The organism is Serratia plymuthica NBRC 102599 (assembly GCF_001590925.1).
In the GTDB taxonomy this organism is placed as follows: Bacteria; Pseudomonadota; Gammaproteobacteria; order Enterobacterales; family Enterobacteriaceae; genus Serratia; species Serratia plymuthica.
In genome coordinates this window covers 1-57,671 of sequence record NZ_BCTU01000033.1, presented here as the reverse complement: position 1 = coordinate 57,671, position 57,671 = coordinate 1, and the positions used below count along the sequence as shown (strand labels likewise).

Sequence of the window (57,671 nt, the reverse complement as noted above, 5' to 3'; positions counted from 1 at the left end):
TTCTTCGGCGGTACTTTGGTGACGCTGCCGCTGTTATTGCTGCGCCTGAGCAAGCGCAAGTGGGCGATGCGTTTTGTCCGCTTCTATTCCGAGCTGTTTCAGGGCACGCCGCTGCTGATGCAGCTGTTCCTGGCGTTCTTCGGCCTGGCGCTGTTCGGCATCGACGTCAGCCCCTGGGCTGCCGCCGCGCTGGCGCTGACACTGTTCACCAGCGCTTTTCTGGTGGATATCTGGTCCGGCAGCATCGCTGCCCTGCCGAAAGGGCAGTGGGAAGCGTCGCGTTGCCTGGGGCTGAGCTTTGGCCAGACTCTGGCGCGGGTGATTGTGCCGCAGGCGGTACGTATCGCCATCGCGCCCACCGTCGGGTTTTCGGTGCAGGTGATCAAGGGCACCGCGTTGGCCTCGATCATCGGTTTTATCGAGCTGACCAAGGCCGGCACCATGCTGAACAACGTCACTTATCAGCCGTTTAAAGTGTTTGGCCTGGTCGCGCTGGGCTATTTCCTGATGTGTTACCCGCTGTCGCGTTACAGCCATTATCTGGAGAAGAAATTCCATGCCGCTCATCACAATTAATCAGGTTCAGAAATATTACGGCCAGAACCATGTGCTGAAGGGCGTGGATCTGGATATCGACATGGGCCAGGTGATTTCGATTATCGGCCGCAGCGGTTCAGGCAAGAGCACGCTGTTGCGCTGTATCAATGGGCTGGAAGGGTATCAGGAAGGCAGCATCAAATTGGGCGGCATGACCATTACCGACCGCGATTCGCAGGCGCGTGAAATCAGCCGCTCCATCGGTATGGTATTTCAGAACTTTAATTTGTTCCCGCACATGACCGCGTTGGAGAACGTGATGCTGGCGCCGCGCCGGGTGCTGAAAAAAAGCCCCGCCGAATGCCGCGAACTGGCGGAGGAGATGTTGAACAAGGTCGGACTGGGCGAGCGAATGCACTATTCACCGGCCAATCTTTCCGGCGGGCAGCAGCAGCGCGTGGCGATTGCCCGGGCGCTGGCGATGAACCCTAAGGTGCTGCTGTGTGACGAAATTACCTCGGCGCTGGATCCTGAGCTGGTGGGCGAGGTGCTGAAGGTGCTGGAGCAACTCGCCAAAGAGGGCATGACGCTGATTCTGGTGACCCATGAAATGAACTTTGCTCGCGAGGTCGGTGATCGGGTGGTGTTTATGCACCAGGGCAAGGTTTGGGAGCAGGGCGACAGCCGCACGCTGTTCGCTAATCCACAAACGCAGGAATTAAAACAGTTTATCGCTTCGGTCCGTGGGCTGACAGAGGCCTGACCGGGGTGAGTGGAATAATAACTTATTAAGTTGGTAAGGAATGAACATGTTAGATATCACCCAGTTCGATCAGATTAATCCGCCGGCTCGCCTGTTGATGGGGCCGGGGCCGATCAACGCCGATCCGCGCGTGCTGCGCGCCATGTCGAGCCAGCTGATCGGCCAGTACGATCCGGTGATGACCGGCTACATGAATCAGGTGATGGAGCTGTATCGCGCGCTGTTCCGCACCGAAAATCGCTGGACCATGCTGGTGGACGGCACTTCGCGTTCCGGTATTGAAGCCATGCTGATCTCCTCGATTCGCCCCGGCGACAAGGTGTTGGTGCCGGTGTTTGGCCGTTTCGGCCATCTGCTGTGCGAAATTGCCCGCCGCTGCCGTGCCGAGGTGCACACCATCGAGGTGCCCTGGGGCGAGGTGTTCAGCGCCGATCAGATTGAAGACGCGATCAAGAAGGTGCGCCCGCGCCTGCTGTTGACGGTGCAGGGCGATACGTCCACCACCATGTTGCAGCCGCTGGAAGAATTGGGTGACATCTGCCGCCGCCACGGCGTGCTGTTCTACACCGACGCCACTGCCTCCTTCGCCGGCAACCCGCTGGAAACCGACGCCTGGGGGCTGGACGCGGTATCCGCCGGCCTGCAGAAATGCCTGGGCGGCCCGTCCGGCAGTTCGCCCGTCACCCTCAGCCCGCAGTTTGAAGAGATCGTCCGCCGCCGTAAATGCGTGGAGCAGGGCATTCGCACGGCTGACCATGCCGACGGCGACGACGAGATGATCTACTCCAACTATTTCGATCTCGGCATGATCATGGATTACTGGGGCCCGGAGCGGCTGAACCACCATACCGAAGCCACCAGCATGCTGTTCGCCGCGCGCGAGTGCGCCCGGGTGATCCTGGAAGAAGGGCTGGAAAATACCATCGCCCGCCACAAACTGAACGGCGCGGCGATGCTGGCCGGCATTCAGGGCATGGGGCTGGAGGTGTTCGGCGATCTCGATAACCGCATGAACAACGTGCTGGGTGTGGTGATCCCGCAACAGGTCCACGGCGAGCAGGTGCGTCAGATGATGCTGAATGATTTCGCCATTGAGATCGGCACCTCGTTCGGCCCGCTACAGGGCAAGATCTGGCGTATCGGCACCATGGGTTACAACGCACGCAAAGACTGCGTGTTGCAGACCCTGACCGCGCTGGAGGCGGTACTGAACCGGCTGGGCTTCGCCAGCCAACAGGGCGAAGCCTTGCAGGCGGCCTGGAATACCTACGACGCCGGGATCTGCTGATGGCGGCGCTGTTAACCGCCCAGGAGGCGGAACAGGCGGCGGCTCGCGTCATGGCGCGCTGCGATGCGCTGGCGGCGATCAGCGCCACGCCGGGCCAGCTGACGCGGGTCTATCTGTCGCCGGAACATCGGCGCGCCAACCAGCTGGTGGGCGACTGGATGCGTACCCTTGGCATGATTGTGCATCAGGACAGCGTCGGCAATATCTGCGGCCGTTACGAAGGCCAAACGCCAGGCGCTCCGGCGTTGCTGCTCGGCTCGCATCTGGATACGGTGCGCAATGCCGGCCGCTATGACGGCATGCTCGGCGTACTGACCGCACTGGAAGTGGTGGCGCATCTGCATCGGCAGCAGCGGCGTTTGCCGGTGGCGGTGGAGGTGATTGGCTTCGCCGATGAAGAAGGCACCCGCTTTAGCGTTGCCCTGTTGGGCAGCCGGGGTATCACCGGGCAGTGGCCTGCCGAGTGGCTGGAACGGACCGATGCCGAGGGGATCAGCATGGCGCAGGCGCTGCGCGAGTTTGGGTTGGATCCTGCTGCGGTGGGTGAGGCTAAGCGTGCGCAACGGGATATCTGCGGTTATCTGGAGCTGCATATTGAACAGGGGCCATGCCTGGAGGCGGCCGATTTGGCGCTGGGGGTGGTGACGGCAATCAACGGCGCTCGCCGGCTCAACTGCACCTTTACCGGCGAGGCGGGCCATGCGGGCACCGTACCGATGGGGCAACGCAAAGATGCGCTGGCGGCGGCGGCAGAATGGATGGTGGCCGTCGAGGCGATCACCACGGCCTGCGATCCGCATCTGGTGGCTACCGTTGGCAGAATCGAAAGCCTGCCGGGAGCGGTCAACGTCATCCCCGGCGAGGTAAAACTGTCGCTCGACGTGCGCGGCCCGGAGGATGGCCCTCTGGCGGCGTTGCTGGTGCAACTGCTGGCACAGGCTGAGGCGATCTGTGCGCGTCGGGGGCTGAGTTTTGCCAGCGAAGAGTTTTACCGCATAAATGCAACAGCCTGTGATGCAAATTTGCAACGGCGTTGGCAGGATGGCGTGATGCAGGTACAAGGCCGCAGTATGGCGCTGCCGAGCGGCGCCGGGCACGATGCGATAGCCGTGGCGGCCTGCTGGCCGGTGGGTATGCTTTTTGTGCGCTGCGATCGCGGTATCAGCCATCATCCGGCTGAGGCCGTCACTCAAGCCGATGTGGCGTTGGCGATTCAGGCCTACTGCCAGACGGTTGGCAGTTGGGAGGAAGCCTGATGGATTTGCAAGCGTTTAACCGGCTGTCGCCGCTGGAAGCCGAGCGGTTGCTGCGTCCCTGCGTGGATATTCCTTCCTGGATCGGTGCGGTAATTGCTGCCCGGCCGTTCGCCGGCATTGATGCCGCACTGGCGTTTGCCCGGCAGGCGTCACAGTGCTGGCAGGCGGAGGACGTCAATCGGGCGCTGGCGCAGCACCCACGCATCGGCGAGCGTGCCGGCGGGCCAGGCCGCGAGGCACAATTTTCCCGGCGAGAGCAGGCGGCGGTCAATACGGAGGACGCTGCGCTGGCCGAGGCGTTGTTGGCAGGTAATCGGCGTTATGAAGCGCAATTTGGTCAGGTGTTTTTGATCCGCGCCGCCGGCCGCGATGGCCAGGCCATATTGCGTGAGCTGGAGCGTAGGTTGAGCAACAGTGCGGAGCAGGAACAGCGGGAAACCGCCGAACAGCTGCGTGAAATCGTGATGCTGCGTTTTAAGGAGTTATTGAGCGATGAGTAATATCAGCACCCATATTCTGGACACCTCACTCGGCAAACCTGCGGCAGACGTGCGGGTGTGGCTGGAACGAGAGCACGACGGACACTGGCGGATGCAGGCCGAAAGCCATACCGATGCCGACGGCCGCGCGCGCAACCTGACGCCGGATGGCCTGACCGCCGGACATTACCGCCTGTATGCCGATCTCGGCGGCTATTTTGCCGCCGGCCGGCGCGAAACGCTATACGCCACCGCGATTATCGATTTTGTCGTCGGCGATGCGGCACAGCATTACCATTTACCGCTGTTAATCAGCCCCTATTCGTACTCGACCTACCGCGGCAGTTGATCTGATCCACTGACGTACCCTCGGGCGCGGCGTACCGCGCTCCCGGATTCAATCACCCAGTAAACGGGGGAAATATGGCTCTGTCTCAGGATCAGGGTGCGGCTTCGTGCTGCCCGGAAGATGAAAAACTGCCGCTGGGAAAAACCTTTGCCTTCGGCCTGCAACATATTTTGACCATGTACGGGGGAATTATCGCGCCACCCTTGATCATCGGTTCGGCTGCGGGTTTAGGCGCGCCGCAGATTGGCATGCTGGTGACGGCGGCGCTGTTTGTCAGCGGGCTGGCGACGTTGCTGCAAACCCTCGGCCTGCCCGGCCTGGGTTCACGCCTGCCGCTGGTGCAGGGCGTTTCCTTCGCCGGGGTGGCGACCATGGTGACTATTGTCACCGGGGACGGCGGGCTGCCTGCAGTATTCGGTGCGGTGATCGCCGCTTCGCTGGCGGGGCTGTTGATCGCGCCGTTTTTCTCGCAAATTATCCGCTTCTTCCCGCCGGTGGTGACCGGCACCGTGGTGACGGTGATCGGGCTGTCGTTGATGCCGGTGGCGGTGCGCTGGGCGATGGGCGGCAACGCCAAGGCGGCGGATTGGGGGGCTACCGGGAATATTGGCCTGGCCGCTTTCACGCTGGCGGTCATTTTGTTGCTCAATAAGATCGGTTCCCCGACGTTGAAGCGGTTGTCGGTACTGCTGGCGATGGCCGTAGGCTGCGTAGCGGCGGCGCTGGCGGGGAAAGTGAGCTTTGCCGCCGTGGGCAACGGGCCGTGGCTGGCCTTCCCCGAACCTTTCGCCTACGGTTGGCCAACCTTCGAGCTGAGCGCGATCCTGTCCATGCTGTTGATCGTGCTGGTGCTGTTGACGGAAACCACCGCCGGGCTGATGGCGGTGGGGGAAATTGTGGGTTCGCCGGTCAATTCGCGTCGTATCGCCAAGGGGCTGCGCGCCGATATGCTCTCCAGCGCGCTGTCGCCGGTATTTAACTCATTCCCGCAAAGCTCGTTTGCTCAGAATATCGGCCTGGTGGCGATCACCGGCGTGAAAAGCCGTTTTGTGGTCAGTGCCGGGGGCGCCATTCTGGTGCTGCTGGGCGTGTTGCCGGTTCTGGGGCGGCTGGTGGCCTGCATTCCGTTGCCGGTATTGGGCGGTGCCGGCGTGGTGCTGTTCGGTTCGGTGGCTGCCAGCGGCATTCGCACTCTGGCGAAGGTGGAGTATAAGGACAACATGAATCTGGTGGTGGTGGCGACGGCGATCGCTTTCGGCATGATCCCGATTGTGATGCCGACTTTTTACGATCAGTTCCCGAATTGGGTCCGCACTTTGCTGCATTCTGGCATTAGCGCGTCGTGTCTGGCGGCGCTGTTGCTGAATCTGTTGTTCAACCGGATCGATGCGGCAGAGAAAAATGCGACGGAGGAGGAGCTTTCCTGAAGAGTGCGGGCGCAGCGGACTGCGCCCGTAAGGATCAAAGGATCAATCGTGCCGCAGGAAGCTGTCGGCATCGCGCCAGGCCGGGAAAGCGCTGCGGTAACTCTGCAGGTTTTCCAGCGACAGTTCGGCGTCCAATCGTGCGGCGGTGCCCGGTTCCGCCTGCGCCAGCGTTTCGCCTTGCGGGCTGAGGATCAGGCTGTCGCCGCTGTAGTTCAGCCCGTTGCCGTCTTCGCCAACGCGGTTGCAGCCGGCCACGTAGACCTGATTCTCAATGGCGCGTGCGGCCAGCAGCGTTTGCCAGTGTTTGCTGCGCGGTGCCGGCCAATTGGCGACGTACAGCGCCAGATCGTAATCCTGCTGGTAGCGGGACCACACCGGGAAGCGCAGGTCGTAACAGATCTGCGGCAGAATGCGCCAGCCGCGCCACTCGAAAATCTCGCGTTTTTTACCGGCGCGGTAATGCAGGTGCTCGCCGGCCATGCGGAACAGGTGGCGCTTATCGTAAGCATGCACCCGACCGTTCGGTTCGACCAACAAGAAACGGTTGACTGCGCCCTCGGCAGTTTTCAGCGCCACGCTACCACCGACCAGAGCGTTGCTTTTGCTGGCCCAGCCGTGCAGCCAGGCGATCACCTGTTGTTCCGGCAGCGCGCTTTCCCCGGCGTCCATCGCGAAGCCGGTGGTGAACATTTCCGGCAGCACGATCAGATCGCGGCCGGTCAGCGGTGCCAACTGCTCATCGAAATGGCGCAGGTTGGCTTCGCCGTCGCGCCAGACCAGCGGTTGCTGCAACAGGGTAATTTTTAAAGTCGACATAACCGCTCCGCAGCCGCATCCAGCGTGGCGTCCTGTTTAGCGAAGCACAGCCGGATCAATTTATGAGGGAAAGGATCGGCACAGAAGACCGACAGCGGAATTGCCGCCACGCCCACGTGCTCGGTTAACCAATGACAGAAAGCGACGTCATCCAAATCGGAGACCGCGCTGTAATCCGCCAGCAAGAAGTATGTACCTTCACAGGGTAAAATTTCCAGTCGGCTGTTTGACAGCGCCTGCACAAAGCGATCGCGCTTGGCGCGGTAAAACGCCGACAACTGTTGCCAATGCTCCGGCTCGCTGCGCAGCATATCCGCCAGCGCCAGCTGTGCCGGGGTGTTGACCGAGAAAGTCAGGTATTGATGCACTTTACGTACTTCGGCGCTCAGTGCGGCGGGGGCCACGCAGTAACCCACTTTCCAACCTGTCATGTGGAAGGTTTTGCCGAAAGAAGACACCGCAATGGCGCGTTGCCGCAGCTGCGGATGGGCCAGCACGCTGGCATGGCCGCCCTGGGCAAAGCAAATATGTTCATACACTTCGTCGCTCAGCACATAGATTTCGTGATCGCTAATGGCGCGCCACAGCTGTTGCATATCTTCCGCCTGCCAGGCGGTGGCGGACGGGTTGTGCGGCGTATTGAGGATTACCAGCCGGGTGCGAGGCGAAAGCAATTCGGCAAACTGCTGCCAGTCCACGCCGAATGCAGGCGGCTGTAGCGCAATGCGCTTCAATGTGCCGCCAGACAGCGTGACCGCCGGCGCATAGCTGTCGTAGCTCGGGTCGAAACAAATCACTTCATCGCCGGGGCGCACCAAGGCGCTGATGGCGGCGAACAGCGCTTCAGTGGCGCCGGCCGTCACCGTGACTTCGCTGGCGGCGTCCGGCAGCCAGCCGTACAGCCCGGCGGTTTTCTCGGCAATGGCTTCGCGCAACGGCGCAACACCGGTCATGGGGGCATATTGGTTGGCACCCTGGTTGACGTGCCAGGCCAGGCGATCTTTCAGATAATCCGGGCCATCGAAATCGGGGAAGCCCTGCGACAGGTTGATCGCCTGATACTGCGCCGCCAGCGCACTCATCTGAGTGAAAATGGTGGTGCCCAGAGCGGGCAATTTACTGTCGGGAATCAATGCTGACGTGCTCATAGCAGGCTAATACTCCTGGCGCTTAGGTTGCCGTCAATATAACACGATGTTAGTATTTGGCAATCAAGACGCTTAGATGGCTAAATGAAGAAAAGATCTAACTATATAAGCAAATCATTCTAAGCTTCACCTGCTGGACCACCTTACTGACCGGGAAAAATAATGACAGAAAATCCGCAACTTATAGCGTTATTGGCTGCCTGCCACTGGATTGGCGAAAAGGGCTGGTGCCCGGCGACCGGCGGCAATATGTCGCTGCGTCTCGACAATCAACGCTGCCTGGTGACCGAATCCGGCAAGGATAAAGGCAGCCTGACCGAAACGGACTTCCTGCTGGTGGAAACCGCGACCAATCATGTGCCGAGCGGTCGCACGCCTTCGGCGGAAACCGGCCTGCATACCCTGATTTACCGGCTGTATCCGCAGATAGGTGCAGTACTGCACACCCATTCGGTGAATGCGACCGTACTGTCGCGCGTTGAACGCAGCGATGGCCTCTTGTTGCAGGGCTATGAAATGCAAAAATCGCTCGGCGGCCAGAGCAGCCATCTGGACAGCGTGATTATTCCCATTTTCGATAACGATCAGGATATTCCGCGGCTTGCGGCGCGCGTGGCGGCGTATGCTGAAGTGACGCCACTGCAGTACGGTTTTCTGGTTCGTGGACACGGCCTGTATTGCTGGGGCCGCCAGGTCGCGGAAGCCCGTCGTCACCTTGAAGGGCTGGAGTTCCTGTTCCAGTGCGAACTGCAACGCCGTTTACTGGAGGCTAAATGATCCGCGCCATCGTCACCGATATTGAAGGCACCACCAGCGATATTCGCTTCGTGCACCAGGTGCTGTTTCCCTATGCGCGTGAGCGGCTGGCCGAGTTTCTCCGTCAGCACGCTGCAGATGCCGAAGTGGCCGCACCGCTGGCCGCGCTGCGGCAGGAGATTGAGCAACCGCAAGCGGACATTGAGCAACTGATTGCCGCGCTGTACCGTTTTATGGATGAAGATCGCAAATCCACCGCGCTGAAGGCGCTGCAGGGCATCATTTGGCGCAGCGGCTACCGGAACGGTGATTTTCGCGGCCATCTGTACCCGGAAGTGGCTGGGCAGCTGGCCGCCTGGCAGCAGCAAGGGTTGAAACTGTACGTCTACTCTTCCGGCTCGGTGGAGGCGCAAAAGCTGCTGTTCGGCTACAGCGACGCCGGGGATTTACAGCCGCTGTTCAGCGGCTACTTCGATACCCACGTCGGCGCCAAGCGTGAAACCGCTTCGTACCAAAATATCGCCGCTGAAATCGGCATTGCGCCCGACGAGCTGTTGTTTCTTTCCGACATTCATCAAGAGTTGGACGCCGCACGCGCCGCAGGCTGGCGTACTTGTCAGTTGATCCGCGACGACGCCGATGCGCAGAGCCGGCACCCGCAGGTTAACCGTTTTGATCAGATCGATTTAGGGGAGTTTGCCTCATGAGTGGATTGACCATTTTCAGCGATAAAGAGCCGCAGCAGCCGTTATGGCAAAGCCAGGATGCCGAGGCCATTCAACGGCAACTGACGCAAATTGGCGTGCGCTTCGAGCGCTGGCAGGCGGATCGCGAACTGGGTGAAAACCCGGAGCCGGCGGCGGTGATTGCCGCCTATCAGCACGAGATTGATCGGCTGGTGGCGGAGAAGGGTTATCAGAGTTGGGACGTGATCAGCATGCGTCCGGATAATGAGCAACGCGAAGTCTTGCGCAGCAAATTTCTTTCCGAACATACGCACGGCGAAGATGAGGTGCGCTTCTTTGTGGCCGGCGCGGGGCTGTTCTGCCTGCATCTGGATGGCAAGATCTTCCAGATCCTGTGCGAGAAGAACGATCTGATCTCGGTACCGGCCAATACCCGTCACTGGTTCGATATGGGGTCGGCGCCCAACTTTACTGCGATCCGCGTCTTTGATAACCCGGAAGGTTGGGTCGCGCATTTCACCGGCGACAGGATCGCCGATGCCTATCCGCGCCTGGATTAACGTTTAACGGGGCGGCTTTTGCGCCCCGTTATTGATTACCCCAGTGCCCGCTGGAAGATCCCGTCATTGACCTGTTGCGGCGTAATCACGCCGCTGTCGAACACCCAACCGCTAATCAGCGCCGCAGGCGTCACGTCAAACGCCGGGTTATAAACCGGGGCATCGGCAGGCGCCCACTGGCATGATCCGAAACTGCCGGAGACGCCGGTCACTTCGGTTGCGGCCCGTTGCTCAATCGGGATGGCCGCGCCGTTCGGGCAGTGCGGATCGTGGGTGGTGTGCGGGGCGGCCACGTAGAACGGAATGCGGTGATAGTGCGCCAACACCGCCAGGCTGTAGGTGCCAATCTTGTTGGCGACGTCGCCGTTGGCGGCAATGCGGTCTGCGCCAACCCACACCGCATCTACCTGGCCCTGCGCCATCAGGCTGGCGGCCATCGAATCGCAAATCAGCCGGTAGGGAATGCCGAGCTCGCCCAGTTCCCAGGCGGTGAGGCGACCGCCTTGCAGCAACGGACGGGTTTCGTCGACCCATACCTGCTGTACTTTCCCTTGCTGATGGGCGCGCAACAGCACCCCGATAGCCGTGCCGATACCGGCGGTCGCCAGGCCACCGGTATTGCAATGGGTCAGCAGGCGGCTGCCGGGCTGTACCAGTTCCGCGCCGTGATCGGCGATCCGATCGCACAACTTACGGTCTTCTTCCACCAGTCGCAACGCTTCCTCCACCATCGCAGGCACCCACTGCGGTTGTGCCAGAGCCTGCTTCATGCGGTCCAGATTGTTCATCAGATTAACCGCCGTCGGGCGCGAGGCGCGTAAGGTGGCCAAGGCTTGCTCCAGTTCTTCACGCGGCAGACCACGTTCCGCCAGCAGCGCCAGCAACAGGCTGGCGGACAGGCCGATAAGCGGTGCGCCCCGTACCCGCAAGGTGAGGATATGATCGACCAACTCTTCTACGGTGTCACATTGGCGCCACTGTTTTTCCTGCGGTAAAGCCTGCTGATCGAGGATCCAAAGTCGGTTGTCACTCAGGGTCAAACTGGTGGTGTTAAGCGATTGCATCGGCAGTTAAATCCTTGTTGCGTTGTTATTGCATCTGAAAAGGTATTCTGCCAACATGCCATACGGATGTATAGACGTCCAAATGCTTTTACGTCTAAAAAATAACATCGCTGCGTCAGTGAGAAAAATCAGAGGGGTTGGGAATGTCGCTTTATCGTACCTTTACTGCTGCCGATGCCGTTGAATATGCCCGCCAATACGGGCAGTTGGCCGATCCGCAGGCGCTGGTGAGCGCTGACGAGATTGGTGACGGCAACCTGAACCTGGTGTTCAAAATCCGCGATCGCGACGGCGTAAGCCGGGTGATCGTCAAACAGGCGTTGCCGTACGTACGCTGCGTGGGCGAATCCTGGCCGCTGACCCTGGATCGGGCGCGCATTGAAGCGGAAACCCTGCTGATCCACGGCGGCGTTTGCCCACGGCATACGGTGAAGGTGCTGCATCACGATCCTGAATTGGCAGTGATGGTGCAGGAGGATCTTTCCGATCACCATATCTGGCGCAACGAGCTGATCAAAGGCCACTATTACCCGTTGGCGGCCGGACAACTGGCGGAATATCTGGCGCAAACCCTGTTTCATACCTCCGATTTTTACCAGACGGCGCAAGAAAAAAAGACCGAGGTCAGCCGCTTCACCAACCCTGAGCTGTGCCAGATCACCGAAGATCTGTTCTTTACCGATCCCTATATCGATCACGAACGCAATCAGTTCGACGAGGCGCTGCTGCCGCAGGTGCGAGCGCTGCGTGACGATACCGCGCTGAGGCTGGCGGTGGCCGGGCTGAAGCACCGTTTCCTCAGCAAGGCGGAAGCGCTGCTGCATGGCGATATTCACAGCGGCTCGATTTTTGTTGCGGAAGGCAAGTTGAAGGCGATAGATGCCGAGTTTGGTTTCTATGGCCCGATAGGTTTTGACGTCGGCAGCGCGTTGGGTAACCTGTTGCTGAATTACTGCGGCCTGCCTGGCCTGTTAGGGCCGCGCGATGCCGCCGCCGGGCGGGAGCAGCGCCTGCAGGACGTGCGTGAACTCTGGCTGATTTTTGCCGATCGCTTCCTGGCATTGTGCCACCAACAAACCCGCGAGATAGCTCTGGCGGTACCGGGCTATGCCGAACAGTTCCTGCAGCAGGTATGGACCGATGCCATAGGTTACTGCGGCAGCGAGCTGATCCGCCGCACTATCGGTCTGGCACACGTCGCCGATCTGGACAGCATCAGCGATGCCGAAATGCGCGCCGAATGCCAGCGCAGTGCCCTGAGCCTGGGCCGTGCGCTGATCGTCAACGCGGCGCAGATTGAGCATATCGACGCACTGCTGGCGCGTATCCGCCAGAACGGCTAGGCGTTGTTTGGGCACCGCCGGCAGGAAGAGGGTGCTCATGGATCTCTGCCTAACAACCAACAGGCGGGGCGAACCCCGCCGTTGGGTTGCCTTACCCTTCGGATTCGTAAGCCAAAATGGCCGCAACCTCCGTGTCTCCCAGTTTGATGCGCAGTTCACATAGCGAACCGCGAGTGATCAACATGAACGCAATCAGCGTCATGCAGATAATCATCAGCCTCAGAACGACCCGTTCCTGCTGCATTTCTGACCTCCTTATCCTTGCCTTCCGGCGGGTAAGAGGCTAACCTGATGTTGCTTAGACATTCAGAGTGGCCTCGGGTTGATAATATCGACTCGGGGCCTTTCTCTTTCTATCCGTTGCTTATGCCCCGGAAAGAAAGATCCAGAGCACCCGCTATGCAGTCTATCCGATTATTCTCGAAGTTAAATTAGCCGTTCTGGCAAGGCTGCGAGCCGCCGCGCATTTTGCTGCAGCACAAAAAGAAAAAGGGGCGATAATCATCGCCCCTGGGTGAATGGGAGTAACGCTGTTACGCTGCTTCGGTGTGCTGCTGGCGTTTAGACGGCGCTACCGGCTTTTCCGGCTTGTTGGCCGCCAGCGCATCCGGCTCGAAGTCATCTACGTTGATGGAACGCAGGCGGCTCTCTTCGGCTTTCACCAGGATCTTCGCTTCATCGGCGCTGATCTTGCCTTCTTCCAGCGCACGCTGTGCCAGGCGATCCAAACGGGTAAACGGCAGGTTTTTGCCGCTTTCCTTGCACAGGCGCAGATGAATCGGCTCGGCGGCAATGACGTCAGCCAGCGCGGCTTCCAACAGGCCAACCGGGTTATGCTCGCTTGGCGTCAGGTACTGGCCACGGCCCAAACGGCTGCGGGTTGCGGACGGCTGTTGGATGATCTTGGCCAACTGGTGGTCCAGACGGTCAGAAGGTGCGGTATGCACGCGGCCGAACGGGAAGATCACGAAGCGCATCGCGCCGGCGATAAAGCGGTTCGGGAAGTTGCGCAGCAGATCGTCCAACGCCTGTTCTGCCTGATGCAGACTGTCCTGCACCCCCCAGTGTACCAGTGGTAAATCTTCTTTCTGACGGCCTTCATCCTCAAAACGTTTCAGCGTCGCGGAAGCCAGGTACATCTGGCTGAGAATATCCCCCAGACGGGCGGAGATACGCTCGCGGCGTTTCAGGCTGCCGCCCAGCACGCCCATGGAGACGTCCGACAGCAGCGCCAGGTTCGCGCTCAGGCGGTTCAACTGTTGGTAGTAACGGCGTGTCGCATCTTTGGTCGGCGTGCTGCTGGTGCGGCCATTGGTCAGGCCCAGCCAGAAGCTGCGTACCTTGCTGCTGCCCACGTGGCCCAGATGGCCGAACAGCGATTTGTCGAAGGCGTTCAGATCATTGCTTTGCGCAGCCGCCATTTCGTCCAGTACGTAGGGATGGCAGCGTATGGCGCCCTGGCCGAAGATCATCATGGTGCGGGTCAGGATATTGGCGCCTTCAACCGTGATGGCGATCGGTGCGCCCTGGTAGGCTCGGGCCAGGAAGTTGGATTTGCCCAACATGATGCCTTTACCGCCGGCGATATCCATTGCATCAATGATTGCCTGCTGGCCTCTGTGGGTACAGTGGTATTTCACGATGGCTGACAGCACCGCCGGTTTCTCGCCCAGCATCAGGCCGCTGGTGATAAGCGTTGCCGCCGCATCCATCACATAGGTGTTACCGGCGATACGCGCCAACGGCTCTTCGATGCCTTCCATCTTGCCGATAGAGATCTTGAACTGACGGCGGATATGGGCGTAAGCGCCAATGGCCAGCGCCATAGACTTCACGCTGCCGGTCGAGTTGGAAGGCAGGGTGATGCCGCGGCCTACCGACAGACACTCAACCAGCATGCGCCAGCCCTGGCCGGCCATTTTTGGCCCGCCGATGATGTAATCGATAGGCACGAACACGTCGCTGCCGCGGGTTGGCCCGTTCTGGAACGGTACGTTCAGCGGGAAGTGGCGATTGCCGATTTCAACGCCTGGGGTGCTGGTCGGGATCAACGCACAGGTGATGCCCGGGGATTCGTTATCGCTCAGCAGACGGTTCGGGTCATGCAGTTTGAACGCCAGGCCCAGCACGGTCGCGACCGGCGCCAGCGTGATATAGCGTTTGTTCCAGGTCAGGCGCATGCCCAATACCTGTTCGCCTTGCCACTCGCCCATGCAGACGGTGCCGACATCCGGAATAGCGCCGGCGTCTGAACCCGCTTCCGGGCTGGTCAGGGCAAAACAAGGGATCTCGTCGCCGCGCGCCAGGCCTGGCAGGTAGTGGTTTTTCTGCTCGTCGGTGCCGTAGTGTTGCAGCAGCTCGCCAGGGCCGAGGGAGTTTGGCACGCCGACGGTGATTGCCAGAATACCGGAAACGCCGGACAGTTTTTGCAGCACGCGCGCCTGGGCATAAGGAGAGAAGTCCAGGCCGCCGTATTCTTTCTTGATGATCATCGCAAAGAAGCGGTGTTCTTTCAGATAGGCCCACAGTTCCGGCGGCAAGTCGGCCAGTTCATGGGTGATCTGGAAGTCGTTCGCCATGCGGCAGGCTTCTTCCACCGGGCCGTCGATAAACGCCTGTTCTTCGGCGGTCAGTTGCGGTTTCGGGTAGTTATGCAGTTTGTTCCAGTCCGGTTGGCCGCGGAACAGATCGCCTTCCCACCAGGTGGTGCCGGCTTCGATCGCTTCTTTCTCGGTGGTGGACATCGGCGGCATGACTTTGCGGAACGCGCGCAGCGCCGGAGCGGACAGCATCGAACGGCGCAGGGAAGTCACGTTCAGCGGCAGAAGGACGATCGCCAGCGGCAGTAGCATCCAAAAGGTCCACAGGCCGATAGCGCCCATGGCGGCGGTGTATGCCAGCAGAATGAGGCTACTGAGGGTGAGGTTCACTCGGTGATAAAACATCACACCAATGAGTGCCAGTAAAACAACAATACTAAGAACCATCATAAGAAGCTCCGAAGTAGTAAGAGGTCTGACCTGTTGTATGTATGTAATAGGTTTTAGTACAACCCCATATTTTTATCAATGCATTTACAGTTTAATTACAACTCAAGTCACAAACTGAGCGCATCAATAATCAAAAACCTCACTCGTACCTCAACCGGCGCGCTGTTTGGCTTACAGTGCTTCTCGGTTTTTCCCCGATCCGGTACACTGCGAAGCGGAAGATTGACGATAACAAGAGGTTCCTCATGTACCACGACCTTATTCGCAGTGAACTGAACGAAGCGGCCGATACCCTGGCGAAATTTATCAATGACGATGCCAATATCGACGCCATTCAACGCGCGGCAGTGCTGCTGGCCGATTCCTTTAAAGCCGGTGGGAAAGTGATTTCCTGTGGCAACGGCGGCTCCCACTGTGACGCCATGCACTTTGCCGAAGAACTGACCGGTCGCTACCGCGAAAACCGCCCGGGCTATCCGGCGATTGCCATTTCCGATGTCAGCCACCTGTCTTGCGTCAGCAACGATTTCGGTTACGAATACGTGTTCTCACGTTACGTGGAAGCGGTAGGCCGCGAAGGCGACGTATTGTTGGGTATTTCCACTTCGGGCAATTCGGGCAACATCATTAAAGCTATCGAAGCAGCGCGTGCCAAAGGGATGAAAGTGATCACTCTGACCGGCAAAGACGGCGGTAAAATGGCCGGCTCCGCCGATGTGGAAATCCGCGTACCGCATTTCGGCTACGCTGACCGTATTCAGGAAATCCATATCAAAGCGATTCACATCTTGATTCAGCTGATTGAAAAAGAGATGGTTAAAGCGTAATGGCTTCAGGGGGCATGCCGCCCCCGCGACATTTTTAGGGGCGCCGCATGCTGCGCCCGCATAGACAGTGCCAGTGTGGGTAAGGAGTGGCAAGCGATGTGTGAACTGCTCGGGATGAGCGCGAACGTACCGACCGATATCTGCTTTAGCTTTACCGGGCTGGTTCAGCGCGGTGGCCGTACCGGGCCACATAAAGATGGCTGGGGCATTACCTTCTATGAAGGGAACGGCTGCCGTACGTTTAAGGATCCCCAACCGAGTTTCGATTCGCCGATCGCCCGCCTGGTGCAGGAGTACCCGATCAAATCCTGCGCGGTGGTCTCGCATATCCGCCAGGCCAACCGCGGCGAAGTGGCGCTGGAAAATACCCACCCCTTTACCCGCGAACTGTGGGGCCGCAACTGGACCTACGCGCACAATGGTCAGTTGAAAGGCTATCGCCAGTTGGAAACCGGCACTTTCCGCCCGGTGGGCCAGACTGACAGCGAATATGCGTTCTGCTGGCTGCTGCATCAGCTTTCCCTGAAATACCCGCGCACCCCAAGCCGTTGGCCGCCGGTATTCCGCTATATCGCTTTGCTGGCGGATCAACTGCGCAAGAAAGGGGTATTCAATATGTTGCTGTCGGACGGGCGTTTTGTGATGGCCTACTGCTCCACCAACTTATATTGGATCACCCGCCGCGCGCCGTTTGGCAAAGCCACGTTGCTCGATCAGGATGTGGAGATTGATTTTCAGCAGCAGACCACACCTGACGATGTGGTCACCGTGATTGCTACCCAACCGCTGACGGCGAATGAAACCTGGCACAAGATTGCGCCAGGCGAGTTCGCATTATTTCACTTCGGTGAGCGGCTTGGTTTGAGCGAAGGGGTTGGTGCTGGCAGCGGGAGCCGTTGACGCGTACTGCGTCATCTGGTTGCTGCTCATGACGGGCTGACCCAGCACGTACTGGCCATTGGAGACGCTGACCACCGGTGGCTGGTGATTCTTGACGAAGTAGTCGTAGCCCGGTTTCAACTGGTTCCAGAAGGCGATATCGCTGGATGTGCGGTGACGCTTCAGGTTCTGTTCGGTCATGCGGAACGGATAGATGCTGATATCGATCCGGTTCTGACCATAAGCGAATGCGGCTTCTACGTAACGGTAGATCTCATCCATATAGGTGTTGGTCATCGCGTAACAACCAATCGATTTACATTCGCCGTGGATCATCAGATAAGCGCCGGAATAACCCTGCGACTTGTCGTAATCGTTCGGGAAGCCGATATTTATTGCGCGATAATATTTGCTGTCGGGTTTCAGATGGCGTGCGTCGACGCTATAAAAACCTTCCGGGCTTTTGAAGTCGCCTTCACGGCGTTTCGGGCCGAGTCCGCCGGAAAAATTACAGATGCGGAAGGAGTTCACCAGACGGAATTCGTTGCCCATTTTGGCATACAATTCCAGCGTGCGTTCTTCTTTGAAGATCTGAATATAGACCGGTGAACCTACTAATTGCTGTTTAACTACCGGTGCCTCGGGAACCTGCTCGCTGGCGCTGCAGGCCGTGATCATCGGCATAGAAAAAAGCATCGCAAACAACAGCGCGATTTTGCTCATTATTATTCCTGCTTATATTTATCTGCTGGCTCAATGAACTCGGCCGGCATGCCACTGATTATTGTTTTACTGCGTTAAAACCCCGCCAGATTACCAGTGTGTTTTTTTTTAGCAATATGCGATATGTATAAAAAAACTACAAACTTCGATAAAAGTGAATCGACAGGCAGTTTTTAACGATTGGTGATGCAAAACAGCAGAAATTTAATTGCATTTGCTTGACTCAGGTCACTGCTCAACGCAGAACAAAGTGGTGAAAAATGTTAATATTCCGGCTCCAATTAACCTGTTGTTGCAGTTGCATAAGAAGGCCTTGAGCTTATCTCCATGGCGATAACATGGGCTCTGCGGCAACAAGGTATTAACAGCGTTTTTGTCGAGAAAACCTTTTTTATCGTGCCAAACGAGGCCGGCGGGAGTTAATCAAGGGAATGTGCGTAACCCCATTTTATCGGCGCGAAAAAATTCATGTTGAGCGTGATGCCGTTGCGCTTAACCCGGAGGCTGCCGTTGCAGTCTCATCATCCAGGCATCGTCAGCACCAGCCTCTGGGGCCGGTAAGACGTGTAAACCTAGCCAACATCGTATAAATCCTATGATTAAAATCAGAAAAGGGTTAGATCTGCCCATTGCCGGAGCCCCGGTTCAGGCGATTCAGGACGGCCCACCAGTTCAGCATGTTGCCCTGCTTGGGGAAGAATACGTCGGCATGCGCCCTTCCATGTTAGTGCAGGAAGGCGATACCGTTAAGAAAGGCCAGGCGCTGTTCGAAGATAAAAAGAACCCCGGGGTTTTCTTCACGGCTCCCGCCAGCGGGCGCATTGCGGCAATCAACCGCGGTGAGCGCCGCGTGTTGCAGTCCGTGGTGATTGCGATAGAAAACAGCGGTGACGAGCAACTTGAGTTCGCTCATTATCCGGTCGCCGAACTGGCGGAGCTGTCGCGAGAACAGGTTGAAGGCGAACTGATCGCCAGCGGCCTGTGGACCGCACTGCGCACTCGCCCCTTCAGTAAAACGCCGTGTCCCGGCACCACCCCGCGCGCCATCTTCGTGACCGCCATGGACAGCCAGCCGTTGGCCGCCGATCCGCAGGTGATCATTGCCGGGCAACGGGAGGCCTTTAACGCCGGGCTGGCGGTGCTGGCGCGCCTGACCGACGGCAAGCTGCACGTTTGCCACGCCGCAGGTGCGAATCTGGGCAAACAGCCTGGCGCGCAGATAACCTACAACGAATTCGCCGGCCCGCATCCCGCCGGGCTGGTGGGCACCCACATTCACTTCCTCGAACCGGTCAGTTTGAAAAAAACCGTCTGGCATATCGGCTATCAGGACGTCATCGCCATCGGCACGCTGTTCACCACCGGCCATCTCGACACCCGTCGGGTGGTGGCGCTGGCCGGGCCGCAGGTGGAACAGCCGGTGCTGCTGCGTACCCGGTTGGGCGCCAGCATTGAGCAACTGACCGCCGGTCGCCTTAAAGGCGGCGAAAACCGGGTGATTTCCGGCTCGGTACTGAGCGGTACTCATGTCGCAGGCCCGAATGCGTATCTCGGCCGTTTTCACTCGCAGGTTTGCGTGCTGCAGGAAGGGCGTGATAAACAGCTGTTCGGCTGGATCGCGCCTTCGCCGGACAAATTCTCCATCACCCGCACCACGCTGGGCCACTTCCTGAAAAATAAGCTGTTCGCCTTCTCGACCACCACCCACGGCGGCGAGCGCGCAATGGTCCCGATCGGCAACTACGAACGGGTGATGCCGCTGGACATTCTGCCGACTCTGCTGCTGCGCGATCTGCTGGCGGGCGATACCGACAGCACGCAGGCGCTGGGTTGTCTGGAGCTGGATGAGGAAGATCTGGCGCTGTGCACTTTCGTTTGTCCGGGCAAGTATGAATATGCGCCGGTGCTGCGCGACGTGCTGACCAAGATTGAGCAGGAAGGATAACCGATGGGCCTGAAGAACTTTTTTGACAAGATCGAGCATCACTTCACGCCGGGCGGCAAGCTGGAAAAGTGGTACCCGCTGTTTGAAGCGACTACCACGGTGTTTTACACCCCCGGTCTGGTGACGCGCGGCGCTTCGCACGTGCGCGACGCCATCGATCTGAAACGCATGATGATCCTGGTGTGGCTGGCGGTATTCCCGGCGATGTTCTGGGGTATGTACAACGTCGGCCAGCAGGCCATTCCGGCGCTGCACCATCTGTACAGCGGCGAGCAACTGCAGCAGGTGCTGGCGGGCGACTGGCACTACCGGCTGGCGCAATGGCTGGGGGCGTCGCTGGCGGCGGATGCCGGTTGGATCAGCAAAATGGTGCTGGGCGCCTGCTACTTTATGCCGATCTACGCCGTGGTGTTTCTCGTCGGCGGTTTCTGGGAAGTGCTGTTCGCGGTCATCCGCAAGCATGAGATTAACGAAGGTTTCTTCGTCACCTCTATTTTGTTTGCGCTGATTGTGCCGCCAACGCTGCCGCTGTGGCAGGCGGCGCTGGGCATCAGCTTCGGCGTGGTGGTGGCGAAAGAGATTTTCGGAGGCACCGGGCGCAATTTCCTCAACCCGGCGCTGGCGGGGCGCGCTTTCCTGTTCTTCGCCTATCCGGCGCAGATCTCCGGTGACCTGGTGTGGACCGCCGCCGACGGCTTCTCCGGCGCGACGCCCTTGGCGCAATGGAGCGTGGGCGGGGCGCACAGCCTGAGCAACGTAGCCACCGGCCAGTCGATCAGTTGGATGGACGCCTTCCTCGGCAACATCCCGGGTTCGGTCGGTGAGGTCTCCACGCTGATGATCCTGATCGGCGGTGCGATTATCCTGTTTGGCCGCGTGGCTTCCTGGCGCATTGTCGCCGGCGTGATGCTCGGCATGATGGCAACCGCCTTCCTGTTCAACAGCATCGGCTCCGCCACCAACCCGCTGTTCGCCATGCCGTGGTATTGGCATCTGGTGTTGGGCGGCTTTGCCTTCGGCATGATCTTTATGGCCACCGACCCGGTTTCCGCCGCCTTTACCAACAAGGGAAAGTGGTGGTACGGCATCCTGATTGGCGTGATGTGCGTGTTGATCCGGGTGGTCAACCCGGCCTACCCGGAAGGCATGATGCTGGCGATCCTGTTCGCCAACCTGTTCGCGCCGCTGTTCGATTATCTGGTGGTGCAGGCCAACATCAAGCGGAGAAAAGCCCGTGGCGAATGAATCTAAAAACGACACTATCGGTAAAACGCTGCTGGTGGTGCTGCTGCTGTGTCTGGTGTGTTCGGTAGTGGTGGCGGGTTCCGCCGTCGGCCTGAAGTCCAAACAGCAAGAGCAAAAGCTGCTCGACAAGCAGCGCAATATCCTCGACGTGGCTGGCCTGTTGCAGCCGAAGATGGAAGGCGAGCAGGTCAAGGCGCTGTTCACCCAGCGCATCGAACCGCGTCTGCTGGATTTGAACAGCGGCGAGTTTGTGGCGGGCAATGCGGCGGCGTTCGATCTGGCCGCTGCGCTGCGTGACGATGCCAAAAGCGTCGCCTTGTCGGCGGGCGAAGATCCGGCCGGCATCAAACGCCGCAGCAACCGGGCGGAGATCTATCTGGTGCGCGATAACGGCGGGGCGGTGAACCAAATCGTGCTGCCGGTCTACGGCACTGGCCTGTGGTCGATGATGTACGCTTTTGTGGCGCTGGACAGCGACGGCAACAGGGTGAAAGGCATCACGTATTACGATCAGGGGGAAACCCCGGGCCTGGGCGGTGAAGTTGAGAATGCCGGTTGGCGCCAGCAGTGGATCGGTAAAAAGCTGTTTGATAACGACGGCAAGCCGGCGATCCGCGTGGTGAAAGGCGGGGCACGCCCGGGGGATGAGCACGGAGTGGATGGTTTGTCCGGTGCCACGCTGACCTCCAACGGCGTGCAGCACACTTTTGATTTCTGGCTGGGCGATCAAGGTTTCGGCCCATTCCTGAAAAAAGTTCGTGAGGGAGCGCTGAAAAATGGCTGATTCCAAAGAGATTAAGCGGGTCCTGCTCGGGCCGCTGTTTGACAACAACCCGATAGCCTTGCAGGTCCTCGGGGTGTGTTCCGCGCTGGCGGTGACCACCAAGCTGGAAACGGCGGTGGTGATGACCATCGCGGTGACCCTGGTCACGGCGTTCTCCAGCTTCTTTATTTCCCTGATCCGTCACCATATTCCGAACAGCGTGCGCATCATCGTGCAGATGGCGATTATCGCTTCGCTGGTGATTGTGGTCGATCAGCTGCTGCGCGCCTATGCGTTCGAGATTTCCAAGCAGCTGTCGGTGTTTGTCGGCCTGATCATCACCAACTGTATCGTGATGGGGCGCGCCGAAGCCTACGCCATGAAGTCACCGCCGATTGAAAGCTTTATGGACGGTATCGGCAACGGGCTGGGTTATGGGGTGATTCTGGTGCTGGTCGGTTTCCTGCGCGAGCTGATTGGTTCGGGCAAGCTGTTTGGCATTCCGGTGCTGGATACGGTGCAGAACGGCGGCTGGTATCAGCCGAACGGCCTGTTCCTGCTGGCGCCGAGCGCGTTCTTTATCATCGGCCTGCTGATTTGGGTGCTGCGCACCCTGAAGCCCGCACAGATCGAAAAGGAGTAACGGCCGATGGAACATTATATCAGTCTGTTTGTGCGCGCGGTGTTCGTCGAGAACATGGCGTTGGCGTTCTTCCTGGGGATGTGTACCTTCCTCGCGGTGTCGAAGAAGGTGTCGACCGCCTTCGGTCTGGGCATCGCGGTGACCATAGTGCTCGGCATCTCGGTGCCGGCGAACAATCTGGTCTACAACCTGGTGCTGCGCGATGGCGCGCTGATGGAAGGCGTCGATCTGAGCTTCCTCAACTTCATTACCTTTATCGGCGTGATCGCGGCGTTGGTGCAGATTCTGGAGATGATCCTCGATCGCTTCTTCCCGTCGTTGTACAACGCACTTGGCATTTTCCTGCCGCTGATCACCGTGAACTGCGCCATTTTCGGCGGCGTGTCCTTCATGGTGCAACGCGACTACAACTTCGCAGAATCGGTGGTGTACGGCTTCGGCTCCGGCACCGGCTGGATGCTGGCGATTGTCGCGATGGCGGGGATCCGCGAAAAACTCAAGTATGCCAACGTCCCCGCAGGGCTGCGCGGTCTGGGCATTACCTTTATCACCACCGGGCTGATGGCGTTGGGCTTTATGTCCTTCTCCGGTGTTCAGTTGTAAAGGCGGGAAGAATCTATGGAAATTATTTTAGGCGTCGCGATGTTTACCGGCATCGTTATGGTGCTGGTACTGCTGATCCTGTTCGCCAAATCAAAGCTGGTGAACACCGGTGACATTGCGGTGGAAGTTAACGGCGATCAGGGCAAGAGTTTTAACGCCCCGGCGGGCGACAAACTGCTGAACATGCTCTCCAGTCAGGGGATCTTCGTGTCCTCGGCCTGCGGCGGTGGCGGCTCCTGCGGCCAGTGCCGGGTGGTGATTAAAGAGGGCGGCGGCGATATCCTGCCGACCGAACTTTCGCACATCAACAAGCGCGAAGCGAAAGAAGGCTGCCGCCTGGCCTGCCAGGTGAACGTGAAGCAGAATCTGAAAATCGAGTTGCCGGAAGAGATTTTTGGCGTGAAAAAGTGGGAGTGCGAGGTTATCTCCAATGATAACAAAGCCACCTTTATCAAAGAGCTGAAGCTGAAAATCCCCGATGGCGAGGATGTGCCGTTCCGCGCCGGCGGGTTTATCCAGATAGAAGCGCCTGCCCACGACATCAGCTATGCCGATTTTGACGTGCCGGAGGAGTACCGCGGCGACTGGGACAAGTTCAACCTGTTCCGCTACCGCTCGGCGGTGAACGACACCACGGTGCGCGCTTACTCAATGGCGAACTACCCGGATGAAAAAGGCATCATCATGCTCAACGTGCGTATCGCCACGCCGCCGCCGCGCGCGCCGGACGTGCCGCCGGGCATTATGTCCTCCTATATCTGGTCGCTGAAGGCCGGCGACAAGGTGACCATCTCCGGGCCGTTCGGCGAGTTCTTCGCCAAAGACACCGATGCCGAAATGATCTTTATCGGCGGTGGCGCCGGCATGGCGCCGATGCGTTCGCATATCTTCGATCAGCTCAATCGCCTGAACTCGAAGCGCAAAATCACCTTCTGGTACGGCGCGCGTTCGCTGCGTGAAATGTTCTACGAGGATGATTTCAACCGGCTGCAGGCGGAGAATGAAAACTTCACCTGGCACGTGGCGCTGTCTGATCCCCAGCCTGAGGATAACTGGACCGGCTACACCGGCTTTATCCATAATGTTCTGCTGGAGAACTATCTGAAGCACCACCCGGCGCCGGAAGACTGCGAGTTTTATATGTGCGGCCCGCCGATGATGAACGCCGCGGTGATCAAGATGCTGAAAGATCTGGGGGTCGAAGATGAAAATATCATGCTGGATGACTTTGGTGGCTAAATGCGCATAGGGGCAATGAAGGGCTGGATGACGGCGGTGGCGTTGGGCGCCACGTTGTTGTTGACCGGGTGCGGGCCGGAGCAGGTGAATCTCGATGGCAAAACCATGGGGACCTCTTATTCGATCCGTTATGTCACCGGCGAAGGCACGCCGTCGGCGGCCAGAATTCAGGCGGAGATCGACAAACGCCTGGAGTTGGTGAACGATCAAATGTCCACCTACCGGCCTGGCTCGGAACTGAGCCGCTTCAACGCCAGCCGCGAGGTGGGCAAGCCCTTCCCGGTCTCGGCCGCGACCACCGAGGTGGTGCTGGAAGCGTTGCGCATTAACCGCGTGACCGACGGCGCGCTGGACGTGACCGTCGGGCCGCTGGTCAATCTGTGGGGCTTTGGCCCGGAAGGGCGGCCGGACAAGGTGCCGAGCGCTGCCGAACTGGAACAGCGCCGCGCCTGGACCGGCATCGACAAACTGTCGGTGCAGGGCAACGCACTGGTGAAACACATCCCGGAACTGTATGTCGATCTCTCGTCCATCGCCAAAGGCTATGGCGTGGATGTGATAGCCCAGTACCTGCAATCGCAGCAGGTGAAAAATTACATGGTGGATATCGGCGGCGAGGTGCGTACCCGCGGCTACAACGGTGAGCAGAAACCCTGGCGTATCGCCATTGAGCGGCCGACGGCCGGCGTGGAGCAAAAAGCGCAGTTGGTGATCCAGCCGGGCGAGATATCAATCGCCACCTCAGGGGATTACCGCAACTACTTTGAGCAAGACGGCGTGCGCTACTCGCACACCATAGATCCGATCACCGGTCGGCCGATCCATCATCATCTGGTTTCGGTCACCGTACTGAGCCCGACCTGTATGGCCGCCGACGGCCTGTCGACCGGGCTGAACGTGCTGGGGCCGGAACGAGGTATGGCGTTGGCCAACCTGATGGGGATCCCGGTGTTCATGATTGTGAAAACCGCCAACGGATTTGAAGAGCGCTACTCTGAGGCGTTTAAACCCTATCTGAAAAAGATCTTATGAGGCCGCTATGTTGACGGTATTTATCGCCACCTTCGTGCTGTTTCTGCTGGTGATCGGCGGCATGTCGCTGGGCTATGTGTTCAAGCGCAAAAGCCTGCAGGGCAGTTGCGGCGGCATCACTTCGCTGGGGATGGAAAAGGTCTGCGACTGCCCGGAGCCCTGTGATGCGCGCAAGAAGCGCGAAGCCAAAGCGGCGCTGCGGCGGCTGCAGTTGGAAAAACACCGGATCATCTGACTACAAGGGGCGCACGTGGCGCCCCTTTCTCTACCGGCTATTTGGCCTTGCGAAAGTTTTTCGCGTCGGCCGGTGAGTTGACCATCACCCCATCGGCCCCCAGCGCCAGTGCCTGTTGGTATTCCGCCGGTGAATTGACGCCGAACAAAATGATGTGCACCGGACCTTGCGAACGGAAACAATCGATCGACTCTTTATCCCAGGTCAGAAACGCTTTCGAGCGCCCTTCGCCCAAAGTGTATTTCTCCACCACTTCCACTTCACGTTTCAGCTCCAGCCCGTACCAGCGCGGTTGCTGATTATCCGCTTTCAATTCGCACTGGTGCGCCATGGTGATATTGGCCAGCAGGGTGCGGGTTTCGTCGCGGCTTTCAAAGCGTTTGATCTGTGGCGGCAGCGCTTGCAGGTATTTGGCATCGGTAGAATACACGCGGGTACGGTTCAGGCTGTCGGCCTTTTCCAGCGTCGCCAGTAGCGCTTTGCCAAATTGCGCCGGATCGGCGTCCGGCGACTTGATATCCAGATAGAAGGTCACCTTGGGGAAAGCCTCCAGGATCTCGTCCAGACGCGGGATACCTATGCCTTTGCCGCGAAACGGATGCGTTTCACCTTTTGCGAATGACCAGCCGGCATCCACTTTGGCCAGTTGATCGGCAGTATGGGCGGAGACTGGTCCCTGCTCGTTGGTCAATGCTTTGAGATCGGAAGGGCGGTACAGCACGATCGCGCCGTCTTTGGATTGCTGCAGCGTAATCCAAATGGCGTCGGCGCCATTTTTCAGGGCAGTTTCAATCGCGATGCGGGTATTTTCCGGCGCGTCTGCGGTGCCGCCGCGGTGGGCGATAATGGCTGGGGCATGGCCGACGGCGGCACCCGTCGCCAGCGAAACCAGCGACAGTGCGGAAGCCAACAGCAAATGGGAAAACCTGATCATGCGGAATACCTTTTATGATGTCCCCGTCGTCTTTCGAGCCGCAGCCTTGTGAGCCGCCGCATGAAATCCATAGGGTACAAGGATGAGAGAGTAAGTCAGCGGAAATCATACTATTGAAAAATTAAGCTTTTTTAACAACGCGGAAATATCTGGCTCAAACGCCGTTTTTTCCATGTCCACCGAGTCTTGAGCTTTCGATTATTGGCTGTATACTTATACAGTGTTATTGGAGGCGCGATGCGTAAAATCATTCATGTCGATATGGACTGCTTCTTCGCGGCGGTAGAAATGCGCGACGATCCCAGCCTGCGCGATATTCCGTTGGCGATCGGCGGCAGCGCCGACCGACGCGGAGTGATCAGCACCGCCAACTACCCAGCACGCCGCTATGGCGTGCACAGCGCCATGTCGACGGCGATGGCGCTCAAACTGTGCCCACACCTCAAGCTGTTGCCAGGGCGCATGGCAGCGTACAAGGAAGCCTCGCTGCACATTCGCGAAATTTTTGCCCGCTACACCTCGCTGATTGAACCGCTGTCGCTGGACGAAGCCTATCTGGACGTGACCGACTGCACCCAGTGCAACGGTTCGGCGACGCTGATCGCCCAGGAAATCCGCCAGGCGATTGCCGAAGAGCTTAATCTCACGGCCTCTGCGGGCATCGCACCGATCAAGTTCCTCGCCAAAATTGCCTCGGAGCTGAACAAACCGAACGGGCAATACGTCATTACGCCGGCGCAGGTGCCGGCTTTTTTACGGCAACTGCCGCTGAGCAAAATCCCCGGCGTGGGCAAAGTGACCGCCAAACGGTTGGAAGACGTGGGGCTAATCACCTGCGCCGATGTGCAGCAGTACGATCTGGCGCTGCTGCTCAAGCGCTTCGGCAAGTTTGGCCGGGTGCTGTGGGAGCGCTGCCAGGGCATTGATCTGCGTGAGGTTTCGCCGGAGCGGCTGCGTAAATCGGTGGGGGTGGAACGCACGCTGGCGGAAGACATTCATGACTGGGAAGACTGCGAGGCGCTGATTGTCGACAAGCTCTATCCCGAGCTGGAAATGCGGCTGCGCAAGGTGAAACCGGACCTGCATATCGCTCGGCAGGGCGTGAAGCTGAAGTTTCAGGATTTTCAGCAGACCACTCAGGAGCATGTCTGGCCGGTGCTGAATAAAGACGATTTGCTCAACGTGGCGCGGCAGGCATGGCGTGAGCGGCGGGAAGGCCGTGGCGTGCGCTTGGTCGGCTTGCACGTAACGCTGCTGGATCCGCAGCTTGAGCGGCAACTGCTGTTGCCGTGGGAATAAAAAAGGCCGGCGAGAGGTGCGGACTTTCTTTGATGAGCCAAGGATAACGGCCAAGCTACGCTGTAGGTTATTGTCGTGTCCGGAATTACTGCACCACGCCCCAAAAGGGGCTTGGTGCAGTACGAGGAGAAGACTCAATTTTCGACGCTGATTGGGGCTTCTACAGGAATAAAACTGTTGATAATACGCACGTAATGCTTGCGCTGTGCTTCGGTAAAATCATTGTTTACCGCCAACGTAAACACCAACAGTTTGCGAGAATCGGGGTTGAGCTGAGGGTGCCAAGGCAGCGTAATAATGGACGATACCTGCCGGACCCAGCCACCGTCCTCCAGGAATTTATTGGCGGTCTGCAGCACGGGCAGCTTTGCAGGGCCAATTTCATGTTTCAGGTTTTTCCCTTCCACTTCGAATCCCGGCACGGAACGCTTCATTTTTTCCCACTGCTTTTCGCAAAAGTCATCTACGGTCTGATCTGTTTCCAGCGTGGCGCGGTTAATCAGAATGTTGTAGGGGTTATGGTCGTCGTCCATATAACGAAGAATATTAATCGACTGATCTTCTGGATTTTCCAGCGTCACGAAAGTGCCTTCATTAATAGGGTAGGACATTGGTTTTTTGCTCATAAGCGGGTTTCTCTTAATCCTTATTGCTTTGCGTTGATAACGGAATGATCTCGACGCGGCGGTTTTGCGCACGTCCTTTTTGGGTGTCGTTACTGGCCACCGGGCGGGAGTTTCCCGCGCCTTCAACGATGAACTGACTGGCTGACAGGCTGCCGTGTTCAACCAGCCAGTCCCGAATGACCCGGGCTCGCTCGGTTGAAAGCGCCAGGTTGACGGCGGCGGATCCCGTATTGTCTGAATGGCCGATGATGAGGAACATTTGTTCTGGGGCACGAACCATCTTTGGCACTATTTCAGCGAGCATCTTTTCGCTGTCGGGCATCAGGTTACTGCTGCCATTTTCAAACAGCGGGGCGGTGCCACTTAATGTGTACTGGATGACGTCTGAGGCCGGAGTGGGCTCCTTGAGGAGTGCTCGAAACGGTTTTAGCTGGGTCAACGGGGCGTGTATTCCCCCCCAATGTGGCCAGTGGTAATAACTCAATCCGCCCGCCAGGCAAGTGAACAGAATCAGGAGTGCGGTGATTTTCGGCCAACGTCGACGGGCTGGTTTTAATGCAATGATCGTCGGAACAGGCCCGGGGAGAGGCGGTGCTGTTTCCACTCTCGGCGGGAGGGGAATAATAGGCAGCGGAGGCATAGCAATTGAAGCGGAAAGGCCCGGCAGAATACTGTACTTCTCCGCAAGCCAAAGGGACCATGCGCCGTGGCGGGTGAATCCCTGCCCGTGGTCGGCCAGCGTAACGCCGGCGAGATCCAGCTGTGTACTGTCAAACATAGTTTGCAGAACATTCATTATCCGATTTTCAGCAAGCCAGGCTACGAACGTAGAGCCCAGCGCGTGTCGCTGTATGGCGTAAATATCGTTGCCGTCATCGCTGGCATCAAGCTCGTCAATCAGCTCAACAAGGCGGGGTTCCAACTTCAGACCTCCGTAGGGGGGAGCCACCAAACCTCCGGTCCAGATTGCTCGATCGGGATCGTGTGGGTAGCGCTGTTGACTCAGGCGCGTATACAACCCCAGCAAGCAAGGCAGGTGTTCGGGAAGCCGTGTGGAAGAAAAGGCATACTGCCACGCGGTAATTTGTTCAATCATGATCCCGTTGTTTTGAAACCCGTCGGCAAGCAGCGGGAAAAAGGCGAGGGTAGCTATCGAGCTGTGGTTTTCCTTCAAATGCGCGAGTCGTTTAACAAGCGACGTCGCGTGCTCAGCGACAACCCAAACAATCCCACTGTCGTTACTGGTGGAAAGGTCGGATTGGCTAAACCATTTACCGGCAAACGGCCCAATGACATACACCATCAGACGCGGCGAATCCGGAAGCGTATCGTTTTGCGTTCCCCAGAGGGTGGGTTCTGATTTCGCTGACGCTAAGCCGGGACGAACGCGGGAAAAGTAACGGGCACGGGAGGCTGAGCGGAGCGAAACCAAGGCTTCAGTTTGCCCTTCTACCTGAATCAGGAGAGCCAGTAGTTTCCAGGCGTAGCGGAAAATCACTTCGCTGTCGCTATGCAATAAGGCGTCCAACTGATCGGGTAAGGATGGGGCCTCTTTGCTTTCGTTGTAGCCGTAAAAGTAATGCATCAGCGAATAACGTTGCCAGGATAACGAGTTATTCTGTGGGTCGTTGGTGAGACGCCTGTCGAAATAACCGCACAAGGCTTGGCAGAGCGCTTCGCTCTCTGCCTGCAGCTGGTTTTCCGCCAGCAGAGCTTTATTGAGCTGCTCTATCAACGAGGTTAGCTTGAGCTGGAAATCTGCGGCGGAGGGAATGATCCCGTCGAAAGAGAACAGGGTATCGATCCCAATCAGCCTGCAAAAGAAGGTTTCGCTTTTCACCATGCTTTCTCCGTGATCGCACCCCAGCCCGACGTTGTGGACCACGGGCATATCCGTACGACGGTGGGGTGAACCGTACTGGCGGTTTTGAATTCGATTGAAAGGGTCAGTTCGTCATTTGGCGATTTTTCCCGTAACGTCTCAAGCTCCGCGATCCCCAGCGTGCGCTTATACAGCAGGACATTTTGCTCGTTATAAACGCTCAAATGCAGGTCGCTCATATCCGGTTCACTGGTACTGTATTCCGACTTATTCAGCGTGAGGGCTTTCTTGTGGTAGGCGGACTGACGGCTGATCCATTCGTTTTCGTCAGTGGGGACATGGGTGAAAAAGTTCACCAATTCTGGCGCCATTACTTCAGGTAACACCGTGCCATTTTTCAGGTAAATGCCCGCCTGATACTCAAATTGCCTCAGGGTTCGCTGGCTTCCCAGCACGTAAGGGCTCAGACTGGCGGCGTTGTCAGGCTCCAGGCCCAGCAGTGTTCTGACACGATTTTTCGAGATGTTGTCCCTTTCCCACCACGCTTTCTCGACCACACCCTCATCCTTAGCCTGATTGGTATGATCGCCCCAGACCTTGTTGTGCTCTTTACGTTGGTAGTAGTGCCAGAGCAACGGTTTGTGCGGATGGTAGATATCGTATCCGTGCGTGAATGAGCGCACGGCCATGGCGATTTCTTCGCCGGCGAAGAAAATCTGCGGATCGTTAGGGACGGTTTTAACAAAATCACCGCTGGTAAAGATGAACCCGCCTGCGAGGTAGCTGCCGCGCACCGGTGCGCTTGCCTCAAAGGGCGTGGAACTGAACATCGGTATTCCCTGCGGATTGTATTCACGGAAGATTAAACGGCTGACGTAAGCCTTCTTGCTCGCTTCTTCGTCTTCTCCAGGGGAATAAGCGGGGGGATAAGAAGAAATAATGGGTAGCGCTGATTTCGCACGCAGTTGGTGCAGCATGGCGATCATTTCTTCATCCCAGTTGGGGGTAAAGCGGCAATGGGAATCTATCTGCAGGAAATAGCTTTCGTTCTCAAACAGCGTTTCTGCCAGGCTGCGTGCCCAGCAGGCTCCCCTGCTGGCGTAATAATGTACGCTAATAATGTCGATTCGAGCCTGGCGATAGCGATAAGCCAATGCTTCATAGCCAGCGACGGTTCGGCTACCCACAGGTTCCAGCCCGGCTTGTTCGAAAATCTCCAGCTCTTCATCATCCTGCCAACAAATGGCGATATGGAGATTTTCAGGATGAGCAGCGTGCCGCAGCATATCCCGCAGCGTGGGCAATAATTCCGGATCACGATAGCTGGCTATGCTGATAAAAATTGTTGCAGGGTTATTCATATATTCTCGATCCATGAAAAGACTCTATTACTTAATATCAAAAACGATTTCCGCCCTGGCGGAGAAAACTCCGCCGGCAGGGGCGGACTTGTTAGTGGCAATCAACGTAGCGTTCCAGGAAAATTCTGCGGGGCCCTGGCTGGTGATACCGGTTTTTTGTTCTGAGGTACTGCCGTCGACCTTCATCGTTTTACCGGAACTATCGGTGATTCTTATTCCCAGCCGGTCCTTGTTGCCCAGAGCATCTTCTACACGGATATAGGAAGCGTCCGATGAGGGGGTTCCTGTGATAATCGATGCTTTGGCGGAATAGGAGCCATAGTCGCTTTTGCAGGTAATGGCGAAGTCCAGATTGCGGGTGACGCCGCTGCTCAGCAGCGAAGGGGTCACATCGTTAAAGTTGATGATTTTCGCGTTATCGGCAGTGCAGGTCGGTGTGCTGATCACTTTCATTTCGCCGATGGTCAGATTCATGGTGAAAGAGGCAGGATCTGCCGTCATCAGATAGTTGTAAGCAATGGTACCGGGTGGCAGAACGATATCGCCCAAAGGGTTACTCAGGCGCAGATTATCGACGGTTTTAAAAAACTGGATGCGATAGTAAGACTGCGAGGGGATATCGAGAGTACCTATTGTTTCGCCGTTCGGAAATTTAAGGTAGCTGGTTGAAGGAAAGTTACCGAAAGCGGAGCCATTGCTCGCGAGCAATTTAATGCCGATACCTGGAATATTGGTTTGGTAGATTTTTGTCGAGGCGTTTTGGCCAAACAGGTTCAGCGTACGTTTGCCGTATTCCGTACCGGTGATACATTCATCGTAGCCAATGTCCCGCCCCGCCGCCGGGCTATCGTACTGAGCGATAGGTGTTGAGGTATCTACTGGCGCATCGGCGGCAATATGAATCACTTGTGAAGGAATAGCCAGCGGGGTTGGCGCGCCGCGGGCAAGTGTACAGACAGCCTCAGCACCTGGCGACAGAATGAGCGCTGAGAGCATAATGAGAGAGATCCTTAACATCATTATTCCTTCTCTTGATTCATCAGTGCGATAATTTCAGGGGGGTACATTTTTAAGAGGTCGGCAAAGTTTTTACCGATGCTGTCCTCGGCGTACTTCAGCATCTGAATTAATGGGCTGCTGGGTTCGGTCATGGCAAACCAACTGCGAACTTCCTGCAGGCGGTGTAACGCGTCTGCGCGGCTGCCAATACCGCGGCGCGTTTCTGGCGCTGCACATATCGCTGCTGTAGGGAGAGAGAGGTTGGCGTTCTCAGTGGCGACAGGCGTTTCAGCGGCGGGTGCAGGTAAGGCGTCTTGCTCGGCGTACGCTTGGGGGATAGTCTCCTGCAAGATTTCAGCTTCCGCGGGCAGTTCACTGCCAAACTCGCGGGTGAATAGCCCCAGAATATTATCCAGCCCATCAAGTTCGGGCGCGTCATGTACCAGCGTTTCTGCGAGCGTTTTCTTGATCTGCAGTACGAAGTGAGATGCTTGCGTCAACGGGCGAAGACCTTCGCGTGCGCTGATGTGCCATTCATGGATCAGTGCAGCGACGGCGGTGTCAGAGAGTGCCCCTTCCTCACGTGGAACCTGATGAGCCTTCTCAAATTCTTTGATGGTGATTTGCAGCCCGGAAGCTTTGGGCAGCGACTGGTTTCGCAAGTCTGCCAGCAGGCCCGTAGCGTCTTCCAGCTCGGCAAAGGCATTGGCGCGCAGAATGGGGGCAAACTCTCCCTCGTCCAGAAGCTGCGGATGGAGGTCGTCCGGCCAGGCGTGAAGCAAGGCATGCAGAGCTTCGGTGCCTTCCGACAGGGCCAGGAGGCCAATCTTGCGTAACCGGCAGCGTATCAGGATGATTATCAGCCTGATATCCTTGCTTTTTTTCAGCAGGGCGAGGCATTCACGCTCGGTTTCCGCCCAGTTAATCGGCTCAGCGGCCTCAAAAAAACTGCCGTACTCAACACCCAGCTTGGGCTGAAGCTTGGATTGCAGCATGATGAAAGCGGGATCATAGTCGAGGCTCTCGCCGCACGGGGCGTTCCCCTCGATGGGTTGCATAAGGTGTTGGTAATAATCTGAACAAGTCAGGTTGTATCTCTGATTCATAACGACTTCTTTTTCATCCATGAGTGGCGGCCTCATCGTCCCGAAGGGAGCCGCTAGCGGTGATACATTTCTGGTTCGAAACTCATGCCGAAGACTGGCGTATCGCATGTGTTTCGCTCAAGCCAAGAGGCGTAACCCAACTGATGGCTGCCATCCAGCGTGGCTTGCGGGACCTGATTGGCGGCCAGCACCAGCTGTACGTCCCATGCGTATTCAAAACCAATAAAGCTGCGCACCAGTTCGCGCAGCACCGACAAGTCACTGCCCCAGGGACTGAACAGTGTGTATTGGGCTAGCGTCAAGGGGCCCATCAGCAATTTGAATTTGTATTGTCTGTCCTGCACCGTGTTACCGAGAATGGCTCCGTCGCCCAATAGCGTGGCGTAGCGATCGTCGCCGAGTACGGTTTGATCTTTGCCTTCAAGAAAAATCCATTGCAGCTCAAACTCCTCCATGCGAACAGGCACTTCGAAGTAATACTGCATTGCGCCCAGTAAACCGTCCGGGTTGCGGGCTTCGCGAATAAGGTGTGCTGAAGAGGCCAGTCGGGTATGAATCGGAAGCGGTCCAGAGGGCAGTTCGGCAGGATCAAGTCCTACCAGACTGCCGACATAAAACGAGAAACGCTCATCGTCTTTGCGGTCCAGTGAGGCCGTGTCCTGCGATAAAAACCAGGCGCGATAAAACAGGCTGAGGGCTCGGTGGTGAAATATATCCACAAAGTCTATAAGAGTTTTATCGTGCTGCTCGTAGCGGGAGTAGGCCAATTCGGAAAGATGAAGCGGCATTGCGCCTTGAGCACCCCAAACGCCTAAGCCAAACAGCTGGAGCTTGATTTTTTCGTCCTGCTGGCTAATGGCGGAGATCTCACGCGGTGAGAACGCCATGCTGGCAACCTGTCCAAGCCGGAAGCTTTCCTGCGAAGGCAGCGTGGCCTTACCCGGCGGAGGTGAGTCTGGCGTGTGTGCGGCAATGGCCCGCATGATACTGATAAAACCGGCTTCCCAGGGCTTACTTTCATCGTACCAGTTGTCCAGACCCGCCGGAGACGTCGGTTGCAGGGATGCGTCGAAGTCATTCATAGTACGCCTCGCCTTCCTGGCCGTGCTTTCCAGCGTGCGATTAAGCCACGCTGCATTGAATGCAGTTCAGTTTCCGTAAAGATGTTTATGGCGGCGTGGCGTGCCAGATAGTTTTCCATTATCAGGCCAAAGAGGTAGGGGCTAACCCCGGAAAATCCCTCTTCATCTACGGTTAAGCTGCAGCACACCCCCCGTCCATAAACCAGCAACCCCTCATCTGACAATCGGCGCACTACCGGCTCGGTTTTGCACCCTACCAGGCTGTTAATCTGTGCTACCGAATCCAAATCGGCCGCGGTAGTGAAAAGCCGCAGCATGTTACGTAGCGACTCGCCGCCCTGAGCATGGTCCATGTCGGAGAGAGGCAGGTAGTTAAAGCTGAGCTGGCGTATCAGGCGCCAGGCAGACTCGCCCACGGCGAAGGGGGAACGTGGGGTACTGGGTGAACTTACAAACCGGGCTCCGTGAATGGGGACGGAATCTGACATGGTGAGATCAAAGCTGCCCGTGCTGGTTAGCAAACGGGGTAAATCACGATTGGTTACCGTCGCCTCAACCAGCAGGTAGCGAATTTGCTCCCCATAGGGTGCCTCTTGTTGGTCGACCAATGAGATAAAAATTTCGGTACCGCTGTAAGGTGTACGGGTGTCGTATTTGCGGCTGGTACTTTCTTTTGCCCTGACTTCGCGTTTTACGGAGAAGTAGCGTCCGAAATTCCCGTTGTCGCTGTGTCGGGTCTGATAAAGCGGATTAAATGTCAGCTCTTCGCTGGTTTCCGCCTGTAGGCCAAGCACTTTATTAACGGAAAAAATCTCGTAATCGAGCGGACGACTGCGGTCTGGAACAATATGAAAGTTGTTCAGCGCCCGGTTGACCTCGATTCGGTCTACCCGTTTCGGGAACAGGTTTATCACCGGCGTGCAAAAGAGCAAAAAGCGTGAACTATCCACATGTGAGATTAAATCCTGCGGCAGCCTGTTCAGCAGAATAATGAGTTCAACTTCGTTAGAGTCATTTCCTTCCAGTGCTGTGGCCAACTGGGTGATAGTGAAAAAGTAAAACCTTTCACGACAGGAAATATACTCCTGGATGAGTGTGTGGCCATGGAACATATTCCATTGCAAGGGAAGAAGGCTTTGGTCAGGATCCATGCCTTCAAATTTAAGAGGCTGATTATTGATAACATGGTACTGCGGTTTCTCTCTGTCTCCGCTGCGAATTACCATTGCAACATGGCTACCGTGCAGTAATTCAAAGGTGTGAGAAACGACACGCTCGTCGCCATGAATGTAAAAAGGCAGTTCATTCAAACCTTTTAACTCTGAAAAAACCAGATCGCCCTGCAATTTGAGTTTAATTCGCAGGGCACCTTTCAACTGATGATGCTTGAGGCGATAGTTTTCCAGGTTAGGAATATCTGGCGGTACGGATGTGAGTCTGACTTCTGCGATCTCCAGCGGCCAGAGTGTAACATTCTGGTTATTCCTGAATTCACAACGGGTCATTTCGCCAGGCAGGATTCGGCTATAGAAAGCGCTTTGCGTAGGAATTTTATAGCCATGCGTTAAGTCCCCTTCACTTAAATTCGGTTTCAACTGGACGACGCCCATAGAAGGCGTCGGTGAGTTATAGTTTGGATAGATAATATCCAGTAACCGCTGGGTGAATTTAGGGAATTCGGCATCAAGTTTGATCTGCGTCCTGGCAGATAAAAAGCAAAATGCCTCAATTAAGCGCTCCACGTAAGGGTCTGCAATCTCAATACCGTGCATCCCCAGGCGCCCTGCGATTTTAGGATGTCGCTCGGCAAATTCTTGCGCCATTTCCCTGACGAATGTCAGTTCCCGGTTGTAGTAGTCTAGGAAGTTGTGTTCCACTTGGCATCCTGTCAATTATAATGGCGAAAAGAGATTTTTTGTAGATCCGGAGATAAACACTCAGAATCAAGATAAACATATCTCCCTGGTGTCTACTGAGCTGACCTCTCATCTTTAACGGTAGCAATTTTATAAAGTAAAAAAAAATTTACGACGAGATTATTAATTCAAGTTGCAGTTTTAAGAATACCTCTCGGGCATAATTCTTAAAATATCAGATTCCCCCCCCATTCTCTTAAGAATATCTACCGGGCTCAATTCTCAAAATTTGGTGTGTGTTGAATTGATGGGTTTTATTTCCATTTTTGTTAATTACAATGGTTCGAAAGCAACGTTCCGTCATGCAAGTCATATTGCAACACGGCTTCCTGTTCTACTGTGTAAAAAGTGGATGGGCTGATAACAACAATTGAATTAAAACAGAGTGAGTTTTATCGTGGCGATAACCAGAAAAAACCTATTCGGTAAGCTGAACACTATCTTATTTAAAAGCGTGGAGAGCGCGACTACGTTGTGCAAACTACGTGGTAACCCGTACGTTGAGCTGGTGCACTGGTTAAATCAAATATATCAACAGCAAGATAGCGATATTAAGCACATTATCCGGCATTTTGAAGTGGATGCTGAAATGCTGGAGCGTGATTTCGCTCAGGCGTTAACTCGCCTGCCTGCAGGGGCGAGCTCTATCTCCGATTTCTCATACCACATTGAACTGGCTATTGAGCGTTCATGGGTTTTTGCCAGCCTGGAGTGCCACAATAATTGCATCCGCAGCGGCCATTTACTGATTGCACTGCTCACGACTATGGAGCTACGCCGTGCGCTGTTTGCCATTTCCTCGGTGTTCGAAAAAATTCCGCTGGAGCATTTGAGTAAAGATCTCGGCTATATCATTCGTGACTCGGCCGAAGAAAGCGATTTAGCCGGGGGGGCGGTTATTCCTGGTGAAGCCGGTGTTCCTGGCGAAGCCAGTAACTCAATGGGATCAACGCAGGGCGGCGGTCTGTCGCAGTATTCGACGGATCTGACAGCACTGGCGCGTGAAGGGAAAATTGACCCGGTTCTGGGGCGCGATAAAGAGATAAACACGATGGTGGATATCCTGCTGCGTCGCCGCCAGAACAATCCGTTGCTGACCGGGGAAGCCGGAGTGGGTAAGACCGCTGTGGTGGAAGGACTGGCGCTGGCGATCGCCGCCCGCGAAGTTCCCCCGTCGCTTGAGAACGTTCGCCTGCTGACGCTTGATGTGGTTGCGCTCTCCGCGGGCGCCAGCATGAAAGGCGAATTTGAGGCGCGTTTAAAAGCGGTGCTTGAAGAAGCCGTCAATTCTGCTGAACCGGTGATTCTCTTTATCGATGAAGTCCATACGTTGGTCGGTGCGGGTGGCAACGCCGGAACAGGCGATGCTGCCAACCTGATGAAACCCATGTTGGCGCGCGGTCAACTGCGTACGATTGGTGCGACTACGTGGAGCGAGTTCAAACGCCACATTGAAAAAGATCCTGCTCTGACGCGACGTTTCCAGGTACTGCAAGTAGAAGAACCTTCCGAAGAGCTGGCTATCGCTATGCTGCGCGGTTTGTTGCCGGTGCTGGAGAAGCATCACGGCGTCTGGATCATGGATGAGGCGATTCGTGCAGCGGTGCGTCTTTCCCATCGTTATATTCCCGCTCGTCAGTTGCCCGATAAGGCCATCAGCCTGCTGGATACTGCCTGCGCAAGGGTTGCCGTTGCACAGCATGCGCCGCCGGCGGAACTGCAGATGCTGAAATTCCTCAGTCAGTCAGCGCAGGCAGAGCTTTCGCTACTCGAAAAAGCGATCGGTTTCGGCAAAGAAGACAGCAAACGCATTGAGTCTATTCAGAACGCTATCGACGATCATGCGGAAGAGGCGAAGCTTCTTGATCGCCGCTGGGTGCAGGAATGCGAACTGGTTGCCAACATTGTCGATACGCGCCAACAGCTTTTGGCCGTCACGGCGGAAGGCTCAGCGGTCTACGAAACGGAAAAAGTCCAGTATTTACAGGCACGCTTGAATGAACTGGAAGTCACACTGAGCGAAATGCGCGGCGAGCAGCCGCTGGTCCAGGCAGAAGTCAATGCCAGCGTGGTCGCTTCTATTGTGGCGAATTGGACGGGGATCCCGGTAGGACAAGTATTGAAGGATGACGTTAGCGCTGTGATGGAGTTGCCGCAGCGCCTCTCGGAACGAGTGATTGGCCAACAATATGCGTTGACCTGCCTGAGCCAGAGCATTCAAACGGCGCGCGCTGGGCTTGCTGACCCGCAAAAACCCTTTGGCGTATTTATGCTGGTGGGGCCATCTGGCGTAGGGAAAACAGAAACGGCGCTGGCGATCGCTAGCCAGCTTTATGGCGGCGAGCAGAACCTTATCACCATTAATATGAGTGAATATCAGGAAGCGCATACGATTTCTTCGCTAAAAGGTTCCCCGCCGGGCTATGTGGGTTATGGGGAAGGCGGCGTATTAACCGAAGCGGTTCGCCGTAAACCCTATAGCGTCATTTTGCTCGATGAAGTGGAAAAAGCACATTCGGATGTGCATGAGCTGTTCTTCCAGGTATTCGATAAAGGATCAATGGAAGACGGTGAAGGCCGCCAGATTGATTTCCGTAATACTGTTATTTTACTTACGAGTAATACGGGTAGCGAAATCATCAGCAACACCTGTGCCGATCCGGACTCGATGCCGAATGAAGAAGGTTTACTGACGTTGTTGCAGCCGGCATTACTGAAAGTGTTCCCGGCAGCCTTCTTGGGGCGCGTTACGGTCATACCTTATTTGCCGCTGGCAACGACCTCGCTGGAGCATATTGTCAATATTCACCTTAAGCGCATCGCTGAACGTGCCAGAGCGCATTACAGTATCGCGCTGACCTTCAGTGCGGAACTGGTACAGCACATAGTTAACCAATGCCCGGTCGCTGAAACTGGAGCAAGGATGCTGATCCGTTTCATTGAAAAAAACATTCTGCCCAAAATTGGTACTGCCGTTTTAAACATGGCGGGCGATTCCAAGTCTGAAAATGAAAAAATAGCGATGAATGTCAATTATTCACAAGAGAAGGGGATTGATATTGTGATGCAAATGGAGGGTGTGCCGACGGAATAATTTAAATCAGGATGGTATGAGAACGATATATCAATCGTTAAATTTATTTGGATAATATAAATATAGGGAATTATTAAATGCATAAAGTAAAATTAACATTGTGCGCTATGGCGCTGGCCGCTGCATCCACTTCCGCACTGGCTGCGAACGAAGTAACCCAGGGTACTGTCACTTTTAACGGCGAACTGATTAGTAGTACCTGCTCCATTGTCAGCGACTCCGTTAACCGCCAGGTTCAACTGCCAAAAATTGCCATTCAGACCCTTAACGCTGCCGGTACCAGTGCCGGTTCCAAAGGTTTCGATCTGAATGTTGAACTATGCCCGGAAGGCATTACTAAAGTTGCCGCGCATTTTGAAGCGATTAGCAGCAGCGGTGTGGATAGCACCACCGGTAACCTGACCAACCAATATTCGGGTACTAGCACCAAAGCGACAAACGTTCAGGTTCGTCTGTACGACTCGAACGAGAAGCAGTTGAAGCTGGGTGAAACCGGCGTGGCGGCGAATGTCGTCAGCGGTAAAGCCACTATGCGCTACTACGGTGGTTATTACGCAACGGCGGCTACCACTGCTGGCCTGGTTTATGCCCAAGCGCGTTATACCTTGGCTTATCCGTAATAAACCAGCCTGTTAGGTTGAAACCGGGGGGCGAATTTTCGCCCCTTATTAAGAAACGTTCCTGTTTACCTTTTATCAGATGGGATGGACACGTGCAGGGTAGTGCTATGAAATATCAACGTAAAATATTTTCAAAATTAACTAATGCTCTTGTCTTTCTGGCTTTAACGAGCCAGATGGCTTTTGCCGGCATGACAATTTCCGGTACCCGTATTATTTTTCCGGGCGCTGAGCGTGAGCACACCGTTAGAACTACCAACAAGGGAAATATGCCCTTGCTGGCGCAGGTTTGGGTCGACGACGGCAGTGCGAATGATGATATTAATAGCATAAAAGTTCCGTTTACCGTCACGCCACCTGTTTATCGCGTTGAACCAGGAAAGGGGCAAAGCATACGTCTTATTTATAACGGTATGACCCTGCCACAGGACCGAGAGTCGGTATTTTGGTTTAATTTACTGGAAATTCCGCCGATGAAAGAAACGGCGAAAGAAACCGATCATCTTGAACTGGCTTTCAGAACGCGGATTAAAATTTTCTACCGGCCTACGGTGCTAAAAAGTAGCAGCACACAGGAGGTTGAAAAAATGCATTGGGAAATTATTTCTCCGGCTAAAGGCATTAAGGTAACCAACCCTACGCCGTATTACTTCTCGTTCGATTCGGCATCAATAATCTCCAATGGTGTTAAATACCCTCTGGATGTTGATATGATTCCGCCGTTTGGGAGCAAAGACTTCTTACTGGAAAGTAAAGGTAATGCACCGGCTGCCGTGAGCAGCGTGAATGTTAACATTATTAGTGATTATGGTAGTGTGGTTGAATATAAGTTGACCGCTTCGTCAGGCAAGGAATTAACAATAAAACAGTAGAATTATAATAATTTTAGATTATCCGTTCGGGCTAGGATGGCTGTTTTATGTGGAGCCTGGAATCCACGCATTGTGTTCAGGGAGACATGGAAGTGAAACCGAGAGAAATAAAAAAATATGCACGACGAGCGATATGTGTATCTAAGATAGCGTATGCAGTCCGTCATATCCTTATTACTTCTTTAGGGATTGGTTTTTCTGTGTTTGCTCAGAACAATGCTGGGCATTTTCCTGTAGGTACTGAAAGTGAAACTCGTTCTGAAAATGTGAAATTTAATGGCGCATTCATTCATGGCCTTAGCGTTGATGTCACGCAATATTATCAAGAAAACCCGGTTCCCGTCGGTGAATATGCAGTCTCTGTCTCTGTGAATGGTGAAAACCGGGGGCAGCGTAAAGTGGTGTTCACGTCGGTTGAAGGGCGAATTAGTGCCCAACCCTGTTTTAATCAACAAGAACTGATCCGCCTGGGCATTAAGACTGCGGCCGAACCGGTGTCGAAGGTAGCCGATAAAAGCGGCTCCGAAGAAAAAGCTCAGTGCGCCATGATTGATCGGTGGATTAGCGGCGCGAAAGCCAATTATGTGTCCGGGGATTTTCATCTCGATCTGGTGGTGCCCCAGGCGTATCTGGTGCAGTACCCGCGGGGTTATACCGATCCGAGTTCCTGGGATTCAGGCATTACTGCGGGGCTGTTGGACTATAACTCTAACTTCTATGTTCAGCAGGCATCCGATAGCTTCAGCGGTAATGACGGCCACTCCGTCAGTGGCAATTTAGGATTGTTGGCGGGCCTGAACTTTTACGACTGGCGTTTGCGCAAGCGACTCAATACGAACTGGAGCAGCGATGCTTCGGCGCATACTCAGTCTCAGTTCACCTATCTTCAGCGAGAAGTGCCAGTGTTGAAAAGCCAGTTGACGCTTGGCGACAGTACGACCAGCGGTGATCTGTTCGACAGTCTGACCGTTCGGGGCATTCAACTGCAGTCCGATGATCGAATGCTGCCGGATGGGTTGCGATACTACACGCCCTTGGTGCGCGGCATAGCTGAAAGTAACGCGAAAGTGCAGATTATCCAGCGTGGCCTGACCTTATATGAAACTACGGTGCCGCCAGGACCTTTTGAAATCAGTGATATTGGCGCCATGGGTTACGGCGGCGATCTACAGGTCACGGTAACCGAGGCTGATGGCCGTCAGAGAACTCAGGTGGTTCCTTTCTCGGCCCCACCTATGCTGCTGCATGATGGCGTGGCCCGTTTTGGCCTAACCGTAGGCAAACTGCAGGATGATTCGCTATTAGAAAAACCGGGGATGGCACAAGGTTTTTATCAGTACGGCATCGGCAATATGTATACGTTGTATGGTGGCGGCCAGCTTTCTGACAATTATGTTGCGTTGGGGCTAGGGCATGCATTTAACACGCCATTGGGCGGCGTGTCGATGGACGTTACCCGTGCACGCAGTGACCTGGGAAGTGGCAAAGTTGCTTCTGGTAACAGTTTCAATGTTGGGTTCAGCAAATATGTGGAGTCTACGGCAACCGACATCACTTTGGCTGCCTACCGATATTCATCGAGTGGCTTTTACAGTCTGAGAGATGCAGCGCTGGATCGCTATGGGGAAAAGAACGATCGCTATATGGCGGATTATCGTACCCGGCAGCGATTCACCCTCAGCGTGGGCCAGCCACTGTGGCACGGCGGAAGGATAAATTTGTCCGGAAATTTTTACAATTACTGGGATGGTCGCTCGCCTACCAGCCAGTACATGCTTTCGTATAATAAATCCGAGCGTTATTTTTCTTGGGGAGTTTCGGCTTCACGGTCATACAACAGCGGCGGGCATGATGTGGATAGCGTGATGTTTTCCGTCAGCGTTCCCTTGGGACAACGCAGCATTGTTGATAAACCCGCATTTAGCTCGCTTTATTCTTCCGTTTCTCACGACAGCAGCGGTACCAACTCGATTCAGGCAAACGCCATTGGTAGTCAGGGGGATCAAAATGAGCTGAACTACGGCGTCGGGACCTCGGTTTCCAGCGCGAAGAATGATGCTTCCCAAGCGGCCTTTAACGGCAACCTGAACTATAACTCCCCGGTGGGGCAATTTGGGTCCACTGCTTCGGTTGGGAATAAATCACGTCAGCTTTCGTTCTCGGCGAACGGTAGCCTGGTGGCGCACGGCGGCGGGATAACTGCTGGCCCACGTTTGGGTGATTATCCGTTTGCGCTGGTGAACGCGCCGGGTGCTGAAGGTGCCAGAATGCTTAACGGATATGGTTCAAGGATTGATGCCAACGGTTATGCCATCGTGCCCTCCCTGACGCCCTATCGCGAGAATACCGTTGCGGTGAACACCCAGGGGCTTCCGGATACGGTTGATGTATTGGAAAGTGAAAGTACCGTTATTCCTCGTATGGGGGCGGCAGTGAAAGTCGATGTTAAAACGATGGTTGGCGACCCCGTAGTATTAATTGTACGTGATAAACAAGGTAAACCTTTGCCAATTGGCGCCGATATGGCTGATGAAAACAACAACAGTCTCGGCATTATTGGGCAGGGGGGGATGGCATTTGTTCGCGGCTGGCAAGCAGGGAAGAATAATCTGTATGTTAAAAATACATCCGGCAAACGCCTTTGTACCATTTATTCTGATGGCAACATTGTCCATAAAATTAATAGCACTTTAGGCGCAATTACTCAGGTGGAGGTTCTATGTCATTAATCATTACGACTACACCGGGCATTAAGCTTTTCCGTATTTCTCTATATACGACATTAATTGCTGGGCAACTGTTATTTTCGGCAAATGCTTGCTTGACGGATTGTTCAATAAATGTATATTTTACTGGTAAATATACGGACGAAACATGCAATGTAGTAATTAATAACGCCAGCAGTAATGAAGTGGTTAATTTGCCGCGAGTGGCGGTGGAATCTCTCAATAAAAATGGCAATGAAGCAGGAAGCATGCCCTTTTATATTACATTGAAGGACTGCCCTGCCAGTCGGACGGTGACGGTATTTTTTAACAGTAGCGTTACTGGTGCAGATGCAGAAACCGGTAATTTAATAAATGATAAAGGTACGCTGCTCAGTCGTAACGTACAAATCAGGCTACGAAAAGAAAATGACTCACCGGTTATTATTAACAATGCTGCGTCAGGGCAGGAGTATCTTATCCCCTCTACTGGCGAACCATTGAGTCACAGATTTACAACGAGCTATTATGCAAAGGGGGACTCAGCCGTTACTGCAGGAAAAGTTCATGCAGTAGCAGGGGTTGAGCTTGTTTATAAATAATAGAGGGGCGAGGCTGGATAATTATCTTAACGTTAACCATCAAGCGAACGACAGTTTATCCATAAACGGTTATTAAAGAGTATTTATTACTATGAGCAAAAGTAATTCGCAAAAATTTATTGCACGTAATCGTGCGCCACGCGTACAGATTGAGTACGACGTGGAGATTTATGGCAGTGAAAAGAAAATAGAGCTGCCGTTTGTTATGGGTGTTTTGGCTGACCTGTCTGGTAAGCCGCTGGAGCCGCTGCCTCCGGTTACGGACAGGAAATTCCTGAGCATTGATATCGACAACTTTGACGAACGTATGAAAGCCATGCGGCCTCGAGTGGCGTTCGCGGTGCCTAATACCTTAACAGGCGAAGGGCAACTGATGGTCGATATGACCTTTGAGAGCATGGATGATTTTGCTCCGGATGCCATCGCCCGCAAAGTCGATTCATTATCGCAGTTGCTTGAGGCGCGTACTCAGCTTGCTAACCTGCAAACCTATATGGACGGCAAGGCAGGCGCGGAAAGTCTGGTGATGAAAGTGCTTAAAGATAAGTCGCTGTTGAATACGCTGGCTTCGACTCCTAAGCCAAAACAGGCTGATGAAGCCACGTCCCAAAAGTGATGTAGAGAGAGAATGATGGCAACTCAAGCAGAAACAAATAAACAGGCTACGACGCAGGCCACAACGCAAAATGATTTTAATGCCTTGCTGACCCGTGAGTTTAAGCCGAAATCTGATCAGGCGAAAACGGCAGTTGAAATCGCGGTGAAAACCCTTGCCGAGCAGGCATTGACCACCTCGATCACCATTGCAGACGATGCGTACAAAAACATCGCGGCGATTATCGCGGAAATCGATCTCAAGCTTTCTGAACAGATAAACCTGATCCTTCATCACGAAGAGTTTCAGCGACTGGAAAGCGCATGGCGTGGCCTGCACTACCTGGTCTATAACACCGAAACCGATGAAAAGCTGAAGCTGCGTTTTATGGACATCTCAAAAGAAGACCTGAGACGTAATATGAAGCGCTATAAAGGTATCGCTTGGGATCAGAGCCCGATATTCAAGCAAATTTACGAAGAAGAGTATGGTCAGCTTGGCGGAGAACCATACGGTTGTCTGGTGGCAGATTATCACTTCGATCACAGCGCACCGGATGTGGATCTGCTTTCTTCTATGGGCAAGGTTGCCGCTTCCGCCCATATGCCATTTATCACTGGCGCTTCGCCGTCTGTGATGCAGATGGATTCATGGCAAGAGTTGGCTAACCCGCGTGATCTGACGAAAATTTTCACTCAAAACCTGGAGTATGCAGCATGGAACTCGCTGCGCCAGTCTGAGGATTCTCGTTATATCGGCCTGGCGATGCCGCGTTTCCTCGCCCGTTTGCCGTATGGGATCGACACCAATCCTGTCGATAACTTTAACTTTGAAGAAACGACTGACGGTGCGGATCACAGCAAATATGTTTGGTCTAATGCCGCATATGCGATGGCGGTAAACATCAACCGTTCGTTCAAAAACTACGGCTGGTGCACCATGATCCGCGGTGTTGAGAGTGGCGGTGTAGTGGAGGATCTTCCGTGTCATACCTTCCCGACCGACGATGGCGGCGTGGATATGAAGTGTCCGACTGAAATCGCGATTTCCGATCGTCGCGAAGCTGAACTGGCCAAAAATGGTTTTATTCCACTGGTGCACCGTAAAAATACAGACTATGCGGCATTTATTGGCGCTCAGTCCTTGCAGAAACCTGCGGAATATTACGATCCGGACGCTACGGCAAACGCGAACCTTTCTGCCCGTTTACCGTACCTGTTTGCCTGTTCGCGCTTTGCTCATTATCTGAAATGTATCGTGCGTGACAAGATCGGTTCCTTCAAAGAACGTGAAGATATGCAGCGCTGGTTGAATAACTGGGTGATGAATTACGTAGACGGCGACCCGGCAAACTCTTCTCAGGAAACCAAAGCCCGCCGTCCGCTGGCTGCGGCAGAGGTGGTGGTGGAAGACGTTGAGGGTAACCCAGGTTATTACCAGGCGAAGTTCTTCCTGCGTCCGCATTTCCAACTGGAAGGGCTGACCGTCTCTCTGCGTATGGTTGCTAAATTACCTTCGCTTAAAGATGTAGCTTAATTTCGATAAGTAAATTTGAAGAATACTTATTTTTATTCTTCTTGGTAAATACGGCTGCGCCGGGGTTTCTTGCGCGCCGAAAAAGCCAGGGGTAATATTTTATTTAGATGTAAATATTCCCCTGTCTTAATCTAGTCTGTTACACCCTGTGTAACTTTTTCAATGAGAGCAGATAAAGGAAATATTATGGCTCAGGATATGTTTATTAAAATTAACGGCATCGAAGGCGAGTCCCTGGATGCTTCCCATAAAAATGAAATCGAAGTGCTTTCATGGCAGTGGTCCAGCTCTCAGCATTCAAATATGCACAGTGGTTCTGGCGGCGGTTCCGGTAAAGCAACCGTAGACGACTTCTGCTTTGAGCACTATGTCGACAAAGCCAGCACCAATTTGCTGAGCTACTGTCTGTCTGGTAAACACATCAAAGACATTCAGTTTGTGGTGCGTAAAGCGGGTGGCGATCCTCTGGAATACCTGACCATTAAATTCACCGATGTAATTATTACTCGTGTTGAAACGGCCGGTTCCCGTGAAGATGAAACTCGTCCGCGTGAAAGAGTGACCTTTGCCTTCACTAAAGTGACTCAGGATTATGTTATGCAAAATGCTGAAGGCGCTAAATCTGGTGTTATCTCTACCAGCTACGACGTTAAAGCTAACCTGCGCAGCTAATACTGCCGGGTAAACTAAAAAAGAGTTTTGCCGCTTTGGCGGCAAAACTCCCATCAGACGGAGAGGTAACAGGCACCAGGGTTATCTGATTAGTCACCAACAAAAAATGAATCGTTCAGAAAAATAGATTGCGTAGGTGGGGATATGTTTTGCAGAACAGAAATAACAAAATATCGGCAGGGTATGCTGACGGGGGCAGTGGCGATATTGATGACAGTCGTTTTAGCCTCCTGCAGCAGTAGCAAAGAACCTAAGCCAGCAGCCGGTGAAATTAAAATAAATCTGATTGCAGACAAAGATATTAACCCCAACGGGCAGGGAAGGTCGGCACCACTAAATATATTTATCTTCAATGTAAAAGAAACGGATGTTTTCAGTAATGCCGATTTTTTTGAAATTGTTGATGGCAGTAGTAAGCCTGTGCAAAGCGCAGCTTCAAAAATTTATGAGGCGATACTACAGCCTGGAGAATCGCGCGCTGTTTTAATCAAACCAGACAGCGATGCCAGAACCCTCGGGTTTGTTGGTGCATATCGCGATCTTAACGATTCGCTCTGGCTGGTGAGTTGGGACTTACCAAAAAAGAAAAAGTCGTGGTGGCGGAAATTTTTTAGCGATGATTCGCTTGAATTGAATGCTCACTTCCAAAAAACAGCAATTACAATCAAAAAAATGGATTAAGCCGTGAGAACGAATAAAGTCGTCTGGAGTGAAGGGTTGTTTCTACGCCCGCAACTTTTTCAACAGCAAGAACGTTATTTTGAATATTACGCACATAAACGCGCATCGACGCTGAGCCCTTTTTACTGGGGATTCTCGCAATACGAAATCGACCGTGAAGCGCTGAGCTATGGGAAATTGGTTCTTCGTTCCGCGCGCGGTGTATTACCGGATGGCACGCCTTTTGACATCCCCGATCACGCGGACCTGCCGGAACCGCTAACGATTTTGCCTGAGCATCTGGGTAAGAGCATCTATCTGGCCGTGCCGCTGCGCCTTGATAACAGCGATGAAACCATTTTCAGCCAGCACGACGCCAGTTCACTGGCGCGTTTTCGTGCGCAGGAAGCCGAGCTTTGCGATACCAACTCTATTCGCCAGGGGCCGAAACCGGTACAGCTTGCGAAACTCAGATTGAAACTGGTTTCGCAGGCGGAGATGACCGAATCCTGGATCGGCCTGGCGTTGACCAGGGTGAAGGCGATTCAGCCGGACGGGAGCGTGTTGTTGCATCTGGAGGATTATATTCCCCCAGTGACCGGCTACGCGGCCAACCCCCTGCTTAGTGAATGGCTGACGCACCTTAACGGGCTGGTGAAAATGCGCGCAGAGATGTTGGCGAGTCGCCTGTCCTCTTCAGACGGCAAAGCCAGTGCCAGTGCGGAAATCGTTGACTATTTGCTGCTGCAAATTTTCAACAAGTACGAGCCGATCCTCGATCACCTGCGTCATATCCCCGAGCTGCCACCGATTGTGCTTTATGAAGAATTGGCAAAGTTGGCGGGGGAGCTGTCGACCTTTGTCCGCACCAAAACCCGACGCCCAAAAAGTGCGCCGGGGTATGACCATGCCAGACTTTATCCTTCTATTCGTCCGCTGGTGGATGACGTGAATGACTTGCTTAATCAGATTCTGGTACGGGCAGGGCAGCTCATCGATCTGCACGCCAAAGGCAATGGCGTCTGGTCGGCATCGATGTTGCCTACTGAATTGCGTTCGTTCTCGAACCTGGTGCTGGCCGTGCACGCGCAGATGCCAATGGATGTCCTGCAGCAGCAGTTTCAGGCACAAGCCAAAATCAGCGCCCCGCAACAGTTGCATGAATTGGTTCGTTCGCACTTGCCAGGGCTGGTGCTGCAGGGGTTGCCGGTTCCGCCGCGTCAAATTCCTTACAGCACGGGTTATGTCTATTTCGAGTTGCTTAAAAACGGACCTTTCTGGGAGAGGATCTCGGCCACAGGCGCGTTGGCGCTGCACATCGCCGGTGAGTTTCCCGGCTTGAAAATGGAACTCTGGGGAATCAGGGGCTGATGAAAGACGATATTAGCCAGCAGGCAGCGGCTTCTTCCGAACACGCTCTCGAGGAAACAAACTCTCCGCAAGCGCAGGGAAAATTCCTTCTTGATGAGCAGGGTGACTGGATTCAGGAGCCTGCCATCACTCAGGCTAGCCAGAGCGCAGTGCCTGGCGTTGACGATAAGTCGTACAAAAATGAGCGGGTATTGAAAAGCGAGAGCGTACAGCAGCGAATGCTGAAAGTGAGCAAGGCTGAGAATCCGCTGCTGGAGGCGGCTCAGCCCCTGCTGCGTGCGCTTAGCGATATGCCGGAGCAGATTACCGACATTTCCCACGTCGAGATCCTGAAAAATACGCTTAAAAGCCAGATCAATCTGTTCAGTATTGTCTGCGACGAAGTGAACATCCCGTGGAAAAAGATGGCGATAGTTCGTTATTGCCTCTGTACTGCGCTTGACGAAGCGGCGCATACCGCGCCGTGGGGGCTGGAATCCGGCTGGTCGCAGAGCAACCTGTTGAACCATTTTGAGGGGGACAACGATGGCGGGAACAAATTCTTCCTGCTTATCGGTCGTCTTTCCATGAACCCCACTGAGTTTGCAGATGTGCTCGAGGTGCTGTTGCTCATTCTTGGGTTAGGTTTCGAGGGGCGCTATAGCATCATTGAAGATGGCGATCGCCAACTGACAAAAATCCGTCAGCGCCTGCTGACCCTGATTCAAAGTACCCGCGATACCACCCAGCCGGTACTGTCGCCGCATGGAATGCAGCCATATGGCTCGGCGCGGCGCGAGAAACTGATCGTTCCGGTAAGGCTGACTGCGATGTGCGCGGGCGTCTTGGTGGTTTCCGCTTTTATCTGGTGCAAGTACTGGCTGTCCGTGCGTGGCGATCGCATTACCAATGATATCTACGCGATGCAAAACATTAATGCGACCACGCCGCAGATGAAAATGCGTCTGAGGCTGGCCATTTTACTTCGTAACGAAATTCAGCAGCAGTTGCTCAGCGTTGATGAAACCCAAAAACAGAGCAAAGTCGTGCTGAAGGGCGATTCGTTGTTTTTATCAGGCTCGACCAAGGTCCAGCCGGAAATGGTGAAGGTCATCGAACGTGTGGCCCGGGAGGTTCGCCGCGTCAGCGGGGATATCGTTATTGTTGGCCATTCTGATGCAACGCCCATTGACCGACCGGGATTGCCCAATAACGTTGTGCTGTCGGAAAAACGTGCGGCGGAAGTGGCCCGCTATTTCATTGCGGCAGGATTGCCTGAGAGCAAGGTGAAAGTTAAAGGGGCTGGGAATAACCAGCCGCTGGCCTCCGATGCCACTCCTCAGGGGCGCGCGAAGAATCGCCGCGTAGAGTTTTTTGTCACGTATTAACGAGAGCAACAATGTCTTATTTTAATAGAGTCTTCGCGGCGCGGTTTCTGAAGGCGCTGCTGATAGTGTGCTGTATTGGACTATTGGTCGCCGCTATCTGGTTCCTTGGGCCATTCTTTGGATTTGGTGAGTCGCGTCCTTTGCTGAGCATTGAATCGCGTATTATCTTCATCCTGCTGGCGGTGTTTTGCCTGGTGAGCTGCTGGTTGCGTTGGCCGGTCTTCATTGTCATTACCGCTGCGCTTTGCGTACTGGTCTGGGTTCTTGGCCCCTTCTTGCTGGTGGGGGAAAAACACCCGTTAGCGCCGATCAGCGTCAGACTGGCAGTTATCGCAGCTATATTGCTGATTACACTGCTGTATGGTCTGTGGCTGCTGTTGCTGGCGTTAAAAGATAACCCGGCGCTGCTCGATAAATTTGTCCGTAATAAAGCTCCAGCAGAGGAGAATGACACCTCTGAAGTCGTCTCCGCTATCGGTAATGCGGTCGATTACGTTAATAAAAATCGCAGCAACCTCTCCTTTTTCCAGCGCGTGTTTCTGGCGCGTAAGCCGCTTGATATTCTGCCTTGGTACATGATTCTCGGCACCGAAAATGCCGGGAAGACGTCTGCTATTCTGGCTTCCGGGCAGAACTTCCCGCTGCCGGAACAGCTTAACCAGGTCGGTAAATCAGCGCCGCAGACGCGTAATTGCGAATGTTGGTTTGCCAATGATGCCATCTATATCGATACCTCTGGGAAATATGTTAGTGAGCCAGGAAAGCATCTCAACGAATGGCGTGCGATGCTCAAAGCCCTTAAAAAGCACCGCCCGGTCAAAGCGCTGAATGGCGCAGTGATCACGTTTTCCGCCGCCGATGTCATGGGGCGCAACAAAGCGGAGCTGTTTGAGCTGGCCGCCAGCCTGCGCGCCAGAGTGGACGATTTACGTCAGACGCTGGGCGTACGTTTCCCGGTGTATGTGTTGGTCACCAAGCTAGATCAACTGCCAGGGTTTGCGGAGTATTTCAGGATCCTGACCGAGAAGGAGCGTGAACAGATTTGGGGGTGCACTTTCCCGTATGGTAATGGCAGAACCACTTCCGTGTCTGAGCTGCATGACCAGATAAAAGAAGAGTTTTTGTTGCTTGAAGAGCGTATCGAGCGGGAGATGATCGTGCGTCAGCAGGAAGAGTATGACAATCGCGATCGCAAGAAAATGTATGCGTTGCCTCAGGATTTTCACCTGCTTTCCGGCATGGTAGCCGAAGTGGTTAACAACATCTTTTTTGCCTCCCGTTACGATGAAACGCAGAGCTATACCCTGTTGCGCGGCATTTATTTCTCAAGTAGCCATCAGCCGGTTGACTTTAGTCTGCTGAATAACCAGAGCATTATGCGCAAATGGTTCAATTACGTTGAGAATAAAACCCCGACGGCAACGGCCTCCTTGGCTGCCCTGCAAGGCGATCGTGATTTTCTTATCAACGATGTGTCCTACGGCCGGCAGTATTTCCTTAAACAGCTGTTCAGCGACGTCATCGTAAAAGACGTTGATTTGGCGCGTCATAATCTGGCTAACGAATCGAAGTATCGCCTGCAGCGTTTTCTGGGACATACGCTATGTCTCTTTGTGGCCTTTATCCTGTTGAATGGCTTCTATAACAGCTACCGTCACAATACTGAGTATCTGGATGCCGTGGAGACAAAGGTTGGCGCACTGAGCACCGAAGTTAACCGTTTTGTCAAAACCTCCAATGACAAGCTGCTTCCCCGCCTGCTGACATTGTCACAGTATCTTCCGGAATACGGCACGCTGGATATTTTCAACCCGGCTATGGAGTGGCGCTATGGCCTGTATACCGGTACGGATGTGGTGAATGCTTCAGACTCGCTGTACCAGTTCTTCCTTCAGAGGCTCTTGCTGCCACAGATTGAGCAGCAGGCAACCCAGGCGCTGCAGGAAGCGATTGATAACGGTAAGTCAGAGCAGATTTATGGCCGACTAAAGCTTTATCTACAGGTGTTTGCTCAAGGGAAGTTCGATCAGAAATATATGATCAACGGCATCACCGGACTGTGGGAAATGAACGGTAAGCTCCAGCCTTACGAAGAGCGCAGTACCTTCGTCTCGCATCTGACGAATCTCTTTGCCTCGCCCGAGTGGCGGCGTTATGGCCAGGCTGCGGATGAGGGGCTGGTGAAATATGCGCGGGCGATGCTGGAGCGTCAGGACCAGGCCAGTCGCCTTTACGAACGCATCAAGGACTCGGCGGCGCAGGATGCTCCGGCCGATTTGACGCTCAGCGCGATGGCAAAATCGCGGGGCGGCGAGCTTTTTTCGTTGGCAGACGAAAGGGGTACGACGTCCATCCCAGGCCTGTTTACCCGGGCGGGCTATTACGAGCTATTTAAAAAAAAAATGGATCTAGGCCTGATGTGGCTAGAACGTGAGGATGCCTGGGTTCTGGGCAAAGGAAGCGACAACGCCTCGCTGCCTCCGGTGAAAGTCGCGGACAACGGCGTGCTGGTTAACCCGGTTCAACAGCAGATCCTGGCGCTCTACCTGGATGAGTACACCCGACACTGGCAAGAGTTTTTGAGCAACATCCGCATTAAAACGGATGTTCTGCAACTGAACTACGGCACGGCCGGGGTAGCTGCGGATGTTTACATGCTGCGGACGTTGAGTTCGGCGGATTCTCCACTCGCTAACCTGGTACGCCGCGCCGTAGCGGAAACCACGCTGGTGGGAAAGGAGGGTAAATCGTTGCTCGATAACGTCAATAATAAGGGACAGATCTTAAACGCGGTAGCCAAAGTGAATCTCGCCTGGGCCGCGGCGGAAAAGAAGCTGCTAAGAGAGCGGGTAGATAATCATTTTGCCCCGTTGCGCGAATTCGTCACCGGCAGCAACGAGCCGGCGGGAAATGAACGTCTGGCATCGGGAGGTTCGGAGTTGAACAAGCTAATGGGAGCATTGAGCGAACAGTACACGTTGTTCGTCATTTATGACGATGCGTTGAAAAACGGTAACTCGATGGCGTTGTCAAATACGGCTCTGAACATTAGCGCGGAATCTCAAACCTGGCCCGATCCGTTGCCTAACCTGATCGGCCCGCTGCTGGATGATGCCTATCGTCGAGCCAGCCGTGAAGCTATTGCCAAAAGTAATGAAGGCATCGAAGACTCTCTTGGCCGGGTATGCCGCACTACGCTGGCAGGGCGTTATCCGTTTGCTGATAGTCAGCGAGAGGTGAAGTTGGCTGACTTTGAGCGTTTCTTTGCAGCGGGCGGATTGGCAGATGAATACTTCAAGAAAAATCTGGCGGATAAAGTGGATACCTCCTCTCATCCGTGGCGCTACAAAGGCGATACGGATGACAGCTATGCGGATATGCTGGATGTTTTCGAGCGTGTGGTAGACATTCGCGATGCCTTCTTCCAGGGGGAGGGTGGCCGGAAACTAGCGCTCGCTTTTGAGGTCTCCGTTCCTTATCTGGATCCGGTGATTACTCAACTGAATATGAATTTCGACGGTAAACAGGTGAATTACGCACACTGGCCGGTATCACCCACACCGGTAACCTGGCCTGCATCGCGCATGGCATCGAGAATTACGTTTAATGCTACCCCGCGTGTCACTTTTGGGTCTTCTGCGCTGACGTTTAGTGGCCCGTGGTCATTATTCCGCTGGTTGGATAGTGCCAGAGATATTGTTTATACCGACTCAGGGGAAACGGTCTTGGTTTACGATCTGGACTTGCGCCGAGCGCGTATAGAGGTCTCCGGATTGAATTTCAAAGACAGACTTGCTATGGATTTGCTGAAAGATTTCCGCTGCCCTGGCGATGATTAAAAAGTGGCAACCATACGCTAGAGGGAACTATGTCGCTACGCCTGTATTTACTTGTTGATGAATCACGTGTAGGCCTATTTCGCAGGTTGGGTAGGAGGCAGCGAGAGGTGCGCTCCATTATTACCCAACAAATACTTCCAAACATAGGCTCCTTAATGCTAGAGGGTTATTTACCAGAAAACTATCCGTGGTGCTTTGTTATTTCTTCTTCAGCGCTACGGGGTAAATATAACTACGCCGGTGCGTTTATGGTCTTTCGCGGTGAGCAGGGAGAGGAATCACTCGCTGTCGTATATAGCGCAGTGTCTTATCAGTGGCTGCAGAGAAATATGCGCGCTGAATTCCCACTGACTTTCTGGGCTGCGCGGATTTTAAATAATGTGCAGAAAAATGATCTGGTAGAAAAAAACTGGCGGCCGCTATGGCAATGGGTCAAAGCATTAAAACGAGCTTACTCCCCTTTTTGGGAGTCTTTTGCCTTGACGCCTGCCTGGCGCTTTAAAAATCATTCTCAGGTGTTACTCAGGGAGGGGGCACAGGAAGACTTTCACATTCGCAGCAGTGATGGTGTCGAGGTTATGCCGTGGAAAAACTGGCCTGGCTGTGTTCAGCAGGAGGCGGGTATCTGGATTTGGCGGCAAAGTCGGCACAGGAACATATTGGATTCACAGAGAATTCCGTTACGACGCGCTGAGGCTAAATCGCCTAACGCGTCATTCTAAGATATTCACAAAGCATCAGGTGATTATATGTCACGTACTATTAAATTAAGCAGCTCGGCGATGCCGGTTTTGCTTGGCGTGCCGGCGTTGGTAATCTCAAAGCTGGAGGGTGAAGAGTCACTTTCTTCGCTTTATTCCTATGTGATTACTGCTAAAACGCCTGCTGATCCACTTATTCCCTGGCAGGCGGCGTCAAATGTCGATCTGAAATCTTTGATCGGCAAAGAGATGACTGTTGAAATTGAACTTGATGGCAACGGCTTGGGCGATCTTGTTGGGATTGGCAAAGATGTTCGCGAAATTTCTGGCATGGTACAGAAAGCCCGTTATGTGGGGCGTGACGGTTATCAGGCGCTTTATGAGTTTATTATTCGTCCCTGGCTTCATCTTGCAGAATTAACTTCAGATTTCAAAATATTCCAACAAAAATCCGTGGTGGATATTATTGACGAAGTGCTGGGTGATTATAACTTTCTTTTTGAAAAACGTCTGGCGGGAAGCTATCCCCTGCTCGATTTCCAGGTTCAGTATGGGGAAACGGATTTCGATTTCATTGAGCGTTTAATGGAAGAGTGGGGGATTTACTGGTTTTTCGAGCACAGCGGAAGAAATCACAAGCTGATTTTAGTTGATAACGTTGGTGCGCATAAGCGATTCCCGAGTGAAGCCTACCACGATATTCAGTATGCCCCCGATCGTCCGAAGATGGATCAGGAATACATCAGTCAGTTTCATTTCCAGGAGACCATCACTTCCGGGAAATGGGTTACCAATGACTATGATTTTACCAAATCACGCGCGGATATTATGGCGCTGGACAGTAAGCCGCGTAAGACCAGTTTTAACCAGATGGAGATATTCCACTGGCCAGGTGATTATGAACAGCCAAATATCGGCGAGCAACTGGCGCGCGTTCGTATGGAGGAACGGGGAGCTTTAGGTTCACGTTGTGAAGGCTCCGGAGAACTGCGTGGTATTGCCTGCGGCTGCGATTTCAAACTGGTGAACTATCCCGTTGATAAGGCTAACCGTGAATATATGGTGCTACGCAGTCACCTGGTCGTAGAGGAAGTAGACCAGTTGGCATCGCGGGATGAATTCCGCTACAAGTGCGATTTTACCGTTCAACCGACCACTAAAATTTACCGCCATCCGATGAGTGTGGATAAGCCCAAAACCAGCGGTCCGCAAACTGCCATTATCGTTGGTCCTCCGGGGGAGGAGATCTGGACGGATGAATACGGCCGGGTAAAAGTGCGTTTCCTTTGGGATCGCTACGGTAAAAACCGCGAGTCGGACTCTTGCTGGTTGCGAGTCAGCCAGGCCTGGGCGGGGAATAATTTCGGCGGGATTTACATTCCACGTATCGGGCATGAAGTGATTGTTGATTTTATCAATGGCGATCCTGACAGGCCGTTGATTACCGGCAGCCTTTACAACAACGTCACTATGCCACCGTGGGATCTGCCCGTTAATGCGACGCAAAGTGGGCTGATTAGCCGCACCGTCGGCGGGGGGCGCAGTAATTTTAACGGCATTCGTTTTGAAGATAAGCCGGGCCTTGAGCAGTATTGGGAACAGGCAGAGCGGAATATGAGCCGCCTTACCAAGCACAACGAAGACCAGACCATTGGTCTGAATTCCAACGTTAACGTTGGTGTGTCGCGAAAACTGTTCGTTGGTGCGAACTATATGTCTCACGTGGTCGGTAACAGCAATGCCATGATTGGGGCGGCGCTGGCTATCCAGGTTGGCGGATGCCAGAGCGATAACGTTATCGGAGCCAAAGGGATCAATGTGGGCGGCGCATTTATGACAACCGTAGGGGGATATCACTCTCTTTCCGTTGGCGGAGCCCACCAGGTCAACGTTGGTGGCTACCACTCTCTTGCCGTTGGGGGCGCAAGCACCATGGTAGCCGGTGGTGCGATGACCTTCACCGCAGGCGGTGAGTTGATCATCTCTGCGAGTAAAATCAAAATTATCGGTTCTAGTAAGGTCGTTATCCAGGGCGGCGAGGTGGATATCAACCCGGGCGATTGCGGCAGCAACTGTGGCGGCGGCGGCGGCGGTGGCGGCGGCGGCATGATTGGTCTGCCGGGAATGCCGCAGATTCGCGGCCTGTTAGGGGTAACTATTCCTCTACCACCGCTGCCTACGCCTAAACCACCAACGCCGACCTCAACGGAGACGGCAACGCCTGCCCCAACGGAGACGACAACGCCTGCCCCAACGGAGACGACAACGCCGGCTCCGACGGTGACACCAACGCCGA

49 protein-coding genes and 1 pseudogene (1 of these 50 running past the window's edge) are annotated in these 57,671 nt (G+C 54.8%); 36 read left to right on the top strand and 14 right to left on the bottom strand.

From position 1 onward, the window contains the following. The 7 genes from SPL01S_RS20935 to SPL01S_RS20905 form a co-directional block, all read left to right on the top strand. Positions 1–576 carry the 3' portion of an amino acid ABC transporter permease gene (locus SPL01S_RS20935; protein ID WP_063202624.1) on the top strand. Its footprint begins 81 nt before the window's first position, so 576 of the gene's 657 nt are visible here — the last part of the coding sequence; its start codon lies beyond the left edge, outside the window; its stop codon occupies positions 574–576. Beyond that, on the top strand, positions 557–1,300 hold the full coding sequence (locus tag SPL01S_RS20930) for an amino acid ABC transporter ATP-binding protein (protein ID WP_004949026.1): 744 nt from the start codon (positions 557–559) through the stop codon (positions 1,298–1,300). Before SPL01S_RS20935 ends, SPL01S_RS20930 begins: the two co-directional genes overlap by 20 nt. Positions 1,301–1,346: 46 nt before the next feature. Beyond that, positions 1,347–2,588 (top strand): pyridoxal-phosphate-dependent aminotransferase family protein, encoded by a 1,242-nt coding sequence (locus SPL01S_RS20925; protein ID WP_063202622.1) that lies wholly within the window; start codon positions 1,347–1,349, stop codon positions 2,586–2,588. Further along, positions 2,588–3,844 (top strand): allantoate amidohydrolase, encoded by a 1,257-nt coding sequence (hpxK, locus tag SPL01S_RS20920; RefSeq protein ID WP_063202620.1) that lies wholly within the window; start codon positions 2,588–2,590, stop codon positions 3,842–3,844. The genes SPL01S_RS20925 and hpxK overlap by 1 nt, the downstream gene beginning before the upstream one ends. Then, positions 3,844–4,344 carry a 2-oxo-4-hydroxy-4-carboxy-5-ureidoimidazoline decarboxylase gene (gene uraD, locus SPL01S_RS20915; RefSeq protein WP_063202618.1) on the top strand — a complete coding sequence of 167 codons (501 nt, stop codon included), beginning with the start codon at positions 3,844–3,846 and terminating at the stop codon, positions 4,342–4,344. Before hpxK ends, uraD begins: the two co-directional genes overlap by 1 nt. Beyond that, positions 4,337–4,672, top strand: coding sequence for a hydroxyisourate hydrolase (gene uraH / locus SPL01S_RS20910; RefSeq protein WP_063202616.1), 336 nt, complete (start codon positions 4,337–4,339; stop codon positions 4,670–4,672). The genes uraD and uraH overlap by 8 nt, the downstream gene beginning before the upstream one ends. Positions 4,673–4,746: 74 nt before the next feature. Further along, complete coding sequence (locus tag SPL01S_RS20905) at positions 4,747–6,099, top strand: nucleobase:cation symporter-2 family protein (RefSeq protein ID WP_063202614.1); 1,353 nt, start codon at positions 4,747–4,749, stop codon at positions 6,097–6,099. Positions 6,100–6,141: 42 nt separating this feature from the next. On the opposite strand, the gene SPL01S_RS20900 is transcribed toward SPL01S_RS20905, so the two are convergent. Continuing rightward, positions 6,142–6,915 carry an amidohydrolase gene (locus SPL01S_RS20900; RefSeq protein ID WP_063202613.1) on the bottom strand — a complete coding sequence of 258 codons (774 nt, stop codon included), beginning with the start codon at positions 6,913–6,915 and terminating at the stop codon, positions 6,142–6,144. Continuing rightward, on the bottom strand, positions 6,903–8,063 hold the full coding sequence (locus SPL01S_RS20895; protein WP_063202612.1) for a pyridoxal phosphate-dependent aminotransferase: 1,161 nt from the start codon (positions 8,061–8,063) through the stop codon (positions 6,903–6,905). The genes SPL01S_RS20900 and SPL01S_RS20895 overlap by 13 nt, the downstream gene beginning before the upstream one ends. 162 nt (positions 8,064–8,225) lie before the next feature. Between SPL01S_RS20895 and SPL01S_RS20890 the strand changes: the two genes are divergently transcribed. Genes SPL01S_RS20890 through SPL01S_RS20880 form a run of 3 tightly spaced genes read left to right on the top strand, consistent with a single transcriptional unit; the run spans position 8,226 to position 10,065 of the window. Next, positions 8,226–8,840, top strand: a complete 615-nt coding sequence (locus SPL01S_RS20890; RefSeq protein WP_063202610.1) for a methylthioribulose 1-phosphate dehydratase — start codon at positions 8,226–8,228, stop codon at positions 8,838–8,840. Further along, positions 8,837–9,526 (top strand): acireductone synthase, encoded by a 690-nt coding sequence (mtnC, locus tag SPL01S_RS20885; protein ID WP_063202608.1) that lies wholly within the window; start codon positions 8,837–8,839, stop codon positions 9,524–9,526. The genes SPL01S_RS20890 and mtnC overlap by 4 nt, the downstream gene beginning before the upstream one ends. Beyond that, complete coding sequence (locus tag SPL01S_RS20880; protein WP_063202606.1) at positions 9,523–10,065, top strand: 1,2-dihydroxy-3-keto-5-methylthiopentene dioxygenase; 543 nt, start codon at positions 9,523–9,525, stop codon at positions 10,063–10,065. The genes mtnC and SPL01S_RS20880 overlap by 4 nt, the downstream gene beginning before the upstream one ends. Positions 10,066–10,100: 35 nt before the next feature. Here the strand turns inward: SPL01S_RS20880 and mtnA are convergent, their stop codons facing one another. Further along, positions 10,101–11,129, bottom strand: a complete 1,029-nt coding sequence (gene mtnA, locus SPL01S_RS20875; RefSeq protein WP_063202604.1) for an S-methyl-5-thioribose-1-phosphate isomerase — start codon at positions 11,127–11,129, stop codon at positions 10,101–10,103. A 143-nt stretch (positions 11,130–11,272) separates the two neighbouring features. Here mtnA and mtnK point away from each other — a divergent pair, with 143 nt between their 5' ends. Continuing rightward, entirely contained in the window at positions 11,273–12,472 is a 1,200-nt protein-coding gene (gene mtnK, locus SPL01S_RS20870; protein ID WP_063202602.1) for an S-methyl-5-thioribose kinase, read from the top strand. A 91-nt stretch (positions 12,473–12,563) separates the two neighbouring features. Here mtnK and SPL01S_RS20865 read toward each other — a convergent pair whose 3' ends face one another. Beyond that, positions 12,564–12,716, bottom strand: a complete 153-nt coding sequence (locus tag SPL01S_RS20865; RefSeq protein ID WP_004949052.1) for a Hok/Gef family protein — start codon at positions 12,714–12,716, stop codon at positions 12,564–12,566. A 289-nt stretch (positions 12,717–13,005) separates the two neighbouring features. Then, on the bottom strand, positions 13,006–15,462 hold the full coding sequence (gene fadE, locus SPL01S_RS20860) for an acyl-CoA dehydrogenase FadE (protein WP_063202600.1): 2,457 nt from the start codon (positions 15,460–15,462) through the stop codon (positions 13,006–13,008). 245 nt (positions 15,463–15,707) lie between these two features. Here fadE and lpcA point away from each other — a divergent pair, with 245 nt between their 5' ends. Both lpcA and SPL01S_RS20850 read left to right on the top strand, forming a co-directional pair. Further along, positions 15,708–16,289, top strand: coding sequence for a D-sedoheptulose 7-phosphate isomerase (lpcA, locus tag SPL01S_RS20855; protein WP_004949058.1), 582 nt, complete (start codon positions 15,708–15,710; stop codon positions 16,287–16,289). A 96-nt stretch (positions 16,290–16,385) separates the two neighbouring features. Then, positions 16,386–17,189, top strand: coding sequence for a class II glutamine amidotransferase (locus SPL01S_RS20850; protein WP_004949060.1), 804 nt, complete (start codon positions 16,386–16,388; stop codon positions 17,187–17,189). Here SPL01S_RS20850 and dpaA read toward each other — a convergent pair. Then, positions 17,124–17,891, bottom strand: a complete 768-nt coding sequence (dpaA, locus tag SPL01S_RS20845) for a peptidoglycan meso-diaminopimelic acid protein amidase (protein WP_063202597.1) — start codon at positions 17,889–17,891, stop codon at positions 17,124–17,126. The two genes, SPL01S_RS20850 and dpaA, sit on opposite strands and share 66 nt — an antisense overlap. A gap of 595 nt (positions 17,892–18,486) precedes the next feature. On the opposite strand from dpaA, the gene SPL01S_RS20840 reads away from it, so the two are divergent. The 8 genes from SPL01S_RS20840 to nqrM are packed head-to-tail and all read left to right on the top strand — an operon-like array spanning position 18,487 to position 25,596. Beyond that, positions 18,487–19,836, top strand: a complete 1,350-nt coding sequence (locus tag SPL01S_RS20840) for a Na(+)-translocating NADH-quinone reductase subunit A (protein WP_063202595.1) — start codon at positions 18,487–18,489, stop codon at positions 19,834–19,836. 3 nt (positions 19,837–19,839) lie between these two features. After that, positions 19,840–21,081 (top strand): NADH:ubiquinone reductase (Na(+)-transporting) subunit B, encoded by a 1,242-nt coding sequence (locus SPL01S_RS20835; protein ID WP_063202593.1) that lies wholly within the window; start codon positions 19,840–19,842, stop codon positions 21,079–21,081. Further along, entirely contained in the window at positions 21,071–21,865 is a 795-nt protein-coding gene (locus tag SPL01S_RS20830) for a Na(+)-translocating NADH-quinone reductase subunit C (RefSeq protein ID WP_063202591.1), read from the top strand. The genes SPL01S_RS20835 and SPL01S_RS20830 overlap by 11 nt, the downstream gene beginning before the upstream one ends. Beyond that, positions 21,858–22,487: an NADH:ubiquinone reductase (Na(+)-transporting) subunit D gene (locus SPL01S_RS20825; RefSeq protein WP_004949071.1), complete on the top strand. Its 630-nt coding sequence runs from the start codon at positions 21,858–21,860 to the stop codon at positions 22,485–22,487. Before SPL01S_RS20830 ends, SPL01S_RS20825 begins: the two co-directional genes overlap by 8 nt. A gap of 6 nt (positions 22,488–22,493) precedes the next feature. Then, the gene (nqrE, locus tag SPL01S_RS20820) at positions 22,494–23,090 is read left to right on the top strand and encodes an NADH:ubiquinone reductase (Na(+)-transporting) subunit E (protein ID WP_004949072.1); all 597 of its coding nucleotides are present in this window, start codon (positions 22,494–22,496) and stop codon (positions 23,088–23,090) included. 15 nt (positions 23,091–23,105) lie between these two features. Beyond that, positions 23,106–24,329, top strand: a complete 1,224-nt coding sequence (gene nqrF / locus SPL01S_RS20815; protein ID WP_006321304.1) for an NADH:ubiquinone reductase (Na(+)-transporting) subunit F — start codon at positions 23,106–23,108, stop codon at positions 24,327–24,329. Continuing rightward, complete coding sequence (locus SPL01S_RS20810) at positions 24,330–25,361, top strand: FAD:protein FMN transferase (RefSeq protein WP_063202588.1); 1,032 nt, start codon at positions 24,330–24,332, stop codon at positions 25,359–25,361. 7 nt (positions 25,362–25,368) lie between these two features. Next, the gene (gene nqrM, locus SPL01S_RS20805) at positions 25,369–25,596 is read left to right on the top strand and encodes a (Na+)-NQR maturation NqrM (RefSeq protein WP_063202586.1); all 228 of its coding nucleotides are present in this window, start codon (positions 25,369–25,371) and stop codon (positions 25,594–25,596) included. Between the two features lie 37 nt (positions 25,597–25,633). On the opposite strand, the gene SPL01S_RS20800 is transcribed toward nqrM, so the two are convergent. Further along, positions 25,634–26,530 carry a glycerophosphodiester phosphodiesterase family protein gene (locus tag SPL01S_RS20800; protein ID WP_063202584.1) on the bottom strand — a complete coding sequence of 299 codons (897 nt, stop codon included), beginning with the start codon at positions 26,528–26,530 and terminating at the stop codon, positions 25,634–25,636. Between the two features lie 237 nt (positions 26,531–26,767). Here SPL01S_RS20800 and dinB point away from each other — a divergent pair, with 237 nt between their 5' ends. Next, entirely contained in the window at positions 26,768–27,829 is a 1,062-nt protein-coding gene (gene dinB / locus SPL01S_RS20795; RefSeq protein ID WP_063202582.1) for a DNA polymerase IV, read from the top strand. A gap of 134 nt (positions 27,830–27,963) precedes the next feature. On the opposite strand, the gene SPL01S_RS20790 is transcribed toward dinB, so the two are convergent. The 7 genes from SPL01S_RS20790 to tssF are packed head-to-tail and all read right to left on the bottom strand — an operon-like array spanning position 27,964 to position 36,702. Further along, positions 27,964–28,455, bottom strand: a complete 492-nt coding sequence (locus SPL01S_RS20790) for a DcrB-related protein (protein WP_063202579.1) — start codon at positions 28,453–28,455, stop codon at positions 27,964–27,966. A 13-nt stretch (positions 28,456–28,468) separates the two neighbouring features. Beyond that, positions 28,469–30,298 carry an OmpA family protein gene (locus SPL01S_RS20785; protein ID WP_063202577.1) on the bottom strand — a complete coding sequence of 610 codons (1,830 nt, stop codon included), beginning with the start codon at positions 30,296–30,298 and terminating at the stop codon, positions 28,469–28,471. Then, on the bottom strand, positions 30,292–31,638 hold the full coding sequence (locus SPL01S_RS20780; RefSeq protein WP_063202574.1) for a GlcNAc-transferase family protein: 1,347 nt from the start codon (positions 31,636–31,638) through the stop codon (positions 30,292–30,294). Before SPL01S_RS20780 ends, SPL01S_RS20785 begins: the two co-directional genes overlap by 7 nt. Positions 31,639–31,665: 27 nt before the next feature. Beyond that, the gene (locus SPL01S_RS20775) at positions 31,666–32,658 is read right to left on the bottom strand and encodes a fimbrial protein (RefSeq protein ID WP_073972088.1); all 993 of its coding nucleotides are present in this window, start codon (positions 32,656–32,658) and stop codon (positions 31,666–31,668) included. Then, positions 32,658–33,743 carry a type VI secretion system protein TssA gene (locus SPL01S_RS20770; RefSeq protein ID WP_063202666.1) on the bottom strand — a complete coding sequence of 362 codons (1,086 nt, stop codon included), beginning with the start codon at positions 33,741–33,743 and terminating at the stop codon, positions 32,658–32,660. Before SPL01S_RS20770 ends, SPL01S_RS20775 begins: the two co-directional genes overlap by 1 nt. A gap of 53 nt (positions 33,744–33,796) precedes the next feature. Further along, complete coding sequence (tssG, locus tag SPL01S_RS20765) at positions 33,797–34,825, bottom strand: type VI secretion system baseplate subunit TssG (protein WP_062789721.1); 1,029 nt, start codon at positions 34,823–34,825, stop codon at positions 33,797–33,799. Further along, on the bottom strand, positions 34,822–36,702 hold the full coding sequence (tssF, locus tag SPL01S_RS20760; protein ID WP_062789723.1) for a type VI secretion system baseplate subunit TssF: 1,881 nt from the start codon (positions 36,700–36,702) through the stop codon (positions 34,822–34,824). Before tssF ends, tssG begins: the two co-directional genes overlap by 4 nt. Positions 36,703–37,138: 436 nt before the next feature. Here tssF and tssH point away from each other — a divergent pair. The 14 genes and pseudogenes from tssH to SPL01S_RS20695 form a co-directional block, all read left to right on the top strand. Next, a pseudogene (tssH, locus tag SPL01S_RS20755) lies at positions 37,139–39,721 on the top strand (type VI secretion system ATPase TssH); the annotation flags it as partial. 191 nt (positions 39,722–39,912) lie between these two features. Continuing rightward, positions 39,913–40,455 (top strand): fimbrial protein, encoded by a 543-nt coding sequence (locus SPL01S_RS20750; RefSeq protein WP_063202571.1) that lies wholly within the window; start codon positions 39,913–39,915, stop codon positions 40,453–40,455. A 125-nt stretch (positions 40,456–40,580) separates the two neighbouring features. Then, complete coding sequence (locus tag SPL01S_RS20745; protein WP_445776071.1) at positions 40,581–41,327, top strand: fimbria/pilus periplasmic chaperone; 747 nt, start codon at positions 40,581–40,583, stop codon at positions 41,325–41,327. 86 nt (positions 41,328–41,413) lie between these two features. Beyond that, complete coding sequence (locus tag SPL01S_RS20740) at positions 41,414–44,056, top strand: fimbria/pilus outer membrane usher protein (protein WP_232246033.1); 2,643 nt, start codon at positions 41,414–41,416, stop codon at positions 44,054–44,056. Further along, positions 44,047–44,634 (top strand): fimbrial protein, encoded by a 588-nt coding sequence (locus tag SPL01S_RS24855; protein WP_081113177.1) that lies wholly within the window; start codon positions 44,047–44,049, stop codon positions 44,632–44,634. Before SPL01S_RS20740 ends, SPL01S_RS24855 begins: the two co-directional genes overlap by 10 nt. 91 nt (positions 44,635–44,725) lie before the next feature. Beyond that, on the top strand, positions 44,726–45,250 hold the full coding sequence (tssB, locus tag SPL01S_RS20735; protein WP_062789730.1) for a type VI secretion system contractile sheath small subunit: 525 nt from the start codon (positions 44,726–44,728) through the stop codon (positions 45,248–45,250). Between the two features lie 15 nt (positions 45,251–45,265). Further along, positions 45,266–46,765 carry a type VI secretion system contractile sheath large subunit gene (gene tssC / locus SPL01S_RS20730; protein WP_062789749.1) on the top strand — a complete coding sequence of 500 codons (1,500 nt, stop codon included), beginning with the start codon at positions 45,266–45,268 and terminating at the stop codon, positions 46,763–46,765. A gap of 186 nt (positions 46,766–46,951) precedes the next feature. Then, the gene (locus SPL01S_RS20725; RefSeq protein WP_062789732.1) at positions 46,952–47,437 is read left to right on the top strand and encodes an Hcp family type VI secretion system effector; all 486 of its coding nucleotides are present in this window, start codon (positions 46,952–46,954) and stop codon (positions 47,435–47,437) included. Positions 47,438–47,581: 144 nt separating this feature from the next. Then, on the top strand, positions 47,582–48,118 hold the full coding sequence (gene tssJ / locus SPL01S_RS20720; RefSeq protein WP_063202563.1) for a type VI secretion system lipoprotein TssJ: 537 nt from the start codon (positions 47,582–47,584) through the stop codon (positions 48,116–48,118). Positions 48,119–48,121: 3 nt separating this feature from the next. Next, positions 48,122–49,468: a type VI secretion system baseplate subunit TssK gene (gene tssK, locus SPL01S_RS20715; RefSeq protein WP_062789736.1), complete on the top strand. Its 1,347-nt coding sequence runs from the start codon at positions 48,122–48,124 to the stop codon at positions 49,466–49,468. Then, on the top strand, positions 49,468–50,835 hold the full coding sequence (gene tssL / locus SPL01S_RS20710) for a type VI secretion system protein TssL, long form (RefSeq protein WP_063202560.1): 1,368 nt from the start codon (positions 49,468–49,470) through the stop codon (positions 50,833–50,835). The genes tssK and tssL overlap by 1 nt, the downstream gene beginning before the upstream one ends. Positions 50,836–50,846: 11 nt before the next feature. Further along, positions 50,847–54,674 carry a type VI secretion system membrane subunit TssM gene (gene tssM / locus SPL01S_RS20705; protein ID WP_063202558.1) on the top strand — a complete coding sequence of 1,276 codons (3,828 nt, stop codon included), beginning with the start codon at positions 50,847–50,849 and terminating at the stop codon, positions 54,672–54,674. A 29-nt stretch (positions 54,675–54,703) separates the two neighbouring features. Beyond that, positions 54,704–55,396, top strand: coding sequence for a hypothetical protein (locus SPL01S_RS20700; protein WP_063202556.1), 693 nt, complete (start codon positions 54,704–54,706; stop codon positions 55,394–55,396). Positions 55,397–55,456: 60 nt separating this feature from the next. After that, on the top strand, positions 55,457–57,671 hold a 2,215-nt coding region (locus SPL01S_RS20695), incomplete at its 3' end, for a type VI secretion system Vgr family protein (protein ID WP_063202554.1).

Coding starts and splice junctions, on each gene's coding strand:
- tssG (WP_062789721.1), bottom strand. CDS start 34,825: ATGAATGACTTCGACGCATCCCTGCAACCGACGTCTCCGGCGGGTCTG.
- SPL01S_RS20890 (WP_063202610.1), top strand. CDS start 8,226: ATGACAGAAAATCCGCAACTTATAGCGTTATTGGCTGCCTGCCACTGG.
- mtnK (WP_063202602.1), top strand. CDS start 11,273: ATGTCGCTTTATCGTACCTTTACTGCTGCCGATGCCGTTGAATATGCC.
- SPL01S_RS20770 (WP_063202666.1), bottom strand. CDS start 33,743: ATGAATCAGAGATACAACCTGACTTGTTCAGATTATTACCAACACCTT.
- mtnC (WP_063202608.1), top strand. CDS start 8,837: ATGATCCGCGCCATCGTCACCGATATTGAAGGCACCACCAGCGATATT.
- SPL01S_RS20700 (WP_063202556.1), top strand. CDS start 54,704: ATGTCGCTACGCCTGTATTTACTTGTTGATGAATCACGTGTAGGCCTA.
- SPL01S_RS20740 (WP_232246033.1), top strand. CDS start 41,414: ATGGAAGTGAAACCGAGAGAAATAAAAAAATATGCACGACGAGCGATA.
- tssB (WP_062789730.1), top strand. CDS start 44,726: ATGAGCAAAAGTAATTCGCAAAAATTTATTGCACGTAATCGTGCGCCA.
- SPL01S_RS20750 (WP_063202571.1), top strand. CDS start 39,913: ATGCATAAAGTAAAATTAACATTGTGCGCTATGGCGCTGGCCGCTGCA.
- SPL01S_RS20725 (WP_062789732.1), top strand. CDS start 46,952: ATGGCTCAGGATATGTTTATTAAAATTAACGGCATCGAAGGCGAGTCC.
- hpxK (WP_063202620.1), top strand. CDS start 2,588: ATGGCGGCGCTGTTAACCGCCCAGGAGGCGGAACAGGCGGCGGCTCGC.
- mtnA (WP_063202604.1), bottom strand. CDS start 11,129: ATGCAATCGCTTAACACCACCAGTTTGACCCTGAGTGACAACCGACTT.
- SPL01S_RS20895 (WP_063202612.1), bottom strand. CDS start 8,063: ATGAGCACGTCAGCATTGATTCCCGACAGTAAATTGCCCGCTCTGGGC.
- SPL01S_RS20930 (WP_004949026.1), top strand. CDS start 557: ATGCCGCTCATCACAATTAATCAGGTTCAGAAATATTACGGCCAGAAC.
- SPL01S_RS20925 (WP_063202622.1), top strand. CDS start 1,347: ATGTTAGATATCACCCAGTTCGATCAGATTAATCCGCCGGCTCGCCTG.
- SPL01S_RS20825 (WP_004949071.1), top strand. CDS start 21,858: ATGGCTGATTCCAAAGAGATTAAGCGGGTCCTGCTCGGGCCGCTGTTT.
- tssJ (WP_063202563.1), top strand. CDS start 47,582: ATGTTTTGCAGAACAGAAATAACAAAATATCGGCAGGGTATGCTGACG.
- SPL01S_RS24855 (WP_081113177.1), top strand. CDS start 44,047: ATGTCATTAATCATTACGACTACACCGGGCATTAAGCTTTTCCGTATT.
- SPL01S_RS20850 (WP_004949060.1), top strand. CDS start 16,386: ATGTGTGAACTGCTCGGGATGAGCGCGAACGTACCGACCGATATCTGC.
- uraD (WP_063202618.1), top strand. CDS start 3,844: ATGGATTTGCAAGCGTTTAACCGGCTGTCGCCGCTGGAAGCCGAGCGG.
- SPL01S_RS20780 (WP_063202574.1), bottom strand. CDS start 31,638: ATGAATAACCCTGCAACAATTTTTATCAGCATAGCCAGCTATCGTGAT.
- SPL01S_RS20900 (WP_063202613.1), bottom strand. CDS start 6,915: ATGTCGACTTTAAAAATTACCCTGTTGCAGCAACCGCTGGTCTGGCGC.
- nqrM (WP_063202586.1), top strand. CDS start 25,369: ATGTTGACGGTATTTATCGCCACCTTCGTGCTGTTTCTGCTGGTGATC.
- SPL01S_RS20800 (WP_063202584.1), bottom strand. CDS start 26,530: ATGATCAGGTTTTCCCATTTGCTGTTGGCTTCCGCACTGTCGCTGGTT.
- SPL01S_RS20880 (WP_063202606.1), top strand. CDS start 9,523: ATGAGTGGATTGACCATTTTCAGCGATAAAGAGCCGCAGCAGCCGTTA.
- tssC (WP_062789749.1), top strand. CDS start 45,266: ATGGCAACTCAAGCAGAAACAAATAAACAGGCTACGACGCAGGCCACA.
- SPL01S_RS20785 (WP_063202577.1), bottom strand. CDS start 30,298: ATGGTGAAAAGCGAAACCTTCTTTTGCAGGCTGATTGGGATCGATACC.
- tssL (WP_063202560.1), top strand. CDS start 49,468: ATGAAAGACGATATTAGCCAGCAGGCAGCGGCTTCTTCCGAACACGCT.
- nqrF (WP_006321304.1), top strand. CDS start 23,106: ATGGAAATTATTTTAGGCGTCGCGATGTTTACCGGCATCGTTATGGTG.
- SPL01S_RS20835 (WP_063202593.1), top strand. CDS start 19,840: ATGGGCCTGAAGAACTTTTTTGACAAGATCGAGCATCACTTCACGCCG.
- SPL01S_RS20810 (WP_063202588.1), top strand. CDS start 24,330: ATGCGCATAGGGGCAATGAAGGGCTGGATGACGGCGGTGGCGTTGGGC.
- nqrE (WP_004949072.1), top strand. CDS start 22,494: ATGGAACATTATATCAGTCTGTTTGTGCGCGCGGTGTTCGTCGAGAAC.
- dinB (WP_063202582.1), top strand. CDS start 26,768: ATGCGTAAAATCATTCATGTCGATATGGACTGCTTCTTCGCGGCGGTA.
- uraH (WP_063202616.1), top strand. CDS start 4,337: ATGAGTAATATCAGCACCCATATTCTGGACACCTCACTCGGCAAACCT.
- SPL01S_RS20840 (WP_063202595.1), top strand. CDS start 18,487: ATGATTAAAATCAGAAAAGGGTTAGATCTGCCCATTGCCGGAGCCCCG.
- lpcA (WP_004949058.1), top strand. CDS start 15,708: ATGTACCACGACCTTATTCGCAGTGAACTGAACGAAGCGGCCGATACC.
- fadE (WP_063202600.1), bottom strand. CDS start 15,462: ATGATGGTTCTTAGTATTGTTGTTTTACTGGCACTCATTGGTGTGATG.
- SPL01S_RS20775 (WP_073972088.1), bottom strand. CDS start 32,658: ATGATGTTAAGGATCTCTCTCATTATGCTCTCAGCGCTCATTCTGTCG.
- SPL01S_RS20865 (WP_004949052.1), bottom strand. CDS start 12,716: ATGCAGCAGGAACGGGTCGTTCTGAGGCTGATGATTATCTGCATGACG.
- SPL01S_RS20790 (WP_063202579.1), bottom strand. CDS start 28,455: ATGAGCAAAAAACCAATGTCCTACCCTATTAATGAAGGCACTTTCGTG.
- tssM (WP_063202558.1), top strand. CDS start 50,847: ATGTCTTATTTTAATAGAGTCTTCGCGGCGCGGTTTCTGAAGGCGCTG.
- dpaA (WP_063202597.1), bottom strand. CDS start 17,891: ATGAGCAAAATCGCGCTGTTGTTTGCGATGCTTTTTTCTATGCCGATG.
- SPL01S_RS20905 (WP_063202614.1), top strand. CDS start 4,747: ATGGCTCTGTCTCAGGATCAGGGTGCGGCTTCGTGCTGCCCGGAAGAT.